This window comes from Sediminicola sp. 1XM1-17, from assembly GCF_037203765.1.
Classification (GTDB): domain Bacteria; phylum Bacteroidota; class Bacteroidia; order Flavobacteriales; family Flavobacteriaceae; genus Sediminicola.
Genome location: NZ_JBBCAS010000001.1, coordinates 1 through 57,671, shown reverse-complemented (window position 1 = coordinate 57,671; position 57,671 = coordinate 1). Strand labels below are relative to the sequence as shown.

Here is a 57,671-nt window from a genome sequence, read left to right as displayed (position 1 = left end):
CTTGGTGTTTTCCGGGATATTTTAATAGGGTGGGCAATAGAAGCAAATCAGGGTGCTATCTTTTCAAGGAAAAATGCCCTTTGAAGACGGTGTCCTCAATTTGAATCACATACCAATAGTCTCCCGAGGGCAAGTCCCTACTGTTAAAGGTGCCATCCCAAGAGAATTGGGTATTTCTGGAGTTTTTCAATAGTTTCCCATAACGGTCAAAAATATTGACCTGGGAGGAATCATAATTTTCTATGCCCGTTAGATCAAATGTGTCGTTGACGAAGTCGCCATTTGGGGTAAAGAATTTAGGGATCACAAAATGGGTATATTGCCTGGAATCTTCTCCGCAGCCATTTTTTTCACGTACATAAACGGTATACCTCCCGCCTGGTACATTTTCCAGTTCGGGGCTGTCCTGAAAAAAAGTTCCATCAAGGGAGTATTCAAAATCCCCTGGAGCAGATGTGGATACGATGATAGAGAACTCGTCGGAACCAATATTGGAGATGACCGGGGCGTCCACTTGTTCCAAAGTGATGGTCTTCACCTTGGTACATCCATCGGAATTGGTCACTCCTACGGTATAGGTGCCCGGTGCGTCCACCGTGATCTGGGAGGTGGTTTCCCCGGTGTTCCATTCGTAGGTAACCATATCGGTGCCTATATAATTGGCGTATAGGGTGGTCTGGGAGTTTTCACAGAAAGCTACAGTTTCATCCTCTACTTCCGGCAGTTGGTAAAAGAAAATGGAAACCGGTGTCCTGGTGTCGGAAATACAGCCCGCCACGGTAGTCTCCGCCTCTGCATAAAACGTGCCGTTTTCAGTGGGTTGATAGGTGTGGCTATCTGCAAGAAGGAGGTTGCCTCCCGTTGGTGCATCATACCAATTCACCTTGATGCCAAAGAGTGTTGTCACTTCCAGCGGCTTGGGTTCGTTGGAGCAGGCCATAACATCCCCTGTACTGGTCGGTGCAGATGGGGTGTTGACTATCAACACTTTAAATACCTCAGAGACAGAGCTACATAGGGGACTGGCCAAATTTATGGGGTCTTCGGCTACTTTAACCCTAAAAAATGTGGATTCCGAAATAGGTCCAGGGGAATAGGTTGGATTCGTTTCGCCCGGAATATCGGCCCAGGTGCTACTGGAAGTAGAGGATTGCCATTGAAAAGCATGGGTGCTATATACCGAAAAATCTGGTGTCGCGTTCAATTCATCTATGGTTACAGGTGCATCTGCTTCGCATACAGAAACCTCGGTTTCATTCTGCAGATCTGTTATTTCAACCAGATCTCCACAGGTTCTAAATACAATATCGTCTATGGCGAGATCATTCCCGCACCCTCCTGGGGCATTGTTGATCATTTTGAGAATTACGGAAGTCTGTCCACCTAGGGTTTGGAAAACCAAACCGTACTGTTGCCATCGGGGCGATGTGGTTCCAATGATATCGCCTGTGTTTCCTGACGCCAGGAGCTGGGTGTCCGTGTCATCCCAAATTTCAAAATCTACATTCACTGGAATCCCATTGTTCAAACATCCGGAAAGCGGCAAGAGGTTTAGCAGCCAGGAAGAAAATGCATACGTGGTGTTCTCACAAAGGGCATCTACCCTATAGCGGAAAAATTCCCCGGCATTGATATCGGCATTGATGATAAGTGCCTTTCCATCGGTGTCATTGGGGGTATGGTCTTGGGTGTCGTGCCAACTAAAGTAATTTGTGGTGCTGGAAAGGGTGTAAAAACCGTCATCGGGAGCACCTGAGGTATAGGTATAAGTGGTGGTGCCCGCCGGTAGTGCTGGCCCATTGGTGGTCCCTGTTCCAAAGTCTTCCTCAAAAATGGGATCACCTTTACTGCCAGGGCAAAACCCTAATTGGGCCTGTAAAAGGGAGCTCCAAAAGAGTGCCAAAAGGAAGAGTATTATATGTCGTTGGAAGTTTCTTTTTTCCACCTTTTTTAATATTTACTAGCGTGGTATGCTATCAGTCGGCCTAGGGCGCATTGTGCCTAGGTCAGTTAAGTTTACAGAGAAAAATCATGACTTGTTTTCCGCTCAAATCTGTAAGTTGATAATATCTTTTCCCCTTTCAATGAATAAACTTATTTTTGCCCGAGATACCATACTGTTGCTACTTTAAAACGACAGGACTATAGAAATATTTTGATATGAGCTACGATTTCAGGAAGATAGAGGATAAATGGCAGAGGGAATGGGCCCAAAAGGGCACCTTTGAAGCTAAAAACAATTCCGATAAACCAAAATATTACGTATTGGACATGTTTCCCTATCCATCTGGCGCAGGGTTGCACGTGGGGCATCCCTTGGGATATATAGCCAGTGATATCTACGCCCGTTACAAAAGGCATAAAGGATTTAACGTGCTTCACCCTATGGGGTATGATTCTTTTGGTTTGCCGGCCGAACAATATGCTATTCAGACCGGACAGCACCCGGCCATTACCACCGCGGCCAACATTGAAAGGTATAGGGAGCAATTGGACAAGATAGGCTTCTCTTTTGATTGGAGCCGGGAGGTGCGTACATCCAATCCGGATTATTACAAATGGACCCAATGGATATTTATTCAACTTTTTAATTCTTGGTACAATCAGGAATCCAATAAAGCGGAGCATATAGATACGTTGGTTGCCATTTTTGAAAAAGATGGCAACAGCCAGGTGAAGGCAGTATGTGATGAGGACGTAATTCCTTTTACCGCCGAGCAGTGGGAGGATTTTCCGAATAAGAAAAAGCAAGAGATACTCCTACAATATAGGATGACCTATTTGGCGGAAACTGAGGTGAACTGGTGCCCTGCACTGGGAACTGTACTGGCCAATGACGAGATTGTCAACGGTGTTTCGGAACGGGGGGGACATACGGTGATCCGAAAAAAGATGACCCAATGGAGTATGAGGATATCCGCATATGCCCAGCGATTGTTGGATGACCTACAAAAAATAGACTGGCCCCAGCCTTTAAAAGATTCGCAGACCAACTGGATTGGCCGTTCGGAAGGTGCTTCCGTAACCTTCCATACCATTCCTTCCGGGGATGTGAAGGAGTCATTTCCCATAGAGGTCTTTACCACGAGGCCCGATACGATTTTCGGTGCCAGTTTTATGACTTTGGCTCCAGAACACGAACTGGTGTCCCAAATAACGACTCCGGAACAGGAAGAAGAAGTAGCGGCCTACGTGGAAGCTACCGCAAAACGTTCGGAACGGGATCGTATGGCCGATGTGAAGACCATTTCCGGGGCATTCACCGGGGCCTATGCGGCCCATCCTTTCACCAAAGAACCCATTCCGGTATGGATTGGCGATTATGTGTTGGCTGGCTATGGTACAGGGGCTGTAATGTCTGTTCCTTGTGGTGATCAGCGCGATTATGATTTTGCCAAACATTTTAAGATACCAATCCCAAATATCTTTGAAGGTGTCGATATCTCAGAAGAGGCATTCGCCGATAAAGAAAAGACCGTAATTGCCAACTCCGATTTTCTGAACGGATTGCCTTATAAAAAGGCGGTCAAACTGGCCATATACGAATTGGAAAAATTAAAACAGGGTAAGGGCAAGATCAATTACAGGTTGCGCGATGCTGTTTTTAGCCGCCAAAGATATTGGGGAGAGCCTTTCCCTGTGTACTATGTGGAGGGTATGCCGCAAATGATAGACTCCAAATACCTGCCCCTACAACTGCCAGAGGTTGAAAAGTACCTGCCAACGGAAACTGGGGAGCCGCCCTTGGGCAATGCAACCACTTGGGCATGGAACACAGTAGAGCATACCGTGGTCAGTAACAAGATGATTGACGACAGAACCGTGTTTCCATTGGAATTGAACACCATGCCCGGTTGGGCGGGAAGTTCCTTCTATTTCAACAGGTATATGGATTCCACCAATGAACAGGAGATATTTTCACAGGATGCCATAAATTATTGGCAAGATGTGGATCTTTATATAGGAGGCAGTGAACACGCCACAGGGCACTTGTTATACGCTCGTTTCTGGCAAAAATTCCTTTTTGATAAGGGTATTGTCCCCAAAGACGAATTTGCCAAGAAGCTTATCAACCAAGGAATGATTACAGGTACCAGTGCGTTCATCTATAGGGTTGAGGGCGAGAATACCTTGGTGTCAAAAAATCTAATAGGAAATACATCAGTGCAACCATTACATGTAGATGTGTCCTTGGTGAACCCTTCCGATGAACTGGATTTGGAAAGGTTCAGGGAGCACCCGCTATATGCCGAATTCAAGGATGCCAAATTCCTTTTGGAAGACGGTGCTTATGTGGTGGGGCGTGAAGTTGAAAAAATGTCCAAATCCAAGTACAATGTGGTGAGTCCAGATAGTATCTGTGAGGACTATGGGGCAGACTCCCTTCGTTTGTATGAAATGTTCCTAGGGCCCTTGGAGCAATCCAAGCCATGGAATACGGCAGGTATTACAGGGGTTCACAGCTTTTTGAAAAAAATGTGGCGATTGTACCATACAGGAGAGGAAGGGGTGTTTCACGTTACCGATGATGATGCCACTGCCGAAAACCTGAAGACGCTGCACAAGACCATTAAAAAGGTGGAAGAGGATATTGAGAATTTCTCATTCAATACTTCTGTTTCCAGTTTTATGATCTGTGTGAATGAGTTGTCTTCCCAAAAATGTAGCAGTAGATCCATATTGGAGCCCTTGGCTATTTTGGTTTCTCCCTATGCGCCCCACATTGCGGAGGAGCTATGGAGTAAATTAGGTCATACAGCCTCTATTGCCACAGTTGCTTTTCCGACATATGAAGAGAAATACTTGGTGGAAAGCAGTAAGGAATATCCAATATCCTTCAACGGAAAAATGCGATTTAAGATGGAGCTCCCTGCGGATATGTCCGCAGCGGATATTGAGTCGGCCGTCATGGCCCATGAAAAAACACAAGAGCAACTTCAAGGTCGCACGCCCAAGAAGGTGATTGTGGTGCCCGGGAAGATTGTTAACGTAGTCGGGTAGTTTGGATTGTAGGGCCAACTATTCTGCTTAAGATATTTAATGCAACCCATTGGTTTTATGTTCCAATGGGTTGCTCATTTTAACTGATCCAATTGAAGTATAGATTATGGTGGATAAAATTGAAATAATAGGATTGGCCGCGGCTTTTTTGACCACGGCCTCTTTTGTGCCACAAGTATATAAGGCGTGGACCCAAAAAGCTACCAAGGATATTTCGTTGACCATGTACCTTAGTTTTTTTGTAGGCGTCGCCCTATGGTTGGTTTATGGGATTTTTATAGAAAGCCTTTCTATTATATTGGCCAATAGTATTACTGGATTATTGGTGTTGATCGTAATTGCTTTGAAATTAAAATACAAGTAGTAGACCCCTATAAAATTTATCTAAAATCTCAAAAAAACAATTAATTAATCACAAGACCCCCTAAATTTTAAGGGTCAAATTAAATTAATTTGTAATTTTTAGCTACACATCCCCTTATTTCGACGATTTTCTTTTTTTATTCTAATTTTTTATTCCATTTTTGAAATACTAATAATCATAATTGATGGGGAGAAATAAAGTTCTGCGCCTTCAGACTTTGTTTTTTCCCTATTAGTGATTTAAAAATCAAAGAAAATGAGAGTAGGAGTACCAAAAGAGATTAAGAATAACGAAAGTAGGGTGGGCATGACGCCGGCCGGAGTCTTCGAATTGGTAAAGAACAATCATACTGTTTATGTGCAATCGGGTGCTGGGGACGGCAGTGGATTTTTAAATGCGGATTATCAACAGGCGGGTGCTATTGTGTTGGATACCATTGGTCAGGTGTATGCCATGAGTGATATGATCGTAAAGGTAAAGGAGCCTATCAAGGAAGAATATAATCTGATCCAAAAGGGGCAGGTTGTCTTTACCTATTTTCATTTTGCATCCAGTGAGATGCTTACTGAGGCCATGATAGACCGCAAGGGGGTTTGCATCGCCTATGAAACGGTAGAGGATGAAGATGGAACCTTGCCTTTACTGACACCCATGTCCGAAGTTGCAGGGAGAATGGCTATCCAACAAGGTGCTAAATACTTGGAGAAACCAGAAAAAGGTCGTGGTGTGCTTTTGGGGGGTGTTCCCGGAGTGGCACCTGGAAGGGTGCTGGTACTTGGAGCCGGGGTAGTAGGGATACAAGCTGCTAAAATGGCAGCCGGACTTGGGGCCCATGTTACCATTTTGGATGTCAACATGAAAAGACTCCGTTATGTCAACGATGTAATGCCAAGCCATGTGGTCACGGAATTCTCCAATGAATTCAATATCAGAAAACATATCAAGGACCATGACCTTATTATTGGAGGGGTGCTGTTAAGGGGTGCTAAGGCTCCTAACCTTATTACCAAGGACATGCTCAAAGATATGCGCCCAGGTACGGTAATTGTTGATGTGGCGGTAGACCAGGGAGGTTGTGTGGAAACAACAAGGCCAACAACTCATGAAAATCCTATATTCATCATAGATGATGTAGTTCATTATTGTGTTGCCAATATGCCAGGGGCCGTTCCCTACACTTCTACAGTGGCATTGACCAATGTTACATTGCCCTACGTCCTAAAATTGGCCAACTTGGGATGGGAAGAGGCATGTAGGCAAGATTTTTCCCTGCAAAAGGGACTGAATATAGTGGAGGGGAAAGTGATTTATAGAGAGATTATAGAAGCTTTTAACTGGCAAGCTTTAACGGTGTAGAAAGTACATTTTGTCATACCAGGAACCCCGTCATAATTTGGCGGGGTTTTTGATTATATGAATTTGGATTTGCCTGATATGAGGAAAGGGAATCTTTATTATATTTAACTCCTAAAAAGTCAGAATTATGATGATGTACTATATTATTTTGGGTGCTATTGCCTTGGTGAGCTGGTTAGTCAGCAGCAAACTAAAAAATAAATTCAAGCATTATTCCAAAGTGCACCTGCGCAATGGGATGAGCGGTGCCGAGATCGCAGAAAAAATGTTGGCCGATCATGGGATCAGGGATGTAAAGGTCATCTCTACCCCTGGAATGCTGACAGACCATTATAACCCTGCCAATAAAACCGTGAACCTAAGTGAGGGGGTATACAATCAGAGAAATGCATCGGCTGCTGCCGTTGCGGCACACGAAGTTGGGCACGCGGTTCAACATGCCACTGCCTATGAATGGTTGACCATGCGTTCCAAATTGGTGCCAGTGGTAAGCGTTACTTCCGGGATGTCCACATGGGTAGTATTCGGAGGTATTATGTTGGGTGCTGCTGCAGGGGTAGGTTTCGGTTATTGGGTGGCCGTTGCCGGATTGATCATGATGGGTTTTGCTACTTTGTTCAGTTTTATCACTTTGCCTGTGGAGTACGATGCCAGTAATAGGGCCCTGGCATGGTTGAAAAACAAGAATATGTTGAGCCAGGATGAATACAAGGGCTCTGAGGATGCTCTGAAATGGGCTGCTCGTACGTATTTGGTTGCTGCGATCGGATCTTTGGCTACCTTGGTATATTGGGCGCTTCAAGTGCTTGGTGGAAGGGATTAGCAATAAAATAAAACGCAATTAAAAAGGACGCTTTCAAGGCGTCCTTTTTTATATGGTTATCTGTCTATCGATCTGCTGGTTTAAGGAAATGAAGGTTTCCGTTCTGGAAACGCCTTCAATTTGTTGGATATCCCTATTGAGCACATGCATTAAATGTTCGTTGTCCCGACAGAGCACCTTGATCAGAATGGACCAATTGCCCGTGGTATAGTGGCACTCCAATACTTCTGGAATTTTTTCCAGTTCCTTGACCGCCAAGGGATTGCTCATGGCCTTGTCCAAATAAATACCGATGTACGCCATGGTGGTATAGCCCAATACTTTGGGGTTTACAATAAACTTTGATCCCGCGATAAGTCCTGAAGCCTCCAGTTTTCGAAGGCGTTGGTGGATAGCCGCGCCAGAAATGCCGATATGTCTTGCGATCTCCAAGATGGGTTTACGGGCATCTGCCATCAAGAACCGTAGTATCTTTTTGTCGATCCCATCTATTTTTAAATTATCCTCGGTAGATTTCATTTTTTGGTTTCAATTTATAGGTAAATATAACTATTTAGTATAAAAGTCTAACCTGCTATGGAATCCGGATTGTAGCCTAAATAGGTCACATCGTGTTCTTTAAAATGGATGCCGTATTTTTTCAATTCCTCCAAAATAGGCTCGTAGACCTCCTTGTTTATTGGAATCTGAACTCCCGGAGTAGTGATTTTTTTGTTCAAGATCAATAAGGTGGCCATGGCTACCGGTAGTCCAACTGTTTTGGCCATGGCAGTGTGAACTCTGTTTTCACCGAGTGCTACCATATTACTATCTATCTGTTTTTTGGCGCCTCCAATTTCATACCCAAACTTGTGGTACATCACTATCATATCCTTGTCCTCATTGCCAAGGGTCCAGCTATCCTCTAGGATATGCTGGAGAATTTCGGCCGGAGTGCCATTTTTTAAGGGAATGGTTTTGGAGCTATCAAAAAGGTTCAACTCCAATAGCTTGTCCCACATAATATCGTCCTGGTCTATTTTTAAATAGAGCCTAAGTTTTAGTTCTACCGTATCGGTGGGAGAGTAGGGCAAAAATAGATTCACAAATTCGCGGTATGACATTCCTTCGGAATCCTCAATGGTGTAGCTGTCATCGGTCATGCCCAACTGTACGAACATATTCCATGCTTTCGAAAAACCAACCCTTCTCATGGTTCCCCTATACAGGGTAAGAATATCATTTAGGCCATACACTTCCCGGTATTTAAGGGAATCTCTATTGGCATAAGCCTCAAACTTCCCGTACCCTTCAATATTCATAAACTCGGTTCTTCTGAACAATTTGTGGTAGGGAATATATTTATAGGTGCCTTCCTGAATAAATTTGGCCGTCCCGCCCTGTCCGGCCACTACAACGTTTCTAGGATTCCAGGTAAACTTGTAGTTCCATAGGTTGGTATCGCTTTCCGGGGCTACCAGACCGCCACAAAAAGACTCGAACAATAACAATTTGCCGCCTTGTTCCCTGATGCGGTCTATAATCTGCATGGCACTCATATGGTCTATTCCCGGATCTAGGCCAATTTCGTTCATAAAAACCAGGCCCTTTTCCTTTACCTGCGGGTTCAGTTTCATAAGCTCATCACTCACGTAGGAAGCTGTCACAAGATGTTTCGCATATTTCAGACAGTCTTCGGCCACCTTGATATGAAAACGTGCCGGTAACATGGAAATTACGATATCGGCCTTTTCAATGGCATTTTTGCGTTGTTCATCCTTGAAGATATCCAAGGTCACCACAGTACAATGTGTATGGCTTTTTACAGCGTCGCTTATGTGTTCTGGATGTAGGTCCCCAATGGTAATATGGAGATTTTCACCTTCGGCCTTTTCCAATAAATAATCCAATAAATAAGAGGTAGATTTTCCAGCTCCGACCACAAGTATATTTCTCAGCATCTGTTTTCTTACTTTTGTAAATTCAATGGATACTAAAGTATCAAATTGTTATAAAAATAATAAAAATACCAAAATAAGTTATGAACAAAACAATTTTAGGGGTCGGGGTGCTCTTGGGAATGACGGCTGTGGGACTGGGGGCATTTGGTGCACATGGACTGGAAAAGTTGGTTTCGGCCGAGCGTGTGGAAACATTTTCAACAGGGGTAACCTATCAAATGTACCACGCCCTGTTTATGTTGTTTTTGGGGAGCACGAATTTTCTTCCGGAAAGATCCAAAAGAATTATATTCTATCTTGTTTTGATTGGTGTCCTGTTATTTTCCGGTTCCATCTATACCCTGGCCACCAATGAACTAACGGCGTTTGACTTCAGAAAAATTGCGTTTTTAACACCTATAGGGGGTAGTTTGATAATATTTGGATGGATTTTGTTGGGGATTCGTATTTTTCGACAAAGGGGTTGAATAAAAGTTGATTTGCGGGACTTTCGTTTTTATTTTTTATAGCTTTGTACAAGTTTATAAACTAACAAAATTATGAATAGTTCTGACCAATTGACGAAATCGATTTCGTTAAAAGATTATGGGATTGAGAGTGATCACATTTACTATCAATTATCCCCTTCAAAACTTCATGCCATTACCTTGGAAAGAGGTATGGGAAAAGAGGCTTCCTCAGGGGCCCTGGCAATACATACCGGAGAATTTACCGGAAGGTCCCCCATGGACCGGTTTATTGTAAAAGATGCTATCACCGAGGACAAGATATGGTGGGGGAATATTAATATCCCTTTCGAATCTTCCAAGTTCGATGCCCTTTATGACAAGGTCATATCCTATTTGAACCATAAAGAACTTTACGTTCGGGACTGCTATGCCTGTGCAGATACGGATTACAGAACCAATATCAGGGTCATTGCAGAATATCCTTGGTCCAGTCTGTTTGCCTATAATATGTTTCTTAGGCCGGATGATAAGGATCTCAAAGGTTTTACTCCGGAGTGGACGGTGATCAATGCGCCAGGTTTTATGGCAGATGCTGAGGTGGATGGAACGCGGCAACATAATTTTGCCATTTTGAACTTTACCAGAAAAATTGCGTTGATCGGTGGCACTGGATATACCGGAGAGATAAAAAAAGGAATATTCTCTGCGTTGAACTTTATTCTGCCCGTACAGAAGAACACCATGCCGATGCATTGTTCTGCCAATGTGGGTAAGGATGGGGATACCGCTATATTCTTTGGATTGTCCGGAACCGGTAAGACCACCTTGTCCGCAGACCCCAACAGAAAACTTATTGGGGATGACGAGCACGGTTGGACTGCGGAAAACACGGTCTTCAACTTTGAGGGTGGGTGCTATGCCAAGGTCATCAACCTTTCGGAAGAAAATGAACCGGATATCTTTAGGGCTATTAAAAAAGGAGCCTTATTGGAGAATGTGGTGATGGACAGTAAGGGGGAAGTCGATTTTGCCGATATTTCCATTACCCAAAATACCCGCGTAAGCTACCCTATTTACCATATTGACAATATTCAGGAGCCATCTATTGGTCAGAATCCTAAAAATATATTCTTTTTAACTGCGGATGCCTTTGGGGTGCTGCCTCCAATTTCAAAATTAACACCAAGTCAGGCTGCTTATCACTTTATGTCTGGCTACACTGCTAAAGTGGCCGGTACCGAGGCTGGCGTTGTAGAGCCGATCCCTTCTTTTTCCGCTTGTTTCGGAGCGCCCTTTATGCCATTGCACCCGGCTAAATATGCCGAGATGCTGAGCAAAAAAATGCAGGAGTCCGGAGTAAACGTTTGGTTGGTAAATACAGGATGGACCGGAGGTCCCTACGGTGTTGGAACCCGTATGAAATTGAAATATACCCGCGCAATGATACAAGCCGCCCTTAATGGGGATCTGGGTATGTACAGTTATGATAAATACCACATTCATTCCGTTTTCGGTGTAGCGCAACCTAGGGAATGTCCAGGAGTACCAACATCGGTATTGAGTCCTAGGGCTACTTGGAACAATGATGAGGCCTATTATAAAACAGCTTTCAAATTGTCCAATGCCTTTAGGGAAAACTTCAAAAAATTTGAGGCCTACGCCAATGAGGAGATCAGGCGGGGTGGTCCACAACGATATGCATTCTAATAAAAAAAGCCTCTGAAAAGAGGCTTTTTTTTTATTTTTTGTTCATGGTAGTAATGTACTTCTGCAAGGCCATGGTCATAGAGGGTGTCTCTGGCGTTGGTGCCTTGATGTCTATGCGAAGACCTGCTAGGGTAGCTGCGTTTATGGTTGAGTTTCCAAAAACCGCAATTCTAGTCTCGTTTTGTTTGAAATCTGGAAAATTCTTTAAGAGCGACTCAATCCCGGAAGGGCTAAAGAAAACCAAAATGTCATAATAAACGTCTCTAAGATCGGAAAGATCGCTGATCACAGTTTTGTAGAATATACCCCTGGTCCAATTCAGTTCCATATTGTTCATCAGTTCTGGAACAATAGGTTTCAAAACATCAGAGGATGGAAGCAAGAATTTTTCGTTTTTGTATTTTTTCAACAATGGGGTAAGGTCAACAAAATTCATTTTGCCAACATAAATCTTACGTTTCCTGTAAACCACATATTTTTGTAGATAATAAGCTACGGCTTCGGATTGGCAAAAATACTTCATAGTGTCAGGAACCTTGAAACGCATTTCATCGGCTATCCTGAAAAAGTGATCTACGGAATTTCTACTGGTAAGGATGATGGCAGTAAAATTGTTCAAATCAATTTTCTGCTGCCTAACATTCTTAGCGTCAACTCCTTCCACGTGGATAAATGGTCTAAAATCGACCTTTACCTTCTCTTTTTCAATGAGTCGTGAATATGGGGAGTTCTCCATTTTCGGTTCTGGCTGCGAAACCAAAATCGTCTTTACTTTCATAAGCGTCAGTCTTTAAGGTAGCTTCCAATTATCACAAAAGGTGCAATTTCGAGAGCGCAAAGGTACAAAATAAAATAGAAAATGTTACTGGTAATGTAAAATTGATGATTTCTTATTACGTTGACCCATCCTATCAAATTTATAAGCAATATGAGGCCAAAACTTACATAAACAACAGTTTTAGAATCTTTTAAGGCATATGTCAAAATAACATTGGCAAGAAACATGACAATTCCACTGTAATTGAGATAGGTCAATTTTTTGAAGATCAATTCGCTAATAGTCGATGTAATATTGAAAATAAAGGCATTGAGGAGCTGCAGGATCACCTTGATCAGTAAGAATAGTCCCAAAAGCCCTAAGATCAGAACATAGATAAAGGGATAGGCGCTGTTGTCTAACTGAAAGACAATTCTTCTGGCCAGATAAATAAAAAGTGCAAAATTAAAGAGTTGGAATATGGTCAGAAAGATATGGAACCAATTGATCAGTCTATCCTTCTTGTTGAACATGATAATGTACTTGTTGTTGAAGGGGAGAATGATAAAATTCATGAACCGATTGTAAAAAAAACTCTTGCCGATCACCACAAAAAACAAACTGGTCAAAAGGACCATGGTGATCCAATCTGCCGTGTCTATGAGTCGAAGTGTAGGTTCCATTAATCTAATTTAATATTATCCCCATTAATTCCCATATAAAGTCCGTTTTCAGAGATGCTTATTTTGAAAAAACCTGGGTCCTCCATCTTGGGCATGGGCAACGTAAAGGAGAATTTTGTGGTATCCCGTGCCTTTAAATAAGTCGTTTCCTCACGTTGTGGTATTGCTTGCAAAGGTATAATTTCCTTGACTTGTTTGTAATCGTTGAGGTAGGCAACCCCAAACTTTATTTTTTCCAATGCAATGTTGGTCTCATACGGATTGTAAACCTGTAAGGTAAGCTTCTTCCCTTTCTTTAGGTTAATGTTTTCTTCGGCTACATAACACCTCAATTTGCGGAATGATTCAAAATTGTCGATATAGCTTCCGTGAAACTCCGTGCCATCGGGCCATGCCAAAGTGATATCGCCACTGTTGGCGTAGTTGGACACATAAAGTATTTTTTGGTGCTGCACCTTGGATTCAGAGTCGTCTATGGTATATTGGTTCTGGCGGTACATGATATTATTGAGGGAGTAAGTGGGGCTACCTGAATAAAAGGCATACATGGGGGCGGTCCGGTAAGAGTTTTCAAAAACTACCGGCATATCCCCAATTCGCGATTTAATATCCCCCACCCAACGGGTATTGCCATGGGTTTCGTAAACCACAGGAAATAGGGGCTCATAGATCAACCCTACCCTTAAAAAAAGGAGAATTGCAATATTGGCCAAGCCCATTCTGTAGATCCACTTTTTGGCATTCTCGTTTTCCAAAAGATAATGGAAGGCCATAATGGCCATAGGGATAGATATGACGATGATCCATTGGGTCTGTATCCTTCTGTTAAAACTTGAAACAAAAAAGAATATCAAGACCCCATAGGTCAAATACAAAAGCGCCTTGGTAAATTGGTCCTTTGCCCCTGTTTTAAAAAGGGACTTATAGATCCAAGGGAAGGTAAAACCAAATAAGGCCACCAGATTGATAAAATAGCCCAGTGTAAAATCACTGAACTCATAAGCCCTATTCGGTCGTTCGTAAAGGTGGTACTTTATGGATACAAAGTCGTTTTCGAACAACCATATAAAATGCGGGGTATAGCATAGAAGGGCTGTGGCAACAGAAAGCCATGCGTATTTATTCAGCACCAGCTTTATATTGGAGAGCAATGTAAACAAAATCACCAGTACGGCATGGTATTTACTGTACATCAGGGCCGCCATGACCACCCCAAGCCCCAGGGCAAGTATCGCCGATGGCCTGGCAATAAATTTTTTGTACAGCAGTAGGAACAGGGCAGTAAAGAAAAGAAAGGGCGTATCCGGCAAGGTGAAAAATCCATAGGCATTGATCAGCGTCATGGAAAATACCAGCACAAAAAAATGAAGCCCGTACCGTTCTTTTTTCGGATGGTCTATCAATTGCCATAAAACCAAAAATGTAGTCACGGACAGGATACAGCTTACAAAGCGCACGCCAAGTTCGCCATCAAAAAAGATACTGCTCAATGAAATCATCAGGGCTACCATGGGGGGGTGGTCAAAATAGCCCCAAGCCATATTCTGGGCATAGTACCAGTAATAGGCCTCATCAAAAATGAGTTCCGTAAAGTAGCTCTGCACCATGTTCAGGGCAAAAAGAGCAATCAATAAATAGAGAAGGATTTTAGGTAGTTTCGGTATCATTCCAATTTTTAAACGGTCCAAAATTACGAATTATTACTGTGTCCGCTTGATTTAAAAATATCATAAATCACATCAGGGATTTCTTTAGAGGGTTTAAAATACTATTTTTGTCCAAATCACCGTAATTAATGGAAGACAGTTTAGTTATCATTCCTACCTTCAATGAAATAGAGAACATTGAGGCGATTATAAAAGCAGTTTTTGCGCTCGAAAAGAAATTTCACGTATTAATTGTGGATGATAGTTCTCCCGATGGCACGGCTGACAAGGTAAGGGAGCTGCAACAGCAGTTTCCAGACCGACTTTTTTTGGAGGTTCGCAAAGAGAAATCAGGCTTGGGAACGGCATATATCCATGGTTTTAAGTGGGCAATAGCCCATAAATACGATTTTATTTTTGAGATGGACGCCGATTTTTCACACCGTCCAGATGACCTGCCTAGGCTATACAGGGCATGTGTCAATGGGGCCGATGTGGTTGTGGGATCCCGCTATAAAAAAGGGGTAAACGTGGTGAACTGGCCTTTGTACAGGATGCTGTTGTCCTACGGGGCATCATTCTATGTGAAACTGATCACGGGGATGAAAGTGCACGATCCAACCGCCGGGTTTGTCTGCTATAGGCGAAAGGTTTTGGAAACCATTGATTTGGATGCGGTAAAGTTTGTGGGTTATGCCTTTCAGATCGAAATGAAATTTAGGGCGTACCTCAAAAAGTTCAAAATAGAGGAGATATCCATTATTTTTACGGACAGGATCAAGGGAAAATCAAAAATGAGTTCGTCTATAGTAGGGGAGGCCATTTTTGGGGTTCTAAAGATGAAGCTGAGCAGTATATTTCAACGACATAAGTTTTAGTATGGGAAAGACATTATTAAAGAATGCAAGGATGGTGAACGAAAATACCATCATGGAGGGTGATATGTTATTGGAAGACCAGATCATCTCAAGAATTGATAAAAACATTAGCGACGCCAACGCCCGCGTAATCGATTTACAGGGGAAATACCTCTTGCCGGGTGTTATTGATGACCAAGTGCATTTCAGGGAGCCCGGGCTGACCCATAAAGGGAATATAGCAACGGAGAGTAGGGCTGCCGTAGCAGGGGGGATAACCTCCTTTATGGAACAGCCCAATACAAATCCGCAGACAACGACCATAGCGGAACTGGAAAAGAAATTTGCCACCGCGGCCAACTCGGCCTATGCCAACTATTCCTTTTTGTTCGGGGGAACCAATGATAATCTGGAGGAACTAAAAAGGCTCGACAGAAATGCCTGTTCGGGCGTAAAATTGTTCTTGGGCTCGTCCACAGGGAATATGCTGGTGGACAATGAGCTGGTGTTGGAGAAAATATTTAAAAATACAGAGATGGTCATCTCGGCCCATTGTGAGGACGAGGGTACCATTAGGGCAAACATGGCCCGCTTCAAGGAGGAATACGGGGATAATATTCCCATGAAGTACCATCCTATCATACGAAGTGCTGAGGCCTGTTACCTATCCTCATCAAAAGCCATTAATTTGGCGAAGGAAACCGGTGCAAGATTGCATGTTTTTCATTTGTCAACAGGCATAGAAACCGCGCTTTTCCGCAATGATATTCCACTGGAACAAAAGAAAATTACGGCAGAGGTCTGCATTCACCACCTTTGGTTCTCGGACAGTGATTACGATACAAAAGGATCCTTGATCAAATGGAATCCGGCAGTTAAAACAGCACAGGATAGGGACCAATTATGGAAAGCACTTTTGGACGATAGGATAGATGTGGTTGCCACAGATCATGCGCCACATACCATGGAGGAAAAGGATAATGTGTATACCAATGCGCCCTCCGGAGGACCCCTAGTACAGCATGCCCTTCCGGCCATGTTGGAAAATTACCACAATGGAAGGATTTCCTTGGAAAAAATGGTGGAAAAGATGTGCCATAACCCCGCAAAATTGTTCCAATTGAAAAAAAGGGGCTTCCTAAGGGAAGGCTATTTTGCCGATCTTGTTGCCGTGGACACAAACAACCCTTGGCAAGTGAACAAAGAGAATATCGCCTATAAATGTGGGTGGTCTCCATTTGAAGGGGAAACTTTTAGATCCCAAATAACCCATACCTTTGTAAATGGTCATCTGGCGTATGACCAAGGGAATTTTTCAGAGATAAAAAATGCACAGCGATTAACCTTTGATAGGTAATGATGAAAAAAGCGTTATTGTTTATTTGTTGTATAGTCTTGATCTCCTGTGGGGAAAAGCTTGTGCAAGAACCGGAGCAATTGATCTCCAAGGAAAAAATGGCCGACATCCTTTATGATCTTGCCATACTTACCGCAGCGAAGAATACGAGTTCGGAAATATTGGTCAAGAACAAGATAGAAACCATGGACTATATCTATGCCAAATACAGTATAGATAGTACCCAGTTTGTGGAATCCAACCTTTACTATGCTTCCATCCCGGCAGATTATGCAGCTATTCATACCGCAGTAGATAAAAGACTGGAATCGGTACAGAAAAAAATGGAGGAGGCTCGAAAAATAAAGGCCGACAGTATTAAAGAGGCCCGCGAAAAGGCGCAAAAAGGACCGGCCAAGACCAAGAAAGATTTAAAGGTGATCAAAGCGGATTCTCTTCCATAAACTTTTTTGTGGAGAATGCAATGGTCCTGTCCAAGGGTTCAAAGTTATAGTCCAAACGGTCGATCAATTTATCATTGGAATAAATCTCCCTGTTCTTTAATGAAAAGACGGTAGCACTTGTCAACTGTCTTTTATTTCCGGTGACCAGGCACCAAAACCAATCCAGAGGCATTAGTATGTCCAAGGCCCAATAAGGAATCTGTTTTTTAGGGGGATCTTTTTCCATCGCTAAGGTCAGTTTTTGTAGGATTTCCCGATAGGTCAAATTTTCCGAGATAACTATAAAGCGTTCATTTTTTATATCCGATTCCATCAGGGTAGTCATGATATCCACCACATCGGCAATAGCTACAAAACCGGTTCCTCCCGGCGGAAAATAACTAGGTGACCTATGGGCCCTGTGGAACAATTGACCACTTCCCGAATCCCAAAAGCCTGGACCCAGTATGATCCCGGGATTGATCACTACCACGGGAACATTTTCCTGTGACCCTCTCCAGACCTCCAGTTCGGCAGCGGTCTTGGAAATGGCATAGACACTCGCATGGGGATGAGACCATTCGTTTTCTTCCGTAGCTTTTTGTTCGCCATTGCTTTTTCCTATGGCAGCAATAGAGCTGACATAGCACAATTTTACAATCGGGTTGGCGGTGCATAGGTTGACAATATTGGCCGTCCCCTCCACGTTGACTTTGTGCAATTGCTCATAATCATTGGGGTCGAAAGAAATCAGGGCTGCGCAATGGTAGACTTGTCGCACGCCTTCAAAAGCTTTTTCCAATTGAGGGATATTGTTGATGTCGGCCACCATCCACTCAATTTTTTTGAACAATGTGGAGGCTTGGTCCGAGTAGTATGAGAAGATTCTTTCCACCTTAAAAAGATCGCTTTCCGCCCGATGGATCGCCCGTACCTGTAAGCCCTGTTCCATTAATTTGAGCAGTAGATGGGATCCCACCAAGCCCGTTCCTCCTGTTACTAAAATCATGTTCCAAATTTAGGCAATATTCCATAAAGCGTTGGATTTCTTGCAGCGATAATAAATGTGGTGGGATTCGATAAGATCGGGGAACGACATTTTGCACAGAAGCCTAATTTTTGGAGATAATAAGTACTAAAAGACAGTGATACCCTTTATATTTGCAGCTATTGTTAAAAAATATTGACACGCATGGCTTCAAATTTTATAGAGGAAATAAAATGGAGGGGAATGTTGCACGATGTAATGCCCGGAACCGAGGAACATTTGTTGAGCGGAATGCAATCTGCCTATGTTGGAATTGACCCAACAGCCGATTCCTTACATATCGGTCACTTGGTTAGTGTGATGCTATTGCGCCACTTTCAATTGGCCGGCCATAAGCCTTTTGCGCTGGTAGGTGGAGCCACTGGGATGATAGGAGACCCGTCGGGGAAGTCTGCGGAACGAAATTTATTGGACGAGAATACCTTGCGGCACAATCAGAATGCCATAAAAGAACAATTGTCACGTTTTCTGGATTTTAAAAGCGATGCCGACAACGCAGCTATCTTGGTGAACAATTACGATTGGATGAAAGACTTCTCATTCTTGGATTTTATCAGGGATGTGGGTAAGCATATCACAGTGAACTATATGATGGCCAAGGATTCGGTCAAAAAACGACTTTCGGCCGAAGCCAAGGAAGGTATGTCCTTTACGGAGTTTACCTACCAACTGGTGCAGGGATATGATTTCCTTCACCTGTACCAAAAACACAATTGTTCCCTGCAGATGGGAGGTAGTGACCAATGGGGGAATATTACCACTGGGACCGAAATGATCCGTAGAATAGCAGGAGGAAAGGGGTATGCCTTGACCTGTCCCTTGATCACAAAAGCGGACGGAACAAAATTCGGTAAGACCGAAGGGGGAAATATCTGGCTGGATGCGAACAGAACATCCCCTTATAAATTTTACCAATATTGGTTGAACACCTCCGACGAGGATGCCGAGAAATATATCAAGATATTTACTTTCTTGACCAAAGCGGAGATCGAAACCTTGGCAAAGGAGCATAAAGAGGCGCCCCACCTTAGGGTACTTCAAAAAAGATTGGCCGAGGAAATTACGGTCATGGTCCATTCCCAAGAGGATCTGGACAATGCCATTAAGGCCAGTGAAATATTATTTGGAAAATCTACCTCTGCAGATTTGAAAGGATTGAATGAGAAGACTTTCCTGGATGTTTTTGAAGGTGTGCCACAGGCTGAGGTAGCGGTAGCGGATATAGAGAAGGGATTGGATATGATCGGGGCATTGGCGGCCAAAACAGGATTTTTGGGATCCAATGGAGAGGCTAGACGGGAATTGAAGCAAAACTCCATTTCTGTGAACAAGGAAAAGGTAAAGGAAGACTATACCATTACTGCCTCAGATCTTATCAATGGAAAGTATGTGTTGCTACAGCGAGGCAAAAAGAATTATTTTGTACTGGTAGTCAACTAGATTTAAAACCTTTATAACAGATAAACGGGTATGGAACAACGGTTCATACCCGTTTTTTATGGATTGGTATTTATTGGATAAACGAAATACCTTGGCGGGCACAGATTTCCATTACTTTTTCCATATCCGGTGGTCCCGGGGGCAAGGCACCCAATTCTTCAAACATATGTTCTATCCCAGCGGGAAATACGCTTAATATTACTTTCGCATTGGTGTTGCCTACTACCTTCCAGGAGTGTGGTATATTTCTTGGGCCAAAGGCCAGATCTCCAGCTTTCAAAATAGTAGTTTTGTCCCCTACCGTAAGTTCCAGCTCCCCTTCCAGTACCTTGAAAATTTCGTCTTCCTTGGTATGGACATGGGGTGGTATTGCAGTTCCCGGGGTGTTGTACTCTTCAATGAGGGTAAAAAGTCCGTTGGTGTCCTTTCCTGTTAATTTGAATGTTTGAACATCGCCAAGGACATTGATGGTCTTGCCTTCATTATTCCTGATGATCTTGGGATCCAAGGGGCTCTCTGAAGGTTTTTTGCCCAGGGAGTGGCCAAGGGCCGGTAAGCTAAAGGCGGTGGCCCCTACCAGCATCCCCTGCTTGATAAAATCTTTTCGTTTCATGATGAGGTGTTTTAGTTGATTCATAAAACCAAATCACAAGAGGGTATAATGATATAAAAAATCGAAGTTTAGACCTAAGTGTTCAATTAGGTAGATAAGATTTGGAGCGAAGATGAAACCATATTTAAGGCTCTGAGCTCTTAAGTTATTAAATTTATCTTGAGAAAGGTGATTTTTATACACAATTGGCTGTCAATTGTTTATAGTTGGTTTGTTTTCAAAAAACCTATAGTACCATCAAATTGCACCCTCTGATATCAGCGTTGTCAAAACGGCCCAAAACTTCAAAACTATCATCGGGATATACCTTCCCCAAATCCTGGGTGGCAAGAAAGGAGCAGGAGTGTACGTTGGCGAGATCAATAACGTTTATACCACCCGTTTTGCCAGATGACAGGTAGGTCAAGGGGTCTTCTGGGTCCCTGATCAAAATTTTCATCCATGGGGGGGTATTAAAGATACCGTCCCCTTTGGAGTAGCCCTGGGAGAGAAGTTCGGTCATTCCATATTCGGAATGAATGTGTGGTACCCCAAACCCTTTCTTTAGTACGGCATGGAGTTCTTCCCTGATCATTTCTTTTCTGCGGCCTTTCATACCCCCAGTTTCCATGATGGTGGTATGCTTCAAATGCAGGGAGTGTTGCTCTACCATATCCAAGAGGGCAAAGGAGACTCCAATGAGTAATATTTTGGTGCCCTTATTCTCCAAGGCCAGTAATTTTTTCTGGAGCAGGTCAAAATCGTTCAAATAAAAACCGCTTTCCGGATGATGACTTTTTTTGATGAGGTCATCTACCATATAGATCAGGGAAGAACCCTGGCGTTCCAAATAGGAGGGCAAAAGGGCCAAGACACAATAATTGGACACATCCCCATAAAAGAGCTCAAAGGCACTGAGGTAACTTTGTTCATAGATGGCGTTGTCCAGTACATAATGTTTGCTGGTGACACTTCCCGTGGTTCCACTACTTGTAAATACGGTTGTGGGTGTCTGGGATGCAGACACTATTTTTTTGGATTTAAAAAAATCTATGGGCAAAAAGGGAATATCCTTTATGTGGGTTACCTTGTCATGGTCTTTGCCCAAAAGGGAGCAAAACTTGCGATATACAGTATTGTTCTGGTATTGATACCTAAAGACTTCCAGCGCTTTGGCCTGAAATTCGTCTGAATTTTTTATTTCAAATATGCTACGGAAGTCCATGTTCAGTTATGAAAGGACAAAAGTAAGGATACCTTTGTTGGTGTAAAACAAAAAAAGCCCCTTTTGGAGGAGCTTGATGGATTAAGTTACATGGGGTAGTTTATTTTACGACCAATTTTCTGGTCATGGTCTGGTTCCTTTCCGTAATCTGAAGCACATAGACTCCTGGGATCAAACGGGCTATATTCAGGGAATTGGTAGCAATTCTGTCCTTCAGGACCACAGCTCCAAAAACGTCATATACAACTATGTCCTTGGTATCGTTCAGCTTGGTGGTCACATAGACCACATCGTCAAAGGAAGGATTGGGATATAATTTAAATCCACTTATTTCTGCACTCTTGGGAGTGTTAATATCTACCATTTCCTGGGCTGATAGCAAAAAGCTAAAGGTTAATAATATGGTCAGGTAAAATCTTTTCATACACGCCTATTTGGGATGATCAATGTAAATGTAGTCAAAGAGAATACTTTCGGATACTATTTGTTGTGAAACACCAAATTTTGTAGGTGAAGGCTATGTTTTAACTTTTGGAGGTCGGTTAAAGTCCTAAAAAGCAGACTTATAACACTTTGAAGGATAGGGATGTAGAATGGAGACGATGTTATTTCACGATCAGTTTGCGAGTGGCGACTTTGTCTTTTTCAAAGATTCGGATCATATACACACCAGCATCAATATTGGTCAGATTCAGTTCTGTGCCCAAAATGGTAGTTTCCAATAAATTTCCACCGAAAACATCAAAAATCATGATTTTCTTTGGAGCGTTATCCTTGGTTTTAATAAAAACTTTCCCATTGGTTACTGGGTTTGGATATAAGCTAAGTCCCTCTATTTCACCGGCGCTGGTTTGCTGCTGGCTGAAGGCCATTGTTGAAATAAAAAAAAGTAGAATTAAGTAAAGTTGCTTCATTTAAGGGGATATAGATTAAAGGTAGTAATTTTGCCGGCCGAAAGGACGATAGTCTTGGGTAAAATTCAAAAATAATCGATGAAATGCAAAAAGCACCCCTGCAAGAGGTGCTTTTGTAGAATATATGTTATTTTTTGTTTAGTTGCTCAATGTCCAACCTGTACTCCAAGAAGAATAGTTTGTTCCTGTACCGGTACCATCCCCCGTGATAAAATCACTTTCTGTAAACGCGACACCAGTATCATTCTTGAACTTCGTGGTAACATCATTAAATGTAACGTTGTTCACTCTTAAAAATCCATTAGCGACATGGTCCCCAGTTGGATTGGCATTTGCATCGCCATCCAGGTCAAATGCCTCTCCAAAGCCATTGATTTCAATATTATTGAAAATACCCTGTGTTCCTGCTCTTAGCCTTATAGCTTCATAGCTTCCAAGACTTACTGAAGTTCCATCCTGTATGGTGTTGGCAGCGCCTTTTCCATTGATGGTCATGTTGGTGATTGTTGGTGAAGACCAAGTTAAAGGACTTGAGTTGTTTCCAATATCAGTATTATAGCCATCAGCTTCTATGGCCTTATCCCACGCAACACCGTTGTGCTCAATATAGATATTGGTTATGGTACCGGACCAACCTTCAGTCCAATCCAAGGAATCGTCCTGTGCATTTAGGATAGAAACGAATTTAGCATTTACGGTACCACCAAAGAATTCAAATCCGTCATCTTTACCTTCATACATTTGCACATATTCAACTACAGTACCGCTTCCAACTCCGTAAAAAGAGAAACCGTTGTTTTCAGATTGCCCGTCCGCAGAACCTCCGGAGTATTGAACCCTAACATATCTTAAAGATCCTGAATTGTCCGCAGCATTTGTACCACCATAAGGTAAACCTGCAATTTCAGAAGTAGAAGTAGCTGTTCCTGAAACAGAGTTTACTGGAGCTCTCCCTAAAAGGATCAAACCTCCCCAATCACCCGCTTTAGGGTTTTCAGCAGCGGAAGTAAAGACAATAGGAGCATTTTGCGTACCATTGGCAATTATTTTAGCGCCTTGTGCAATAGCCAAATATACGTCAGAGCCTGTGGCAGAAGCTTTTATGGTCATTCCCGCAGGAATGGTAAGTGTGGTTCCAGATTCCATGATCATAGGACCGTTGAGGATGTACGTATTGTTACTGTCCAGAGTAAGGTCAGTGGTATAACTGCCACTCAAAAGGATAGCCTCTGAATTAGTAGGAGTTCCTCCGCCGTTATTGGGATAATTGATAATAATATCTGATGTATTATCCTCTGCACAGGACATAAGCATGGCAGTAAGTAGGGTAATGCTTAAAAATAATTTCGTTTTCATTTTGTTCAGTTTTAAGTTTAAATATTATGAATTATAAGGTTTAAAAGGAATATTTTACAGAAACACCTAGGTCTACCCCACGTTTAAAGTCTTGCAGGATGATCCTTTCGCCGTTGCCAATTTCTCTGTTGATTTCAAAGGTTGGGTCCAGGATGTTCTTTGCGTTTAGGTTGACTTCCAAATGTTCTCCAAAATTGTTTTTCCAAACTAGATCCAATGTAGGTATGCCTTTTTCAATAATGTTGCCTAATTGTCCTGATCCTAAGGCGAAAATTCTATCAGAAAAATAGTTTCCTACCAAGTTGATTACCGGTTTGTATTCTCCAAAAGTTGGACTCCAATTGATGTCTGCATTGGCGATCAACGGAGAAGATCCCTGCAATTCATCACTGTCCCTGTTGAAGGTAGTACTGTAAGCACCACTAATTTCATCATAGAGGTCTTGTTTGGTGTGTATGTAAGATAGGTTCAATCCGAAGGTAAGCTCTGGTTGCTCCTGTTCGTTCATGAAGATGTTTTTGCGCAATTCCAATTCAGCACCAAAAACATCCGCTTTCTCACCAGTTCTAAAGTAACGTTGTGTTCCTGTTGCATCATTGGCCACAACTAAGTTGATAGGATCTTGTATTTGTTTGGCAAAACCACCAATGGAAAGGATTTCGTTTCTACTGAAGAACCATTCGTATTTAAGATCAAGGTTAAAAATATTTGAATAGGAAACATCATTAACATTGTTGTAATTGATGGTGGCAATATCTTGTCTTCCCAATACATCCGGGTTACCCCCAATTCTCTGTGTGACGCCTTCATAAACAAAAGGTGCCATTTCCTTAAATTCAGGGAAAGAAACAGTTTGGCTAGCCGAAAACCTGATGTTCTGGTCTTCATTTACCGCATATTTTATATTCAAGTTTGGTAAATAAATGGATTCGTTTACTTCATTGGAACCAGGATTGAGGTCAGGCCTAAGGTTGATCACATCATAGGCAATACTTTGGTTGAAAGACTCTACACGTATTCCTGGAATAATGAGCCATTTGTCGTTTACATTAAATTCTGCAGATACATACCCAGCATATACATCCAATTTACCGGTATAGGTGTTTTCCAGGTCACCAGGAGAACTAGTTTGTGATAAACCAGTGTTAGGATTCAGAGGTCTAAAGACGTGGGTTTGGTAGCCTTCGCCATTATTTTCAAGACCAAGAACGAAATTTTCAAGATTGAAGATGTTGTTCAGGTTATTTACATCGGTAATCTGAAAACTATCACTAATGTTCTTGTAACCGTAACGTTGGTTATCAAATGCTCTTTCCTTTGTTCTTCCGTTGTATCCAAAGTTCAATTTGGTCGCTGGAGTGACTTGATAGGAAAGGTTTATTCTACTGTTTAATTCATCATCCTCGATATTTTGGAAATATCGTTGGTTGTTAAAATTGTTCTGCTGTCCAAAATCTGGAGAGGTGTTGGGATCATTGTCGAACAAAAGGTCATAATTGTTCAAGGTAATTCTTTTGCGGTCTGGTTCATAGGCGAAAACCTTATTGTATCCCACACCATAATCCAAAGCGAGCTTCTCGTTAAAGGTATGCTCCCCTGTAAGTTGATTGACCAGGATAAGGTCCTGATTAAATTGTGAATTTAATTGGAAGTATCCTTTGTCCGAGTTCAGGTCTTGACTAAATCCTTGCCCGTTGGTACCATAGTAACCCACCTCATCGCTGGAACTATTAATGGCCAGGGAGTTGAATTTTAATTTGTTGTTATTGTCAATTTTGAAGGTAACATTGGCCAAAGCTGTTGAGGTAGTGGCTTGGGAATATCGCTCCACTGTTGGGAACAAAACATCCAGGTTGGTACCGTAATTTGCCTGACTTCCTTCAAAATACCTGTATTTGGAATCAAAGGAAGCGTGTCCAAAGAAGCTCAATAAAGATTCAGAATCTTCTCCGAATACACGATAAGATTTTCCAAATGAAATGGATACTCCCGTATTGATAGGTGCCAATTTGGAATTCTGTACTGGGTCTACACCGTGTGACAGTAATACTGCAAAGGGATTGTGCTTATAACGATTGTAAAATCCGAAATATCCTGTTCCTTCATTTTTTACAAAATTTTCTCCCATGGCCCTAGAGTTGACCCCAGTGCTTACAGAAGCATCAAAAAAGCCGGTTCCAGTATATTCTTTTGAAGAGATATCTACGTTACCAGCAGAAAAATCCCCGTAAAATTTACTGGAATAAGCCTTGCTGACTCCTACGCTCTCAATGATATCCGATGCAAAGAGATTGAGATCAATATTCTTATTATTGATATTGTTGGAAGGCAATGACAACCCGTTCATGGTAGTGCTCAAATACCTGTCGCCCAATCCACGAACATAAACATTGTTACTCCCTTCTTGTTTGGAAATACCAGAGATTTGTGCAACGGCACCTGCAGCATCGGAAACTCCTTTTCTTGCCAGTTCCTGGGCTCCGATCGAAGTTTTCATTTCAACTGCTTTCTTTTGTTCCAATAAAAGTGCTGTCTCGGAATCTTTCTTTGCGGATACGGTAACAACTACCTCGTCCAAAGTAACCCCCTCGCTGGCACCCATAGGCATATCAATGGTTGTTGCTTGTCCTGCAACAACTTCTACATTGGGTATTTCTATGGTTTCATAACCTAAATAACTAAAAGATAAGGAATATGTGCCCGGTTGTATGTTGGTCAATTCATAAAGACCATCAAAATCTGAAGTGGTCCCTTTAGTGGATCCTTTTATTAATATATTGGCAAATGGTAACGGTTCATTGTTTAATTCTTTGTCTGTCAAGGTTCCTACAATTCTTCCTGTAGTTTCTTGTGCACTCATCTGAAGTACAAAAAGCAAGCAAAAACTCAATACTAGTAATCTCATTAATTCATGTTCTAAAAGTTGCCGCAAAGAAACTTCCATATTGTAATGTTGTTGTTACCCACAGGTTAAACCTTTATTTTGTTAGTGTTATCTAAAGGTTATGGTATTAAATGAATGTTAACTGGAATTCCCTTAGAAGTATTATCTTTACTTTTGAGGTATATAACCAATTAGAGTACCAATGAAAAAAAGTGAAATTAGGATACTTCTGGTAGACGATGAGCCCGATATTCTGGAGATCGTCAGTTATAACCTTTCCGCAGAGGGCTATGAGGTCTACACAGCAAAAAATGGAGTAGAGGCTATCTCTAAGGCGAAGAAAAAAAATCCACACCTTATTATTTTGGATGTGATGATGCCCGAAATGGACGGCATAGAAGCCTGTGAAATTTTAAGGAACACCAAAGGTCAGGAAAATGTATTGATTACTTTTTTGACGGCCAGAGGGGAGGATTATTCACAGGTAGCCGGGTTTGATGCCGGGGCGGATGATTATATTACAAAACCTATAAAGCCCAAGGTTTTGGTCAGCAAGGTGAAGGCGCTGCTGCGGAGGCTTAAGAGCGAGGATGAAGTCTCAGAGGATATCACCAAAGTGGGTTCTATTGTCATTAACCGTGAAGAGTATAAGATTGTCAATAAGGGAGAGGAGATTATTTTGCCCAGAAAAGAATTTGAATTATTGGCTTTGTTGGCTTCCAAGCCCAGCAAGGTTTTTACCAGGGAAGTAATCCTCGATGAGGTATGGGGAAATGAGGTTGTCGTTGGAGGCCGCACCATAGACGTTCACATTAGAAAATTAAGGGAGAAAATCGGAGATGATCATTTTAAAACTGTTAAGGGCGTAGGATATAAGTTTGTTCTATAATGGCCATAACACTTAAAAAATCTTATAAATTTGCTTTTAGATCGGCACTGTTGATCTCAGTGGTGCTGACTATTCTAATGGGTGTTTTTATGCGTATTAAGGACGTCATTGATTGGTCCTTACTCAGTATTTTTGCCTTCCTATCCTTTTCCATATCATTTATTGTTATCCAATTCAGAGTTGAAAAGTTTATTTATAAAAGGGCCAAAAAAATATATGATGATGTATCCCTATTAGAGTCGTCCTCCCTTACCTCAAGGACCATTACTACGGATATGGCCACCCTTACCCAAGAGATAGAAAAATTTGCCAAGGACAAAAAAGTAGAAATAGATACCCTGAAGATAAGGGAAGAATATCGAAAGGATTTTTTGGGGAACGTGTCACACGAATTAAAGACGCCCTTGTTTACCGTTCAAGGATATATATTGACCTTGTTGGATGGCGCCATGAAAGACAAGAGTGTGCGTAAAAAGTATCTGCAACGCGCCAATAAAGGTGTAGAGCGACTTATATATATCGTCAAGGATCTGGATTTGATCACCAAATTAGAAGTGGGAGATCTGCATCTGGAACTATCAGACTTTGACATAATAGAATTGATCCAGAGCGTTTTCGACCTTTTGGAAATGAAGGCGCTAAAGAAGCACATCAGTCTGGGTTTTGATATGGAATATATACATCCGATCATTGTGCATGGTGATAGGGAACGCATTCAACAGGTGGTGACCAACCTTATTGTTAATTCCATAAAGTATGGACATGAGAACGGCACAACGGAGGTCAGTGTAGAAAACCTTATTAAGAACAAGGTTATCATTAGGGTAACGGATAATGGGGAGGGCATAGCGCCACAACATATCCCCAGGCTATTTGAACGGTTCTATCGGGTAGATAAGAGCGGGAGCAGGGCTGAGGGAGGTTCAGGTTTGGGACTTTCCATTGTAAAGCACATTATTGAGGCGCATAATGAAAAAATTTATGTGGAAAGTGTACTTGGCGTAGGTTCCGAATTTTCCTTTACCTTGGAAAAGGCCAAGAACATAAAATCTAGGTCACTGAAGTAGACAGTGCGCTTCTGGACATTTCCATTTTTCCAAAAGAACACAATTCAAAACCTTGCAAGATTTCCTTAGCTTTGCCAAATCATAAAATTTTGGTTTCCGTGGGAAGTAAAAACAAGCTAAAGCGATTTAAGGAGAATGAATCATTCAAAAATGTGGTTCAACCGAGTAGGGAGGAAATTGAGGATGGCTCTTTTGAACTGAAGGGGAAATGGGCCTCCTTTTTTGGCAATGACAATCCCATCGTACTAGAATTGGGTTGTGGTAAAGGGGAGTATACCATTGGTTTGGCAAAACAGGACCCGAATAAGAATTTTATTGGTGTTGATATCAAAGGGGCGCGTTTTTGGAGAGGTGCCAAAACGGCAATCCAGGAAGGCTTGGAGAATGTGGCCTTTATAAGGACGCAGATAGAGCTGATCGATCAGATATTTGAAAAAAATGAGGTGTCCGAAATATGGATCACCTTTCCCGACCCCCAAATAAAATACAAACGTACCAAGCACCGTCTGACCAATGAGAAATTTCTCGAAAAATACAAACAGATCCTAAAAGAGGACGGCTTTGTAAACCTGAAGACCGATAGCGAGTTTATGCACGGATATACCTTGGGGCTGCTCCATGGCCTTGGACTGGAAGTAATTTATGCCAATCATGATGTGTACAAAAATGCCGGTAGTCCGAAAGAAGTGCTCGAAATACAGACTTTTTACGAAAAACAGTATCTTGGCAAAGGAAAACCAATCACATATACCAAGTTTAGGGTCTCGTAACCTATGACACACTTAATAATTCTCTTTTTTGCCACTTTTTCTGCGGCCTTTATGGCTACAGTGCCCCCTGGACTGCTCAATATGAATGCAGCCAAGACCAGCGTAGAAAAAGGCAAGATGAACGGAATTATTTTTAGCCTTGGGGTCTCCACCATGATCATGATCCAGGCCTATATTGCTGTTTATATCTCCAAATTTCTGCATAACAATCCGGAGGTCATAGATTTGTTGCTTCAGATCGCCCTGGTCATATTTGCTTTTTTTGCCATCTATTTTTTTGTGGTAGGCAAAAGAAACAAGAAAAAGATGGTCAAGGTTGTTAAGGTCAGTAAAAAGAACAGCTTTTTCAAAGGGGTATTGTTGGCGGCCCTAAATCTGTTGACCATCCCGTATTACAGTGGCGTCAATGCCATGTGGAACGCTTCGGGCTGGATCAAATTCCAAGCACAGGACATTGTAACCTTCGTTTTTGCAGCAGGGACTGGCACCTTTGCCGTATTGTATTTGTATACCGTTTATTTTTATAAGTTGGACGCCAGTTCCAGTGGATTTTCAAAGAATTCCAATTATATTTTAAGTGCCCTGATGCTTATATTGTTGGTGATAACCGTGATCCGGATATTCTATAATTGATATGGCTGCCGAGAACCATAATTTCTTTCAAAGAGTCTATGAAGTCGCCCGTTTGATCCCATTTGGGCGGGTTACCTCCTATGGGGCCATTGCAAAATATCTCGGGGCAGCCAGAAGCGCCCGTATGGTGGGTTGGGCCATGAATGCCTCTCATGCCATGGAGGATATCCCGGCACATCGGGTGGTCAATAGAAAAGGGCTGTTGACCGGGAAGCACCATTTTGATGGTACCAATTTAATGCAGCAATTGTTGGAGAGTGAGGGAGTGGTGGTAAAAGAGCATCAAATCGTAAATTTCGAGCAGCTCTTTTGGGATCCCAATAAAGAACTTGGGGAATATCTTTATTAGCTTGATTTTCAATTTTCTCATATCGGATCTGTGCCATAGACAAAGTTTATGGACCAATATCACTTTTAAGTTAATGCCCTTTCCTAATCTCATACCTATACCGTATCTTTGTAATTTAGAATCAATTTAATTAATGCTGAAAAGCAAGTCGTTATAATGAAATTAAATAAGAAAGATATTCTTGCCGCTCTCGAGGAGATTACGGTCCCAGGAGAAGGTAAGAACATGGTAGAAAGTGGTGCGGTGACCAATGTAATGGTATTTGGCGATGAGGTTGAGGTTGACATCACCATCAACAATCCAAGTTTACAGGCTCGGAAGAAAACAGAGGTTGAGATCTTGAAAGTCATACATGCCAAAGTCTACGAAAAGGCCAAGATCAAGATCAACATCAAAGTTGATGCCCCCACCAAACCGAAAGTAAATGAAATAAAAGGCAAGGCTATCCCTGGAATCCAGAATATTATTGCCGTAGCCTCCGGAAAAGGAGGAGTTGGAAAATCTACCGTAACCGCCAATTTGGCTGTTACCTTGGCCAAGATGGGCTTTAAGGTGGGGCTTTTGGATGCCGATATTTACGGGCCTTCCGCCCCTATCATGTTCGATGTGGTAAATGAAAAGCCATTGGCCGTGAATGTAGAAGGGAAATCCAAGATGAAACCCGTAGAAAGCTACGGTGTAAAGATACTTTCCATTGGATTCTTTACCCAACCCAATCAAGCAGTGATCTGGAGAGGGCCTATGGCTGCCAAGGCGCTGAACCAAATGATTTTTGACGCCCATTGGGGAGAGTTGGACTTTATGTTGTTGGATCTACCACCGGGGACCGGAGATATACATTTGAGCATTATGCAATCCTTGCCCGTTACAGGAGCAGTCGTAGTGAGTACACCTCAGGAGGTTGCACTTGCCGATGCTCGTAAAGGTGTTGCCATGTTCCAACAGGAGGCCATCAATGTGCCAGTCTTGGGAATTGTGGAAAACATGGCCTACTTCACTCCTGAAGAATTGCCCAACAATAAATACTACATCTTTGGAAAGGAAGGCGCCAAACATCTTGCGGAGGATCTGAATGTGCCATTTTTGGGAGAGATTCCATTGGTGCAGAGCATCCGAGAGGCAGGTGACGTAGGAAGACCTGCAGCGTTGCAAACCGCTACCCCTATTGAGGGGGCATTTGAGGAATTGACCAAGAATGTGGTGCAGGAAGTGGTGGGCAGGAACAAGAATATTCCACCTACAGAGGCAATCAAAATAACTACAATGGCAGGTTGTTCGGCCGTAAAAAAGAAATAGCTATGACATCAGAGGAATTAAAAATCAACGTGGAGAAAGCATTGGAAGAAATTCGCCCTTTTTTACAAAGTGACGGAGGGGACATTTCCTTGATCTCCATTGATAACGACACTTCCGTCAAAGTAAAATTGGAAGGCGCCTGTGTGGGGTGCAGTGTCAATCAGATGACCCTAAAGAGCGGTGTGGAAATGACCATAAAAAAATATGCCCCACAGATAGAGGAAGTAGTGAACATAAGTTAGCCTTTATAGGATAGCAGATTACAATCACTAGACCATTCCTAGATTGGCCTTTTAAGAATACAAATACATGATCAAAACAGACATATTAATAATTGGCGCAGGACCTACGGGTCTTTTTGCCGTTTTTGAAGCAGGATTACTTCAGCTAAAATGCCACTTGATTGATGCCTTGCCACAGGCGGGCGGACAATGTGCTGAGATATACCCCAAAAAACCCATCTACGATATTCCTGGATTTCCAGAGGTATTGGCCGGGGATCTGGTTTCCAATCTTATGGAGCAGATCAAACCTTTCCAGCCGGGATTTACCTTGGGAGAACGGGCAGAGACCATAGAGAAACAAGATGATGGAACTTTTATAGTCACTACGAACAAGGGAACAAAACATCAGGCGCCCGTGGTGGCCATCGCAGGGGGGCTGGGAAGTTTTGAGCCCAGAAAGCCCTTGTTGGAAAACCTATCCAAATATGAAGATAATGGGGTGGCCTATATGATCAAAGATCCCGAAGTCTACCGCAATAGGAAGGTGGTCATTGCCGGAGGTGGTGACTCTGCCCTGGACTGGAGTATTTTCCTTGCCGATGTGGCATCGGAGGTGACCTTGGTACACCGTAGAAATGAATTTAGGGGAGCCCTGGATTCTGTGGAAAAGGTGAGACACTTGAAAAATCAGGGAAAGATCAATTTAATTACCCCTGCAGAAATAGTAGGCTTGCAGGGCAAGGATGCCTTAGAGGCAGTGGTCATAGAAAAAACCGGTGGAGAAAAGGTAGTCCTTCCTGTAGACGATTATATCCCTCTGTTTGGACTGTCCCCCAAATTGGGGCCCATTGGGGATTGGGGGCTGGACATAGAAAAAAATGCCATTAAGGTAGATAATACACTGGACTACCAGACCAATATTCCTGGCATCTATGCCATTGGGGATGTCAATACCTATCCAGGGAAATTGAAACTTATCCTATGTGGTTTCCACGAGGCCACACTCATGTGCCAGAGTGCCTATCAGCGCATATTTCCTGAGAAAAGATATGTCATGAAATATACGACCGTTGGTGGTGTTACCGGGTTTGACGGTTCAAAAAAGGAAGCCGAAAAATCGGTTGTAAAATCCATTGAGTAATATCACAAATTTTTAAAAGATGTTAAAAGGATAGACCATAGCATCATAGCCAAAGAGAAACCCATTACATTTGCGAAGATTAAGAATTCTTGAAAGAACAGGGCATGAGTGATATTAAAATAAAGATTACGGATAGGGAGGGTGTACTTCACGAAGTGGATGCCCCTACGGATATGAACATGAACCTTATGGAGATCGTCAGGTCCTATGAATTGGCGCCTGAGGGTACTATAGGGATTTGCGGGGGAATGGCTATGTGCGCCTCTTGCCAGTGCTATGTGAATTCGTCCCATGACCTACCCGAAATGTCCGACGATGAGGATGCCATGTTGGCCGAAGCATTTTATGTAAAGGACAACAGCCGGTTGGGCTGTCAGATCCATATGACCGAAGACCTGAACGGTCTGGAAGTGGAACTGGCCCCGGAGAGCTGATCAACAAAGGATAAAAATGAATCCCAACATACTTGAAGACCTGCCTTTTTGAAGAGCAGGTCTTTTGTTTTTTTATATTCTTGCCTGATAGGTAAAAAGGTTGTAATAACGACCTTCTTTGGCTATCAGTTCATCATGGGTTCCTTGTTCCGCAATGCGTCCATTTTCAATGACCAGAATCTGATTGGCCTTTCTAATGGTACTCAACCTATGGGCAATGACAAAGGTCGTACGCCCTTCGGTCAGGGCCGCCAAACTCTTTTGGATCAATGCTTCGCTTTCCGTATCCAAATTGGAAGTGGCCTCATCTAGGATCAATATTCTTGGGTTGGCCAAGATAGCCCTGGCAATGGCGATACGTTGGCGCTGTCCGCCCGATAATTTTACCCCTCGTTCCCCGATCAAGGTATCCAAACCTTTTTCGAATCGGTCGGTAAATTCATTGACATAGGCAGAGTCTACGGCTGCCAAGAGTTCTTCCTCAGTGGCATTAGGCCTCGGAAAAAGAATATTTTCCCTGATGGTGCCCTCAAAGAGGAATTCATCTTGGAGTACCACCCCCAAATGCTTTCTATAGCTTCCCAAATCGGTCGTGGCCATATCAATCCCATCTACGGTGATATTCCCCGATTGCGGATTTAGAAAGGAAGCCGCCAGTCCGGCAATAGTAGATTTACCGCTGCCCGAGCTTCCAACCAGGGCCAGCACAGATCCGGATTGGACCTCAAAGCTTATGTTGTGCAATACTTCTTTGTCTTCCTCGTAGGCAAAAGAAACATCATTGAAAACAATATCGCCCTTTACCTCCTTAAGAACGGTTTTACGGTCCTCTTCGTTCATCTCCTCCGTCATGTTCATCAGTTCCTCGGTACGGTCCAGTCCGGCCAAGGCCTCTGTCAATTGGCTTCCAATATTGCTCATCTGAACGATAGGGGCAACCATGAGTCCCAATAGGAAAGAGAAGGTCAGGAACTCCCCTATGGTCAGTTCGTCCATCATAATTTTATAGCCCCCAATGCCCATTATCCCAGTGGTTGCCAAGCCCAATAAAAAGGTAGATGAACTGGTCATAAAGGCAGTAGCGGTGAGGCTCTTTTTTACGTTTAGGAACAAGCGTTCAACCCCTTCCTCGAATACCTTGTGCTCTTGGGCCTCGGCATTGAAGCCTTTGATGACACGTATCCCGCCCAGAGTTTCTGTGAGCCTGCCGGTTACTTCCGCATTGATCTTGCCACGGTTCCTGAATATGGGCCTTATGATCTTGAACGCTTTAAGTGCTATCAGGGCAAATACCGCCAAGGGGACCAGGGTGAACAAGGTCATGGAAGGACTGATCTGTATTAAAAGTACCAAGGATACAACTGCGGTTATGGTGCCACCTACCAATTGCACCAATCCCGTGCCTATTAGGTTGCGGACCCCTTCCACATCGCTCATGATACGGGAAACCAAGGCTCCCGATTTTGCATTGTCAAAAAAACGAATGGGAAGTGACAAAACCTTTCGCTGTACTTGGGCCCTCAGTTCAGAAATAAGGTATTGGGCCTGTACACTCAAAATTTTGGTAAGCAAGAAAGAGGTAACGGCCTGGACCAAGATGGCTAGTCCTACGACAATGACCAAGATCTTCAGCAGTTCCATGTTCTTGTTAGGGATAATATCATCCATCAGGTATTTAAGGGACATGGGGGCCACAAAACTTGCGGCCTTGCTGATTACAATGAGCAAAAGACCGATGAGAACAAGATTGCGCCTCGGCCAGATGATGGTCTTGAAGGCGGTAAGAATAGAAACTTTTTTATGAGACATATAGGGGGTGCTATTTTGTTGGGGATTGTTTTAAATTAAGCCTGCAATTTACCATAATTTAAGGTAATGGCATCCTAAGTAGCTCTGGATAGGAAATTTTTAAGTTTAAATTAGTATTTCAATGGCAAGTCGATTATTTTCATACCGTTAAGCGAAAATTCCTTGGGAGATCAGTTTCAAAATTTTCTCCAAAGTAAAATAGAACACCATAAACCTAACTACCCATGAGACTATTATACGTTTGTATTTTGATGGCCTTTGTAGCCTGTACCTCCAACACATCACAAACAGAAGAGGAGCGTTGGCAGGTCTTTGCGGACAATACTACCATAATTCGTGACGACTTTGGTGTGCCCCATATTTATGGAAAGACCGATGCCGATGCTGTTTTTGGCTTGTTGTATGCCCAGTGTGAGGACGATTTTAACCGGGTGGAACAAAATTATATATGGGCCACGGGCCGTTTGGCCGAGGTGGAAGGGGAAGAGGCCCTGTACAGTGATCTTCGGGCAAAGCTTTTCATGACCGAAGAAGAGGCCAAGGCCAATTACGAGAACAGTCCGGAGTGGTTGAAGGAATTGTGCAATGCCTTTGCGGATGGTATCAACTATTACCTACATACCCATCCGGAGGTAAAGCCCAGATTGTTGACCCGCTTTGAGCCCTGGATGCCCATGTATTTCAGCGAGGGATCGATTGGAGGTGACATAGAACAGATCTCAACGGAAAAAATTCAGGCCTTTTACGAGGGGGATATGTCCGTACCGGAGTTTAGGGAAATGGAAGCCAAGAAAAAGGAGGCCGAACTGGAGCCACAGGGGTCCAATGGAATTGCTATATCTGGGGAATTGACCCAATCCGGGAACGCCATGCTGCTCATCAATCCCCATACCTCCTTTTATTTTAGGGGAGAAGTACATGTGGTCAGTGAAGAGGGGCTCAACGCCTATGGGGCGGTCACCTGGGGGCAGTTTTTTGTCTACCAGGGATTCAATGAAAAAACGGGATGGATGCATACCTCTACCTATACCGATATCATGGATGAGTTCAAGGAGAACATTATGGAATTGGACGGAAAATTGATGTATGGTTATGGGGAAGAGATGCGGCCGGTGGAGACTTCAGAAATAGTGTTGAAATACAAGGAGGGGGATTCCCTTAAGGAAAAATCCTTCCCGGCCTATCGCACCCACCACGGTCCCATTACCCATAAGGCAGAGAACCAATGGGTGGCTTCGGCCATGATGTGGAACCCGGTCAAAGCCTTGGAGCAATCCTATATCCGTTCCAAACAAGACGGCTACAAAGGCTTTAGGGAAATGATGGATATACGCACCAATTCCTCCAACAATACGGTATATGCCGATGCAGAGGGCAATATCGCCTATTTCCATGGCAATTTTATTCCCAAAAGGGACACCATATTTGATTATTCAAAGCCGGTGGACGGCAGTAACCCAAAAACGGACTGGCAGGGATTGCATACCGTAGATGAAAATATTCTGGTACTGAACCCCGCCAATGGCTGGATTCAGAACTGTAATTCCACCCCTTTTACTTCAGCATTGGAATATAGTCCCAAAAAGAGTGACTATCCGAATTATATGTCCAGGGACCAGGAGAACTTTAGAGGGGTCCATGCCATAGATCTATTGAGCAATAGAAGCGGATATACTTTGGACAGCCTCATCAAATTGGCGCACGACCCCTATATGCCGGCCTTTGAAAAATTGATTCCTGGATTGGTGGAGGCCTATGACAAAACCAGCCCCAAAAATCAGAAGTTAGCGGAGCCTATTGCCGTATTGCGCAATTGGGACCTCAGGACTTCAGAATCGTCCGTAGGCATGTCCTTGGCGCATTATTATGGAACCCTGTACGGAAGGATAGGAAACAGTCCGGAAGGATTGAGTGATATGGAATTGATGAACTTTTTGGGAACCGAATCTCCCTACAGGGAGCGTTTGGATGTCTTTCAGGAGGTGATTGCGCAATTGGAAGCCGATTTTGGAACCTGGAATACGCCTTGGGGAGAGATAAACCGATACCAAAGATTGAACGGGGATATCCGTCAGCCTTTCAACGATAGCCTTCCGAGTATTCCCATTGGTTTTGCCTCGGGCCGATGGGGTGCGTTGGCTGCCTATGGGGCACGTTATGCCAACAATACCAAAAAAATCTATGGGACAAGGGGAAACAGTTTTGTGGCCGTTGTTGAATTTGGAGAAAAGGTGAAAGCCAAGAGCATGCTTGCCGGTGGACAGAGCGGGGATCCAAAATCCCCTCATTTCAATGACCAGGCACAGCGATATGCCGACCAAAATTTTAAGGAGGTGGCTTTTTACAAAGAAGACGTCCTAAAAAGGGCCAAAAGGACCTATCATCCCGGAGAAAAATAGGAGGCTGTTAGGCTATTCATTAATTGAACAACGGGAATGCCAAGGGGAAAATGCGTTCCATGAATTGGTGGTAGGCTTTTCCTGACGGATGCAATCCGTCACTGGCTACCAGGGAAGGGTCTTCCAAGCCTTTTCTGGTAATATCCGTGATGTTTACAAAGGATACCCCTTCACTGCCGGCTACCGAGGCGGCATAGGCATTGTAGGCATCTATTTCGCGAGAAATCTTTTCCATGTCCCTTTGTTGTCCGAAAGGAGTGAAGGCATAGTCGGGGATAGATACGACCAGGACATTTTCAGGTTGTCCATTGGCCAAGGCAATGGCTTTTTCAAGAAGTTCTGTGAATTCTTTCTCGTATTGTCCGAACGGTCTATGTTGAAACTGATTGTTCACCCCTATCAGGAGGGTCACCAAATCATAGGTGGATCTTCTGGTGCCGTTACTGACCGCATTTTGCAGGTTATCGGTCCTCCAGCCGGTTACTGCCATAATCTCAAGTCCTATTTCTGTATCTAAGGTCTCCTGTAGGCTGTCCCTTAATTGGGCGGGAAAACTTTGGTCGTTGGGAACACTTTCCCCAACGGTATAACTGTCTCCCAAGGCCAAGTAATGAAATGCAGCGGAAGACGACACAGGTGGCTTTCCCATAGGAATGTCTTCGGTTGAAGAGCAGCTTAAAAATACAAGGCCTATAAAAAATGAAAATAATGGACGCATACCTATGGTGATTTCATATAGTTACGGTGAATAGCATATTGAGGTTTTGTGGGACTCCAGGAAGTTTAGAAAGCTGCCTTTTCTAGGCACTTGGCTATGTCCTGATTTAATCCTTAACAATGATCAAACTGGCCTTGGATCCTGTGGAGAGGTTCCATCTGTTGGAATAGATCAGATTGCCCTTGTCGTCATACACGTCTACCTGTGCGGTATTGGGTCCGGAGGAACCTTGGTTGAGGGCCTCGAAGTCCAATCGGTTAAAACCTTTGTTAAGATCTATATTAATACCTTTAAAAGAGGCCGTTAAAAATAGGTTGGGTTCCACAACTTGGTCGTTGGCCATTATTTTTACCCTATCGCCATCCACAAATTCATGGTCCCTACAGACAATACCGACAAATTTTGAATTGGTCTTTACGTCCCCCAAATACATGTCTCCGTAGTGCGACTTGGAATCTGCGCTTTCCTTTTCCCGGACCTTGGGGTCTATCTTAAGATCATACCCGGCCTGTTTAAGTTCCGTGTCGGGAAGCATTTTCACATTCCTGGCAAAAAGGGAATCCTTCAGGTTGTAATCCGGCTTATTATCAAGCACGGATGGAAATTTTAATGCGGTACCTTGATTGCTGGGCTTAATATCCAGGTTTTTATCGTTGTTCTCAATCTTGATCGACTTTATGGTGCCGTCTATCTGTCCAAATCCTTGGAGGGCCACCAGTAGAATAAAAGCAAGAATAAAAGAAGATTTCATCATGTTGTCCGATACGCCAATAATGAAGTAAAAATAGCAAATACCCTGCCACTGGTGTTTAAATTGCTGTTAAATTCGATAATAAGATGTTTGGACCCTGGGAAAAATGTACCAAAACGAGAAATAAGTACATACCATTTTTACCTAAAATTTCTATGTTTTCTAACGAGTTCTTTGTTTTTTTTCCTGGAAGGGGTCTAAGGGAATGGCAGGTGAGCCTTGAAAGAGGGTATGCCGTTGTTTTGTGTTAAATATGTGTAAATCAATGTGTAAGTACTTCGATTTTAGAGATATGGGGTGTTAAATTCATGGTTAATTAGTATGGATTTCCTTTGTTATGGGGTATTATTTTCGTAAATTTAATAGACAACTCCCCCTAAAAGCTGGCTAAATTTTCTGAGGGTTTAAATGGACAGGTAATAGGATTGTGTTCAGCCTAGTTCAAAACAGGAAAGGGGTCAGAATTGGCTTAACAATTTTAAAAAGAATAAGATGAATCCTCCTGTGTTGTTTGCGTTGATTCTTGGATTGTTTTTACTTGCTGGAATTCGGATCGTCTTTGAATATAAGAGGGCCATTAAATTCAGGTTTGGTAAATACATCAAAACGCTACAGCCAGGTTTTAGATGGATCATCCCCTTTGTGGAGACCATACAAATGGTAGATATCCGGGTGATTACATTTAACGTAGTGTCACAAGAGGTCATGACAGAGGACAACGTGCCCTGTAGTATAGATGGTGTCGTGTTTTTCAAGATCATAGATCCTGAACGGGCTGTATTGGAAGTTGAGGAATATAAGTTTGCCATTACCCAATTGTCACAAGCTGCACTTCGGGATGTATGTGGTAAGGTTGAATTGGATACTATTTTGTCCAAGCGGGAGGAGATGGGAAAGAATATTAAATCCATCGTAGAACTGGAAACAAAGGAGTGGGGTATAGAAATAATCGATGTAAAAATTAAGGACATCCAATTGCCGGAGAATATGAAACGGATGATGGCCAACCAAGCAGAGGCCGAAAGGTCCAGAAGGGCCAGAATCATCCTGGCATTGGCCGAAGAGCAGGCAGCAGGAAAATTATTGGAAGCGGGGAAATTGATAGACCAGTCGCCCTCAGCCATAAAACTGAGACTCTACCAGACCCTATCCAATATTGCGGCCGAAAAGAATTCTACCATTCTTTTCCCATTTCCAGAAGAGGTTTTGCCCCCAAAGCCAAAGGATACCAAATAAATATGATTGAATAACCGCCAACGATTTTTTTGAAGACCAATTAGAACTGGGACTTTGAAAGCAACCCCTTACTTATAATTCCTCACTGCAACAAAGTGCCCCACCGTAAGATATAAACGATAGCTGAAGCGGTTAGTGATTGTCCTATAAACAATGCTAAAAGGAATATCATGAAACTTAAAAAATATCCAAAGGCGGACTTAAATCGCAATAGCGGGCTCTATTTTGTCATCGGGCTTGCGTTGGTGCTCTTTTTAACATGGAGGGCTTTGGAGTTTAAGACCTATAAGAAAGAAGTAAAGGAGCAGCGAATTGTGGAAATCTTGGAGGCTCCCAAGGAGGATATACCCGTGATAGAAGCCTTTAAAATTCCACCACCCCCAGCTCCCCCTGCCGCTCCGGCCATTATTCAGGTCGTTGAGGATGTGAAAGAAATAGAGGAAACGGTGATCAGAAGCACGGAATCCAGTCAGGAAACGGTGATAGAAAAGCCTATTATAACAGTCGAAGAAATAGAGGTCATTGAAGAGGAGGAAATCTTGGAAGTTCCTTTTGCCATCATAGAACATGTCCCGGTTTTTCCCGGTTGTGCCGATCATTACGACAATGAGGAACAGAAAGAATGTTTTCAAAAAAAGGTGATGGAGCACGTAAAGAACAACTTTACCTATCCACAAGTGGCCGTAGATTTGGGCATACAGGGTAGGGTATTCGTACAGTTCGTCATTGACCCAAAGGGAAACATTACCGATATCGCCACGCGGGGACCCCATCCATATCTGGAAAAAGAGGCATACCGCATCATATCAAAATTGCCGAGTATGACACCGGGCAAACAAAGGGGAAGGGCTGTAAAGGTGCCCTACAGTATGCCCATCACCTTCAAATTGGAAGACGGGTGACGAGCGGATTTTTACATCACATGGTTTAAATATCTGATGGTGTGACAATTGTCATTTTTGATTTCTTCACGAAGCAGTAGTTTTATGCACTTTCAATATGGTATGGGAAAATATAATGGAATGTCTTAATAAAATAACTGGATTGATCCTGGTGCTGCTGCTAATTGGTTGTGGCAGACAGAAAGGGGATGCTGCGAAAGTCCTGAACAATGAAGCATATCGGGTCGAGATCATGGAGGCCATTATCAATGATGATGAAATGGTTGGCCAGTTCCTGGATAGAATGATAGCCAATGAGGAGGCAAAACTAATCTTGGTAGAAAAGAGGGATAGGATATATCTCAACGAAATAAAGGCGGAGATCACCAATGATACGGTAATGGCGGGCCTTGTAATGGAGCATATGATGAACATGATGCAAGAAGATTCTACTGTATGCAGGATGATGTGCAGGAAAATGGGGAACAACCCTCATATGAAGGGCATGATGATGTTGGACTCCACAAAGGTATGCCCCATGCACAATTAAAGGCGTAGAACCCTACCAAAGGGAAGGTTTTTAAACTAAAAAATTATAGTTGGCTCTGAGTATTTCAGAACTTTTAATAAAGCTGAGGTCTATGGTCTACATCCATTTACTGGATTGTGATCTAGGTGGTCTTGGCTTTTTTGTAGGCCAATAATTTTTGTGGACCTTCCAAGAGAACTCGGACTATCTGCAGGGTGCCATCGGTTTTGGTGGCGATTTGCCATTTTATAAGGGAGATGGCCCCATTTTCTATTTCAAGGCCGGTAATGCTTCTGGGGTGCACACAACTACCGTCGTTGAAAAATGGAATCTCACCAGGTGACGGAAAACGTGGGCGATGGGTATGCCCGGAGATGGTCAACTGCTCCCCATGGCCCAAAATCCATTTTTTTATCCGCTTTTCTACCTTGATCAGTTCCTTGTAGTTCTTTGCAGGGCTGGTAGGGTCTGCAATTCCCCAGACCTGAAGCGGTTTCCAAAGGATGCGGACCAAAAATCTGCCCCAGCGCCAAAAGGTATAGTTCCACCAATCGGCCTGGTGCCCATGGGTCAAAAATAGCTCCTGTCCCGTATCTGCATGTTTTAGGATGATGGCCTCGTGATAGGTGATTCCTTCAAATAATTCCTTATTGCAATTGTCTATAGGTTCAAAATAGCTGGAGAGGTGGTCCCTCACATATTTGGGGTCCTTGTAGACCATATCGTGGTTGCCCCATATCATATGGAGCCGCTTTTCCAAATGGAAATCTCGCAATAATTGATAGATGTTTTTGTGTGCTTCAAAAATATTTTCAAAAGAAATATGCTCCCAAAGTTCATCTCCGTCCCCAAGTTCGCAATACTGAAAGCCCCTGTTGAAGTACGTTTTAAGGGCGTGGAAATAGATATTCCTATTATTTGCGAATTCATCTGCAAAACTATTGTCACCCCGGTGGCAATCGCTGAAAAGAATAAACTTGGAGGTGTCATCAAAGGGAATCACCTTCGCATTATTATAGGCTCTGGATAATCTAGAATTCGAGGACATTTACTAAATTTATATAAATATCCAAAAAAAGTCCTGGATGTAAGGAAGTTCCTTTGAGAAAATAATGGACTTTATTTTTGTAATTTTGGGGTCCAATGTTAGACCAAGATAAGATGGTAAAGGCAAGAGGAGAGGAAACACCACTGGTACAGGTCATCTGCTTCAGTAAATTATTGGAGCATTACGATGCCATGGTCAATAGTGAAGATGAAATTCGTGCCACCAAGGCGAAGCTCATCTTAAAGGCTGCAGCGCCTTACCCCGAACTTCGGGAAGGATTTACAGATTTGTCCCTCTTGAAAAAGAACCAGGAGACCATACAATATATTTTACAGGACACCTTTCCCGATATGCTGGGTTCCAATGAGATCAAGGCAGCATCCCTGCCTTTTGAAAATATTATTCTAAATGCCTCCCCAAGATTTAAAAAAATCATTGCCGATGCGGGCGACGACTTTAACTTGGAAATTCGGGACAACCCGGAGAAGTTGAATTATATCATGACCTGCACCGTCATTTTAAATTTCTATTACGGTTATCATTTGGATTTCAAAAGGCCACTTTTTTATGACATCCCCGATAAAAACGGTATCATAAGAAACTATCGCATTTTATACAATGCGGATTTTATGGATATCGTTCCAACGGAGCACGCCAAGGAATTGAGCCAGCAAGATGTGGATGAGCTTTTGGAGCGTTTCGACGATCTGGAACTGTGGAAGGAAAAAATACCTCCCAACAGCTTCCTGTCCAAAGGATTTGTCATTTCGAATATGTTTGATGTGACCGCCGAGCAATCCATTTCGGAGATTAAATCGAACTTGATTGACAACAACAAAAGGGGCAACGAGAATTTTGTCCAAAACCTACAGGACACCTTTAAATCGCTCTTCAACGTTGCGGATGTGAAGGTTGGATTTGTTAATTACAACCCGAAGGAAAACCAGTTTGAACGGGTTTTCGGTATCAATATAGAAAGCTTTATCCTCAATGGGGTAGATGTGGAGAAGTGTACGGAAGCGCTTTGCAAAGCCTCCTTTGACAAGTTGTTGAACCAAAAGACGTTTTTCTCCATAGCGGATGTGGATATGTACCATAAGCTTACCAAGGGAAATAGGCTCTTTGCGGCTCTGAAAGAGCAGGGAATCAAGAGCGCTATTATGGCCCCTATCGCGGACAAAGGAAACTTGTTGGGCGTTTTGGAATTGGTTTCGGAAAAGAGAAATGCCCTCAATAGCGTCAATGCTACCAAATTATCGGATGTGATGCCCTATATCGTTTCGGCGGTAATGCGATCAAAATCTGAGGAAGCCAATATGGTGGATGTGGTCATACAGCACGAATGTACTTCCGTGCACTCTTCCGTATATTGGAGGTTTAAGCAGGAGGCCAAGCGTTTTATCGCGGATGACTTACAGGGATTACAGCCTGTTTTTAGGGAAATAGCGTTTAAGGATGTTTATCCCCTATACGGACAAATAGATATAAAGGACTCTTCACAGGCAAGGAATACCGCTATTCAACGTGACCTGCTTATCCAATTGTCGGAGATCAACGATATTTTGGCAGAGGCCTTGGCGAAAAAGAAGTTGCCCATTTATGAGGAGCTCATGTTCCGGGTAGACAACCATATCAACGAGATCAAAGAGGTGCTCGACAGTACCAGTGAGCAGGTCATCTTCGATTTTGTCCTCAATGAGATAGACCCTGTTTTCAACCATCTCAAAAAGAAAGATAAGGAACTTTATAAGATGATCATGACCTATGAGACCCATATAGATGGGGCTACACACTCTTATTACGACCATCGTAGGAATTATGACGAGAGTGTCATGTTGATCAATAAGAAATTGGCCGCCATCATCGATAAAAAACAGGTGGATGCGCAAAACATGTTCCCACATTTTTTTGAACGTTACAAGACCGATGGGGTGGAGCATAACATGTACATAGGGGACTCTATCGTTGGGGATCGGGACTTTGATCCTATTTATCTGAACAATCTTCGACTTTGGCAGTTACAGGTGATGTGCGAAATGGAGAACAGCTATTACAACCTTAAGCCAAAATTGCCCGTTCAATTGGATGTGGCTTCCATGATCCTGGTCTACAATACCTCCCTGTCCATCCGTTTTAGAATGGACGAGAAACGGTTTGATGTGGATGGCACCTATAATGCCAGATATGAGGTCATCAAGAAAAGGATCGATAAATCATATATCAAGGGTACCAATGAGCGTTTGACCCAAAAGGGAAAGCTCAGCATCGTTTATTCCCAAAAGAAGGACGAATTGGAATATCTGAGATATATAAAATTTTTAAAGGCTAAAGGTTATTTTACCAACAATATAGAGATTGTGGAACTGGAAGGTCTACAAGGGGTGTCCGGATTAAAGGCCATACGGGTAGAGTTCCTGTATACCAAAGGGAAAGAATCTGAAAGGACCTATACTTTTGATGACCTAATGGAAGAGATAAATTCTTAAGAGATCATTTAACCTCATAAAAAAACCATCAAGAACATTCCTGGGAATACTTTTGATGGTTTTTGTTTTAATACCGGTACAAGTCTATTTATGCCTGTGTTCAGTAAGGTTTTTATTTGGCCCTCATTTTATTGCCTCTTTTTTCATGGGTCACTTCCGCAAGGCCCAAAGCTTCCATCAACGGGGGTATATACATCCCAAAACGCCCTCTAAAATTCTTTTTTAGACCATACCAACCTCTAATGGGATTTTCGGGAGATCTGCCCCAATGTTCAACAGTTCCCTTTTGGCTCTCTTGTTTTTCATCCTTGCTTCCAAGGTCCACCCAATCGTTATGTTCCTTGAGCATCTGGTAAAGGTCGTCGATACACCTGATATCGTAATGTAACACGGTCTTCCCAACGGTACACACCAATATCTCCTTTCCATCTTTTTGGTCTACATGCATTGTGTAGTCCGAAGAAAGAGGGGGAGTTTTTAGATGAAGGGGATTTTCTTTGGTCCCGATGCTCTCTTTATAGCTCATGGATGATATAATTATGATTGTTTTTGTCGGTAGGGTGTCCAAGTTGCTCCTATTGTACCACGGGCAAAGCCCTGTCCGGTCCAAAATACTTGAAGAAAATAAAGAATGTGATTACCGAAAGGACCATACCTATCATGAATATGGTATAGGTCCAACGCAACAACTTGTATTTTCTATTGAGTACCAAGCCCAGGAAATATAGGTCCTTGGTCAGGGAAGAGTAGATATAATCCCTGTCCTTGATCAATTCATTGATGGCCCATTCATATTCTTTTAGCCCCATCTTATGGAAATTTCCAAAGAACAGCAGGTTGACCCTCTTTTGGTCCACATCTTCTTTGGTGAATTCCCCTTGGGTTACGTTGGGCCTCGTGGCCATAACCGCCAAGATCATGGATACCACACTGAACAATACAAAAATAATGGTCGGGTAGATCAGATAGTCATTGGAAGGGTTGTCCAATTTGGGTATGAGGTTGGACAAGGCCAAAGAGATGATGATGGCATTCACGGACAACAGTATATTTGCTTTGGTATCGGCAATATCACTCAGGGTAATATGGTTTCTTAAGGTTACCCGAAAAAGCGTCTGGATTCCACGATCAGGGCTTTCATTTTTGAGTTTTGCTTTGAGGGACTCCTTTTTGATCAATTTTTTTTCGGACTTCTTGCCCTTGACCATTTTTTTAAGGTTCTTGTCCTTGCGTTTTTGCCAATTTTTTTGGGCGTAATCTGTGTAGAAGCGGTGTTCCGTGCGGAACATTTTAATATTTTCCTTTCTCCAGTCCTTAATGGAATAGTGGACGATATCCAATTTTGAAAGTTCCTCACGCAACAATTCTGAAGTGGCGATATACGATTTGCTGGACAGGTGGGAGGAATCGGCATCCTTAATGATCTCCTCTGCCAGATCTTTTGGGGTATAAAAGCGTTTTGTGGCCATGATCAGTCTACAGATCTCCTCTATCCCTTTTTCGTCATAGTTTTGCTCTTGGAGATATTTTTTGGCAATCGCGCAACTTTTTTCCTCATGATCCATGGACCCCTGGGTATAACCGGTGTCATGAAGCCAAGCCGCCAACTCAATTGCTTCATTTTCTTTATCATTCAAGTCATAGGCGTCCAGTAATTCTTTAGTATTTTTAACGACTCTTTGGGTATGCCGTAGGTTATGGTATAAATAATCGGACGACAATTGCTCGTTCAGCAAATTGGTAACAAAGTCTTCGGTATCCTTAAGTATGTTTGACATAGATCACTTTTACGGTCCCTAAATTACAAAATTAAAATCTTTAACTTTGATTGGTATGAGTAAACATTTTGTCCTTATTGCGTTTCTTCTAATGTTTGTGAATTGTGCTACATACGAGGCAAAATATGTCAATATTGAAAACGCCAAGGATAAACCTACAACCAAAGAAATTTCCCATACTTTTTATTTGATCGGTGATGCCGGACTTTCCCCAATGGGTGGAATGAATCCCGCACTCAAAATTTTTCAGGAGAAACTAAAAAAGGCCGATACCAATAGTACGGCGGTATTTTTAGGGGATAACATCTATCCTGCCGGTCTACCAAATCCCAAGGATTCCACGGTAGCTTATTTTAATGCCAAAAACCATTTGGACGCCCAATTGAACACGGTAAAGGATTACCCGGGGCGGGTGATTTTTATTCCCGGTAACCATGATTGGTACACAGAAGGGTTAAGAGGGCTGAAAAGACAGGAACGGTATGTTGAAATTACCCTGGACAGAAAGGATTCCTTCTTACCGGAAGATGGGTGTCCCCTAGAAACGGTAGATATCAATGAGGAGGTCGTGATGATCACTATGGATACGGAATGGTACCTGACCAATTGGAACAAAAGGCCATCCATGAACGAGGACTGTGAAATAAACAGCAGGGAGAAATTTTTTGGGGAATTGGAGGATGAGATCAAGAAAAATGCCGGAAAAACGATCATATTGGCCATGCACCACCCTATGTTCAGCTATGGGCCTCATGGCGGGCAATATACCTTGTACCAACAATTTTATCCCAAAAGTAAGGTAGGTCCACTTCCGGTCTTGGGAACCTTGGTGAACCTGTTTAGAAAGACTGCCGGTGCGTCCGTAGAGGACATGCAGAACAAAAGATATCGTGAGCTGATCAATAGGATTGTTACATTGGCCAATTATTCGGAAAAGGTCATTGTTGCCTCGGGCCATGAACATTCCCTACAATATATTGTGGAGGAAAACGTGCCACAGATAGTCAGCGGGTCTGGTGCCAAAAAAGGTGCCACCAATTTATTGAACGGCAGTAAGTTTTCAACCGGGCGTATGGGTTATGCCATTTTGGAGGTCTATAAAGATGGTTCTTCTCGGGTCCGTTACTATGGTGTGGATCCCAAGGACAGTACAAAGGAGGAATTTCTATTTACAACGGGCATTTATACAAGGGATACTACCGTAAATGAAAACAAATATCCCGATCAATTTCCAATAGAGGTACAGGCTTCCATATATACCGAAAAAGAAGTGGAGAAAAGTGCTTTTTTTAAAGCGATATGGGGAGAGCGTTATAGGAAATATTATGGGACGAAAATAAAAGCCCGAACCGTAGAATTGGATACCTTGTACGGAGGTCTTACCCCTATCCGTAAAGGAGGGGGGCATCAGTCCAAGTCCTTGCGCTTAGGCCATAAGAGTGGAAAGGAATATGTGATGCGTGCCCTGAGAAAAGAAGCGGAGCGCTATCTACAGGCCATGGCCTTCAAGGACCAGTACATTATTGGGGAATTTGAAGAAACGTATACCGAGGGTCTTTTGGAAGATTTTTATACAGGTGCCCATCCCTATGCTCCATTTACCATGGGGATTCTTTCAGACGCGGCCCAGATATATCACACCAATCCAAAGTTGTTCTATGTGCCCAAGCAACCGGCCCTGGAAGATTTCAATACAGAGTTCGGTGATGAACTCTATATGATTGAAGAGCATGTCTCGGAAGGACACGATGGCTTGGAAAGCTTTGGTAATGCCAAGGATATTGAAAGTACCTATGATCTTTTGGAGAAGCTGAGGTCCGATGAGAAGTATATTGTGGATACGGATATGTATATCAGGGCAAGGCTCTTTGATATGGTCATTGGGGATTGGGACCGTCATATGGACCAGTGGCGATGGGCTGAATTCAAGGACGAGATTCCGGATAAGGTATTATACCGCCCCATTCCAAGAGATCGGGATCAGGTGTTTTCCATTATGGGTGATGGCCTATTGATGAATATTTCCACCAGGCTCATCCCTTCCTTGAAGCTCATGGAGGGCTTTAATGAGAACATACGCAATGTGAAAACCTTTAATTCCAATCCTTTTTCATTGGATATGACCCTGCTCAATGCCACGGTCAAGGACCAATGGGATCAACAGGTTCAAATATTGCAAAATAGCATTACAGAAGAGGTAATTGATGAATCCCTGGCCATGTTCCCCAAAGAGGTGCAGGATGAAACCTTGGGTAAGATAAAGAAGATCATGTTGGCCCGATTGGAATCGCTGCCCCAAATTGCGGATGATTATTACAAGGCCTTGAGCAAACTTACGGTGGTGACGGGGACCGACAAGGATGATTGGTTCGATATTGACGTACAGGCCAATGGTAATGTGGAGGTCAAGGCTTACCGTATTATCAAGGGAGAGAAGGAAAAGCTCTTTTTTAATAAGGTTTTTGATCGCCGGGTTACCAAAGAAATATGGATCTATGGTCTCAACGATGGGGATCAATTTGTTACCACAGGTGATGGGGATTCAGCAATAACCATAAAATTGATAGGCGGTAATGGCACGGACACCTATAACATTGGTAACAGTACCAATATTGCCATCTACGATTACAAGTCCAAAGAAAACAAAATTGACAATGCGGGAGGGGCAAAAATCAAACTTACCGATGAGTATGAGACCAATACCTATCAACCCTTAAAATTGATCAAAAAACAGAACCAATTGGTGCCCACCGCAGGGTTTAATCCGGACGATGGATTAAAACTTGGCGTCAGCAATACCTATACCGTTTATAAATTGAGACAAAACCCATTTACCAGCCAGCATACATTTAATGCCGGGTATTATTTTGGCACCAGTGGTTTTGATCTTCATTACACCGGGGAATTTGCACACGTTTTTGAGAATTGGAACCTTGCCCTTGATGCCCGGTTCACCAGTCCCAATTTCAGTGTCAATTTCTTTGGTTTCGGGAACGAGACGGAGAATTTTGATGATGACCTGGAACTCGATTATAACAGGGTTCGCCTAAAGAATTTAAGTTTTGCACCATCCTTGGTCTGGAGGGGGCAGTTAGGTGCCAGTTTAAGAACGGGGATATCTTATGAACAGGTAGTGGTGGAAGAAACCGCGGACCGTTTTATAAATACCTTCTATGTGGCCAATGGCGAAGAGAACAACAAGCAGTTTTTTGGGATCAATGCGATGTATGATTACTCCAATGTAGATAATACGGCCTTCCCAACCCTGGGTATGGCATCCTCTTTGGAGGTCGGCTATAAGGTGAGCGCCACTGGGGATGGAGAAAGTTTTGGGTATATTGTACCCAGTCTTTCCTTGGATCATAAGGTCATTCCCAATGGCAAACTTGTATTGGCGACCAAATGGAAGGCACATTTCAATATAGGAAATGGATATGAGTTCTATCAGGGCGCCAGTATCGGGGCCAACGATGGGCCGAGGGGCTTTAGGAATCAGCGTTTTGTTGGTAAGACGGCCTACTACCAGAATACGGACCTAAGGCTGAGGTTGCGCAAAATGAGAACCGGGATATTGCCCATGTCCCTGGGTATGTACGGTGGGTTCGACTATGGTAGGGTGTGGCAGCCGGGTGACAGTTCCAATATCTGGCACACCTCTTATGGTGGGGGTTTCTTTCTGAATGCTGCGGATCTGATGTCCTTTAATTTGGCCCTGTTTTATAGCGAGGAAGGCCCACGACTGTCTTTTGGTCTCGGATTTGGCTTTTAACCAAATAGGTTAAGGCAAAACTTATTCCTTCAGCTCAAAGGAATATACATTTTGTCCTGTTCCTGCCCTTTCCTCATCGGTAAGAAGCAAGGAGGTATTGGAATTGGGCTTAAAGGCCACAGCCTCTAATTGCGTAGTTGCCCCTAGTGCTATGGTCTCCATGGTGCCCTGGGCAAAATTGTCCCATGTAAAATTGGTAAACACCCATAATTTTCCATAGCCCAAAAGGACTATTTTGGTGCCATCCGGGGAAATATCCGCTGAGGTCACGATACAGGTATTGGGCTCTTCACAGGTCTCGAAAGAACCTACAAATTCGGCCTTGTAATTGCCTTTTTCCGCCGGTACCTTATAAATTCTCGCTTCACCATTGAAAGGTTTTCTTCGGTTTTTAGTGATCAGATAGATAAAGGATTTGTGATAGAATATAGCCTCGCAGTCATACTGCAATTCCTCTTCTTTGGGTGTAAAATTTTGTTGGTCGGAAAAGTAAAAATCAATTTTTTCAGCGTCAATCTTATCTCCAGGTTCAATATCCGGGTTCGGGATCTTGTAGATGGTAAGGTCTTTGCGCTTTCTATTGTTGTTACCCGTATCTGCAATATAAACGTTGCCCTGGGGATCTTTGGTGAGGTCTTCCCAATCCTCATTTTTGGCATTCTTCACTTCCAGTTCCTTGACCAGATTCCCTTCAAAATCTACTTGGTAGATCTCATCCTTATTGCCATGGTCCTCTACAGACCAAAAAGTGGAATTGTTCAACTGTACCACACCGGAGCTTTCACTAATTTTAGAGGGTAGTTTGGTCACAAAGGTCAACTGTCCGTAATTGGAACAGCTGGTTAGTAAAACTATGAGGAAAAGGGCTAAATATCTCGACATGCAGGCTTTTACTCTCAAAGCTAGGATAATTTTTGTGAGGCTTCAAGGGAAACCGCTTCAAAGGGGGCTATTTAACGTCTTTTTATCAAAAAATAGGAATTCTTTAGTAGTTCCAAGGTGCCAAAGTTGGCGAAACCCGACATTGATCCTGATTCTCCACGTGCAAGGTGAGGTGTATCAGGGAGTTGTGGCATACTGTGATTATTCCAGATACTTCCAAAGTAAACCATCATATGTGTAAAAAATCCAATATATTTATGCGAACTAATCAAACCACTTAAATTAACTCATACTTATGATAGGAATATTATCTTTTGTTGGCTTTACTGCATTGGTAGGTATAATCGCCTATTTTGCCACAAGGAAAACGGATGAAAATTCATCTGATGGTTACTTTTTGGGAGGGAGGAGCTTAACGGCCGGCGTAATTGCCGGATCCCTGTTGTTGACCAATCTTTCCACTGAACAAATAGTTGGCTTAAACGGAAGTGCCTATAAGGACGGACTGTCCGTTATGGCATGGGAGACCTTGGCGGCCATTGCCATGGTTGTTACCGCAGCATTTTTATTGCCGAGGTACCTTAAAGGGGGACTGACCACCGTGCCCCAATTTTTGGCCAAAAGGTTCGATGTTGCCACAAAAACCATCACTTCGGGACTCTTTTTGACCGGTTATGTTGTTGTTTTATTGCCTGTGATCCTTTATTCGGGTTCGGTAGCCGTCAGTGGGATGTTCGATGTCCCCACCTTATTGGGTGTTTCAGATTCAACAGCCCTAGTCATCTGTATTTGGGGTATTGGGATCATAGGTTCCATATATGCCGTATTTGGGGGCTTAAAGGCAGTTGCCGTTTCAGATTCAATCAATGCGATAGGCCTGCTCGCTGGTGGATTTCTAATTCCCATTTTTGGATTGATGGCCATTGGGGACGGAAGTGTTTTTGGGGGACTGGATATCTTAATGTCCACGGAACCAGAACGATTCGATTCTACGGGTAATACAGGTCAGGAAGTACCATTTTCCACCATATTTACGGGGATGATGTTGGTACAATTGTTCTATTGGGGAACCAACCAACAGATCATCCAACGTGCTTTGGGGGCCAAGAACTTGGCCGAAGGACAAAAGGGATTGTTATTGGCGGCCTTCTTTAAAATATTGGGGCCGTTAATTTTGGTTTTGCCGGGAATGATAGCCTATCATTATTTTGAGGGCGGACTTGCCTCCAGTGATCTGGCTTATCCAGAATTGGTGCGGGCCGTTCTGCCAAAGCCTTTGGTAGGATTCTTTGCGGCTGTACTTTTTGGCGCTATCCTGAGTTCCTTCAATAGTGTGCTCAACAGTTCTGTTACCTTGTTTGGTATCGATATCTACCAACAGCATATCAATAAAGCAGCTTCAGAGAAGACCATCGTAAAATACGGGAAGATTTTTGGGGTCATCTTGGCTTTCGCGGCCATGTTTATTGCGCCATTGATTGCCAATGCGGGTAGTCTTTTTGGCTATCTCCAAGAAATAAACGGGATCTATAGTATCCCCATATTTACCATTATCGTTGTAGGATACTTAACAAAACGTGTTCCCGCTATTGCGGCCAAGATTGGGATTTTCTCCGGTTCCATATTATATATCATCAGCCAGTTTTGGCTTGGTCCAAATATGAGGGAGAGTGCTGTAGAGGCAGCAAAAGCTTCAGGGGTTACCGACCCTGCGGCCCTTGGTCTGGTGGAAGCGGATGCCTATCCACATTATTTGCACATCATGGCCATACTTTTTGTGGCCAATATGATTATTATGTTGATCATAGGTTATTTTAAACCTAGGGCAACTCCCTTTGAATTGGAATATACCAAACAGGTTGATATTGTGCCATACAAGCACATCAAGGTGGTTGGTTTTGCCATCATCGCCATAGTGGTCAGTATTTATATCTACTTTGCGAAGTAAGGATTACCACAATTTCAGCATCAGTGAAGTGGTATGGAAGATATAGAAAAGCCATCAGGAAAACCCTGATGGCTTTTTTTATAGCAATTAATAATGTCCGCTAAGGTGTTGCCTTGCGTAAAGGACCGGTGGCCTGTAGAGCGGCTTGTTCATTGCGCTAAATATCCATTACGAGTTTGTAGCCTACCCCACGGATATTGACGATTTTCACTTTGGAATCAAATTCTAGTTTTTTCCTCAATTTTGAAATAAAAACATCCAGGGTTCTTCCCACATAATCCCCTTCATCTCCCCAGACCATATTAAGAATAACCTCTCGTTCCACTGTTTTGTTGGCAGCGCTGTAAAGTAAAAGAAGAAGATCTGCCTCTTTACCGGTTAATTCTATTTTTTGATGTTCAATTATTAGTTCTGTATTGCGTTTATCAAAATGGTATGCCCCCAAAGAGATTAAATTTGGGTCGTTCTTAGGTGTTTTCCTTCTTCGCCATAGAAAAAATAGAACCGAAGCAATCAGTAATAAGAGTAGGGCAACAAGAACTATTATAATATTGAACTGACTTGTCTCCGGGGCTGGCTTGTTGGGTTTTATTAAAGTAAATAAAAGGCTATAACAGGATTTAGGTTGTATTCTTTCTTTGCACGGGATGATGTCCGATTTTGTGATCTCGTCCACCATGAAACTATAGATCACCTCCTGGGTCTCGCATTCATCCATCTCCACGATATAGCTATTGGCCAATCCTGTTTCGTTAAAAATGCTATCAATAGTGGAAACCAGTTCTTCAGGGTTGAACTGAAACTCATTTTCAAATCGGATTCTATAGGAACCATTTTCTTTTAATATGGGCAACACACGAGAGGTACTGTCTTTTGATTTGAGTAGGATTTGATGTCCTATCATTCTCAAAGACACTACAATCTGTTTGTCATCAGTGGTGTCTTGGGCATTGGAACTGGTGATGAACAGCAAGAGCAAGACAAAACTGAAACCTAAGATTTTAAAATTCTTTGGGTGCATGTTACAAAACTATTCGATTAACTGACATTGTAGAATGTTTTACATAAGATTTACAATAATTTACATTTGATAGGGTTACGAAAGGTTCATTTCATCATAGATTTGGTGCCTAGTAAATCCTAAAAATCATAGTTATGAAAAAGAACAATCCTGTATTATGTGTCTCAATACTAATCCTGGGTTTAATGGCTTTTGGGTTTGTGAACAGATCTACTTCAGAATCAAATAAAGTAAGCATCCCAGACAATTTAAACTTAGCCAGTAATCAGAGTCCATCCCAGCATATGGACTTTAGGTACTTTGCAGATTATATTTACGATGTGGGGACAAGGTTCGGTCCCATTAAAAAGGAAGATCTAAATAAGGTCACTTCCTTTTCCGATTTGATAGATGACGATGATGCCAAAAAGATTGTGACATACAAATTTGTGGAGGTTATTGTTATTGAAAATGACAAGGAATCAAATACTCGCGAATCTGGTAACAGTGGTGAATTAACTTCCGCTCAGTTAAATCTCCTAAAGAGGTCCGATTATTCCACCAACCTTAAGATACGAGCTGATGTAATGCAGAAAAATAGCCATACAGGAGAATTGGAAAATAGTTATTGGACGCCTCACCTAACGATTGTTCCTGAAAAGCAAGCAGTATATGTCCATGGGAAGGATGCCCTAATGGAATTTCTCAGAGAAAACAGCAAAGTAAGTTGGGTTAATGTAGTAGAGGACAAATTAAAATCTGCAAGGCTTTATTTTACGGTAACAAAAAATGGAACGATAGAAAATGTTGCCCTGGATAGTTCATCAAATTTTCCTGAAGTGGATCAGAGGATGATAGAACTAATTAAGCAGACACTTGGCAAATGGCATCCTGCTGTAAATACAAAAGGAGAAAAAGTAGATCAAGAATTGGTGCTTTCTTTTGGATTGATGGGGTGTTAATTAAACAGCTACGTGTTCAAAATGTCACTTTAAGATCGTAGTTTGGATCATCACAATACCAGCATCAGTTAAGTTGGTGTAGGAGTCATAAAAAAACCGTCAGGATAATCCTGGCGGTTTTTTATTGGATAGGAACCAATGCAGTCACCTGAGGAGTTGTCTTGTGCAAATGACCGTTGGCCTACAGATGAAGGCAACTCAACTTAAGTTGAAATTTTAAGTTTACCAAGCTCAGTATTTTTGGGTATAATCAAAAACAGATTCACAATGAAAAATGGTAAGAAACAAAAAAGATATTCAGGTTATTTAGAGATAGACGGACATCCCACAAAAAGGTATCGCATTTGTGATGTTTTTATCACCCATGAGGCTTTGGTGCTCAGTACGGTCACACCAATAGGGTGATGCGCCGGACTTTTTCATAACAGTCACTGGATCACCATGCTGCTGTACCGATATGTAAATGGCCTATAGGTTTTTTACCTGCAATTTATGAAATGCATCTGCCTGTAGCTTCAGGAGCTCCTCCGCCTTTTTCTTTTTGTACCTGTAGATTTCCTCTTCCTTGGAAAGATCGTCGTAGACCTTTTGGTTAATGGAGGCATCGGTACTGAAGAGCAGCTCGCGTTCCATTACTTTTTGACTCGCCCATGTCCTAACGACACTTTCCTCATCTTCCAGTTTAAAATCGTAAGGCCCTCTGGGTGACAGTAGTTTTACGATGATGGGGGAGGTCTCGATGGCCAAGAACAATAGAAATATAAAAAATGAAGGAAACCAGGGGAGTTTGTCCAGGGCGCCAATACGTGCCATGAGTCCGTCGAAGCTGTCAATGATGGGCTGGGACCCACTTACCTGTGCTTTGTAGGCGGTCTGCAGGCCACCGATCTGGGTTTCCAGATCACTGATTTTTTTGGCATTGTCCTGTTTGAGTTGTTGTAGTTCCGCAAGGGCGGCATCGTGTTTTTCCCTTTTTTCCTGGTACACCGGCCCTTTGCCCAGTAGTTTGGTGCCCGCGGTACCTTCGGCTTCGGAAATATAGGTGTCGTACAGGGCGTTGGTCTCTGTTTCCTTTAGAGCCACTTCTTCTTTTAAGTTGGATATGTTCTGTCTTAACTCTTCTATTTTGGGATTGTACTGTAGGGCAATCTGATCCTTGTTGGCCAGGGTCAGTTCATTTTTTTGTTCCAAGAGGACCTGGTTGATCTCTTTCTCAAAGATTTTCATTTCCAGGGGCTTGGAAATGACCACGGCGATGATCACGGCCAACAGGATCCTAGGGGTCGCCTGAAAGAACTCGCTCCAGGGCCTCCCATTTTTTTTGATGGTGGAGACAATATAGCGGTCTAGGTTGAAGATGAGCAGACCCCAAATAAGGCCGAAAAAAATGGCGGAATAATAATTGTCAAAAACGGTATAGAGGGCATAGCTGCCTGCGATAAACGCCATAACGGCGGTAAAAAAAACGGTGGCGCCGATGCCGGCATACTTATTTTGTTCCCCTGGGGAGCACGTGCTTAGAATAGAGGCATCTGCTCCGGAGCAGCGAATAAAAAAACGTAGTAACATGATGATGAATAGATTTGATTGATGATATAATGGGTATTGGACGGTAAATATCGCTTTTTGTTACGAAAAAAGCCCTCAAAATGAAGGCTTTAACGTTTGTAATGGTTTTTTGTGGCCCCTTGGTTGGTGCTGAGTGGTTTCTGATTATTGTTTATTTAGGTTTCTACCGCACCTAACCCCGATGGTTGTCCCCTCGAGCGGAGTTGAGAGGTCGTACTTCCCAATGTCATCTCGAGCGGAGTCGAGAGGTATTTTGGATGTTGCTGTCAATGAGGTTTCGAC

General features: G+C 42.8%; 50 protein-coding genes. 28 read left to right on the top strand and 22 right to left on the bottom strand.

Features of this window, described 5'->3' with window-relative positions; translation table 11 throughout:
* Window positions 1-55 precede the first annotated feature (55 nt).
* Window positions 56-1,945: a T9SS type B sorting domain-containing protein gene (locus tag WAA86_RS00250; protein WP_337298959.1), complete on the bottom strand. Its 1,890-nt coding sequence runs from the start codon at window positions 1,943-1,945 to the stop codon at window positions 56-58.
* Window positions 1,946-2,160: 215 nt separating this feature from the next.
* Between WAA86_RS00250 and leuS the strand changes: the two genes are divergently transcribed.
* The 4 genes from leuS to WAA86_RS00230 all read left to right on the top strand — a co-directional run bounded on the left by leuS (window position 2,161) and on the right by WAA86_RS00230 (window position 7,544).
* Window positions 2,161-5,001: a leucine--tRNA ligase gene (gene leuS / locus WAA86_RS00245; RefSeq protein WP_337298958.1), complete on the top strand. Its 2,841-nt coding sequence runs from the start codon at window positions 2,161-2,163 to the stop codon at window positions 4,999-5,001.
* Window positions 5,002-5,107: 106 nt separating this feature from the next.
* A complete protein-coding gene (locus WAA86_RS00240; RefSeq protein ID WP_337298957.1) occupies window positions 5,108-5,365 on the top strand; it encodes a SemiSWEET family sugar transporter in 258 nt (85 codons plus the stop codon).
* Window positions 5,366-5,620: 255 nt separating this feature from the next.
* Entirely contained in the window at window positions 5,621-6,721 is a 1,101-nt protein-coding gene (gene ald / locus WAA86_RS00235) for an alanine dehydrogenase (RefSeq protein WP_337298956.1), read from the top strand.
* Window positions 6,722-6,848: 127 nt separating this feature from the next.
* Entirely contained in the window at window positions 6,849-7,544 is a 696-nt protein-coding gene (locus WAA86_RS00230) for a zinc metallopeptidase (protein WP_337298955.1), read from the top strand.
* 48 nt (window positions 7,545-7,592) lie between these two features.
* Here WAA86_RS00230 and WAA86_RS00225 read toward each other — a convergent pair whose 3' ends face one another.
* Together WAA86_RS00225 and WAA86_RS00220 are read right to left on the bottom strand one after the other, a co-directional pair.
* A complete protein-coding gene (locus WAA86_RS00225) occupies window positions 7,593-8,063 on the bottom strand; it encodes an Lrp/AsnC ligand binding domain-containing protein (RefSeq protein WP_337298954.1) in 471 nt (156 codons plus the stop codon).
* Between the two features lie 47 nt (window positions 8,064-8,110).
* Complete coding sequence (locus WAA86_RS00220) at window positions 8,111-9,484, bottom strand: saccharopine dehydrogenase family protein (protein ID WP_337298953.1); 1,374 nt, start codon at window positions 9,482-9,484, stop codon at window positions 8,111-8,113.
* A gap of 80 nt (window positions 9,485-9,564) precedes the next feature.
* Here WAA86_RS00220 and WAA86_RS00215 point away from each other — a divergent pair, with 80 nt between their 5' ends.
* On the top strand, window positions 9,565-9,951 hold the full coding sequence (locus WAA86_RS00215; protein WP_337298952.1) for a DUF423 domain-containing protein: 387 nt from the start codon (window positions 9,565-9,567) through the stop codon (window positions 9,949-9,951).
* A 72-nt stretch (window positions 9,952-10,023) separates the two neighbouring features.
* Window positions 10,024-11,640, top strand: coding sequence for a phosphoenolpyruvate carboxykinase (ATP) (pckA, locus tag WAA86_RS00210; protein WP_337298951.1), 1,617 nt, complete (start codon window positions 10,024-10,026; stop codon window positions 11,638-11,640).
* 31 nt (window positions 11,641-11,671) lie between these two features.
* Here pckA and WAA86_RS00205 read toward each other — a convergent pair whose 3' ends face one another.
* From WAA86_RS00205 to WAA86_RS00195, 3 genes are read right to left on the bottom strand one after another with little or no spacing between them, the layout of a single operon-like run.
* A complete protein-coding gene (locus WAA86_RS00205; protein ID WP_337298950.1) occupies window positions 11,672-12,418 on the bottom strand; it encodes a uroporphyrinogen-III synthase in 747 nt (248 codons plus the stop codon).
* Between the two features lie 5 nt (window positions 12,419-12,423).
* Window positions 12,424-13,080 carry a DUF4271 domain-containing protein gene (locus WAA86_RS00200; protein WP_337298949.1) on the bottom strand — a complete coding sequence of 219 codons (657 nt, stop codon included), beginning with the start codon at window positions 13,078-13,080 and terminating at the stop codon, window positions 12,424-12,426.
* The gene (locus WAA86_RS00195) at window positions 13,080-14,747 is read right to left on the bottom strand and encodes an ArnT family glycosyltransferase (RefSeq protein WP_337298948.1); all 1,668 of its coding nucleotides are present in this window, start codon (window positions 14,745-14,747) and stop codon (window positions 13,080-13,082) included. Before WAA86_RS00195 ends, WAA86_RS00200 begins: the two co-directional genes overlap by 1 nt.
* Before the next feature lie 128 nt (window positions 14,748-14,875).
* On the opposite strand from WAA86_RS00195, the gene WAA86_RS00190 reads away from it, so the two are divergent.
* The 3 genes from WAA86_RS00190 to WAA86_RS00180 are packed head-to-tail and all read left to right on the top strand — an operon-like array spanning window position 14,876 to window position 17,383.
* The gene (locus WAA86_RS00190; RefSeq protein ID WP_337298947.1) at window positions 14,876-15,604 is read left to right on the top strand and encodes a polyprenol monophosphomannose synthase; all 729 of its coding nucleotides are present in this window, start codon (window positions 14,876-14,878) and stop codon (window positions 15,602-15,604) included.
* 1 nt (window position 15,605) lies between these two features.
* Window positions 15,606-16,940 carry a dihydroorotase gene (locus tag WAA86_RS00185; protein ID WP_337298946.1) on the top strand — a complete coding sequence of 445 codons (1,335 nt, stop codon included), beginning with the start codon at window positions 15,606-15,608 and terminating at the stop codon, window positions 16,938-16,940.
* A complete protein-coding gene (locus WAA86_RS00180; RefSeq protein ID WP_337298945.1) occupies window positions 16,940-17,383 on the top strand; it encodes a DUF4296 domain-containing protein in 444 nt (147 codons plus the stop codon). The genes WAA86_RS00185 and WAA86_RS00180 overlap by 1 nt, the downstream gene beginning before the upstream one ends.
* Here the strand turns inward: WAA86_RS00180 and WAA86_RS00175 are convergent.
* A complete protein-coding gene (locus tag WAA86_RS00175) occupies window positions 17,361-18,371 on the bottom strand; it encodes an NAD-dependent epimerase/dehydratase family protein (RefSeq protein ID WP_337298944.1) in 1,011 nt (336 codons plus the stop codon). The genes WAA86_RS00180 and WAA86_RS00175 overlap by 23 nt on opposite strands.
* A 183-nt stretch (window positions 18,372-18,554) precedes the next feature.
* Here WAA86_RS00175 and tyrS point away from each other — a divergent pair, with 183 nt between their 5' ends.
* Window positions 18,555-19,850, top strand: coding sequence for a tyrosine--tRNA ligase (gene tyrS / locus WAA86_RS00170; protein WP_337298943.1), 1,296 nt, complete (start codon window positions 18,555-18,557; stop codon window positions 19,848-19,850).
* A gap of 70 nt (window positions 19,851-19,920) precedes the next feature.
* Here tyrS and WAA86_RS00165 read toward each other — a convergent pair whose 3' ends face one another.
* The 6 genes from WAA86_RS00165 to WAA86_RS00140 all read right to left on the bottom strand — a co-directional run bounded on the left by WAA86_RS00165 (window position 19,921) and on the right by WAA86_RS00140 (window position 26,842).
* Complete coding sequence (locus tag WAA86_RS00165; RefSeq protein WP_337298942.1) at window positions 19,921-20,463, bottom strand: quercetin 2,3-dioxygenase; 543 nt, start codon at window positions 20,461-20,463, stop codon at window positions 19,921-19,923.
* Window positions 20,464-20,689: 226 nt separating this feature from the next.
* Window positions 20,690-21,667, bottom strand: coding sequence for a LuxE/PaaK family acyltransferase (locus WAA86_RS00160; RefSeq protein ID WP_337298941.1), 978 nt, complete (start codon window positions 21,665-21,667; stop codon window positions 20,690-20,692).
* Window positions 21,668-21,767: 100 nt separating this feature from the next.
* Window positions 21,768-22,091: a T9SS type A sorting domain-containing protein gene (locus WAA86_RS00155; protein WP_337298940.1), complete on the bottom strand. Its 324-nt coding sequence runs from the start codon at window positions 22,089-22,091 to the stop codon at window positions 21,768-21,770.
* Window positions 22,092-22,272: 181 nt separating this feature from the next.
* Window positions 22,273-22,581 carry a T9SS type A sorting domain-containing protein gene (locus WAA86_RS00150; RefSeq protein WP_337298939.1) on the bottom strand — a complete coding sequence of 103 codons (309 nt, stop codon included), beginning with the start codon at window positions 22,579-22,581 and terminating at the stop codon, window positions 22,273-22,275.
* A 138-nt stretch (window positions 22,582-22,719) separates the two neighbouring features.
* Window positions 22,720-23,937: a multidrug transporter gene (locus WAA86_RS00145; RefSeq protein WP_337298938.1), complete on the bottom strand. Its 1,218-nt coding sequence runs from the start codon at window positions 23,935-23,937 to the stop codon at window positions 22,720-22,722.
* Between the two features lie 40 nt (window positions 23,938-23,977).
* Window positions 23,978-26,842 carry a TonB-dependent receptor gene (locus tag WAA86_RS00140; RefSeq protein WP_337298937.1) on the bottom strand — a complete coding sequence of 955 codons (2,865 nt, stop codon included), beginning with the start codon at window positions 26,840-26,842 and terminating at the stop codon, window positions 23,978-23,980.
* Window positions 26,843-27,023: 181 nt separating this feature from the next.
* Between WAA86_RS00140 and WAA86_RS00135 the strand changes: the two genes are divergently transcribed.
* The 9 genes from WAA86_RS00135 (at window position 27,024) to WAA86_RS00095 (ending at window position 33,624) form a co-directional block, all read left to right on the top strand.
* Entirely contained in the window at window positions 27,024-27,710 is a 687-nt protein-coding gene (locus tag WAA86_RS00135) for a response regulator transcription factor (RefSeq protein ID WP_337298936.1), read from the top strand.
* On the top strand, window positions 27,710-28,777 hold the full coding sequence (locus WAA86_RS00130; protein ID WP_337298935.1) for a sensor histidine kinase: 1,068 nt from the start codon (window positions 27,710-27,712) through the stop codon (window positions 28,775-28,777). Before WAA86_RS00135 ends, WAA86_RS00130 begins: the two co-directional genes overlap by 1 nt.
* Before the next feature lie 98 nt (window positions 28,778-28,875).
* Entirely contained in the window at window positions 28,876-29,547 is a 672-nt protein-coding gene (trmB, locus tag WAA86_RS00125; RefSeq protein ID WP_337298934.1) for a tRNA (guanosine(46)-N7)-methyltransferase TrmB, read from the top strand.
* A 3-nt stretch (window positions 29,548-29,550) separates the two neighbouring features.
* Window positions 29,551-30,180, top strand: a complete 630-nt coding sequence (locus WAA86_RS00120) for a LysE family transporter (protein WP_337298933.1) — start codon at window positions 29,551-29,553, stop codon at window positions 30,178-30,180.
* Window position 30,181: 1 nt separating this feature from the next.
* The gene (locus tag WAA86_RS00115) at window positions 30,182-30,529 is read left to right on the top strand and encodes an MGMT family protein (protein ID WP_337298932.1); all 348 of its coding nucleotides are present in this window, start codon (window positions 30,182-30,184) and stop codon (window positions 30,527-30,529) included.
* A 156-nt stretch (window positions 30,530-30,685) separates the two neighbouring features.
* Window positions 30,686-31,825, top strand: coding sequence for an Mrp/NBP35 family ATP-binding protein (locus WAA86_RS00110; protein WP_337298931.1), 1,140 nt, complete (start codon window positions 30,686-30,688; stop codon window positions 31,823-31,825).
* A gap of 2 nt (window positions 31,826-31,827) precedes the next feature.
* The gene (locus WAA86_RS00105; RefSeq protein WP_337298930.1) at window positions 31,828-32,067 is read left to right on the top strand and encodes a NifU family protein; all 240 of its coding nucleotides are present in this window, start codon (window positions 31,828-31,830) and stop codon (window positions 32,065-32,067) included.
* Between the two features lie 67 nt (window positions 32,068-32,134).
* Window positions 32,135-33,190: an NAD(P)/FAD-dependent oxidoreductase gene (locus tag WAA86_RS00100; RefSeq protein WP_337298929.1), complete on the top strand. Its 1,056-nt coding sequence runs from the start codon at window positions 32,135-32,137 to the stop codon at window positions 33,188-33,190.
* A 104-nt stretch (window positions 33,191-33,294) separates the two neighbouring features.
* Window positions 33,295-33,624 carry a ferredoxin gene (locus WAA86_RS00095; RefSeq protein ID WP_337298928.1) on the top strand — a complete coding sequence of 110 codons (330 nt, stop codon included), beginning with the start codon at window positions 33,295-33,297 and terminating at the stop codon, window positions 33,622-33,624.
* Between the two features lie 72 nt (window positions 33,625-33,696).
* On the opposite strand, the gene WAA86_RS00090 is transcribed toward WAA86_RS00095, so the two are convergent.
* Window positions 33,697-35,433 carry an ABC transporter ATP-binding protein gene (locus WAA86_RS00090; protein ID WP_337298927.1) on the bottom strand — a complete coding sequence of 579 codons (1,737 nt, stop codon included), beginning with the start codon at window positions 35,431-35,433 and terminating at the stop codon, window positions 33,697-33,699.
* Window positions 35,434-35,657: 224 nt separating this feature from the next.
* Between WAA86_RS00090 and WAA86_RS00085 the strand changes: the two genes are divergently transcribed.
* Window positions 35,658-37,832, top strand: coding sequence for an acylase (locus tag WAA86_RS00085; protein ID WP_337298926.1), 2,175 nt, complete (start codon window positions 35,658-35,660; stop codon window positions 37,830-37,832).
* A 19-nt stretch (window positions 37,833-37,851) separates the two neighbouring features.
* Here the strand turns inward: WAA86_RS00085 and WAA86_RS00080 are convergent, their stop codons facing one another.
* Both WAA86_RS00080 and WAA86_RS00075 read right to left on the bottom strand, forming a co-directional pair.
* Window positions 37,852-38,481: an SGNH/GDSL hydrolase family protein gene (locus WAA86_RS00080; RefSeq protein WP_337298925.1), complete on the bottom strand. Its 630-nt coding sequence runs from the start codon at window positions 38,479-38,481 to the stop codon at window positions 37,852-37,854.
* A 175-nt stretch (window positions 38,482-38,656) separates the two neighbouring features.
* A complete protein-coding gene (locus tag WAA86_RS00075) occupies window positions 38,657-39,304 on the bottom strand; it encodes a hypothetical protein (protein ID WP_337298924.1) in 648 nt (215 codons plus the stop codon).
* Window positions 39,305-39,793: 489 nt separating this feature from the next.
* Here WAA86_RS00075 and WAA86_RS00070 point away from each other — a divergent pair, with 489 nt between their 5' ends.
* From WAA86_RS00070 to WAA86_RS00060, 3 genes are all read left to right on the top strand, one after another.
* Window positions 39,794-40,537 (top strand): slipin family protein, encoded by a 744-nt coding sequence (locus tag WAA86_RS00070; RefSeq protein ID WP_337298923.1) that lies wholly within the window; start codon window positions 39,794-39,796, stop codon window positions 40,535-40,537.
* Between the two features lie 170 nt (window positions 40,538-40,707).
* Window positions 40,708-41,439 (top strand): energy transducer TonB, encoded by a 732-nt coding sequence (locus tag WAA86_RS00065; protein WP_337298922.1) that lies wholly within the window; start codon window positions 40,708-40,710, stop codon window positions 41,437-41,439.
* A 115-nt stretch (window positions 41,440-41,554) separates the two neighbouring features.
* A complete protein-coding gene (locus tag WAA86_RS00060) occupies window positions 41,555-41,968 on the top strand; it encodes a hypothetical protein (RefSeq protein ID WP_337298921.1) in 414 nt (137 codons plus the stop codon).
* A 121-nt stretch (window positions 41,969-42,089) separates the two neighbouring features.
* Here the strand turns inward: WAA86_RS00060 and WAA86_RS00055 are convergent, their stop codons facing one another.
* Window positions 42,090-42,995, bottom strand: a complete 906-nt coding sequence (locus tag WAA86_RS00055; protein ID WP_337298920.1) for a serine/threonine protein phosphatase — start codon at window positions 42,993-42,995, stop codon at window positions 42,090-42,092.
* Between the two features lie 95 nt (window positions 42,996-43,090).
* Between WAA86_RS00055 and WAA86_RS00050 the strand changes: the two genes are divergently transcribed.
* On the top strand, window positions 43,091-45,481 hold the full coding sequence (locus WAA86_RS00050) for a GAF domain-containing protein (protein ID WP_337298919.1): 2,391 nt from the start codon (window positions 43,091-43,093) through the stop codon (window positions 45,479-45,481).
* 112 nt (window positions 45,482-45,593) lie between these two features.
* Here the strand turns inward: WAA86_RS00050 and WAA86_RS00045 are convergent, their stop codons facing one another.
* Window positions 45,594-46,007: a DUF6855 family protein gene (locus tag WAA86_RS00045; RefSeq protein ID WP_337298918.1), complete on the bottom strand. Its 414-nt coding sequence runs from the start codon at window positions 46,005-46,007 to the stop codon at window positions 45,594-45,596.
* A 49-nt stretch (window positions 46,008-46,056) separates the two neighbouring features.
* On the bottom strand, window positions 46,057-47,259 hold the full coding sequence (locus tag WAA86_RS00040; protein WP_337298917.1) for a Pycsar system effector family protein: 1,203 nt from the start codon (window positions 47,257-47,259) through the stop codon (window positions 46,057-46,059).
* 55 nt (window positions 47,260-47,314) lie between these two features.
* On the opposite strand from WAA86_RS00040, the gene WAA86_RS00035 reads away from it, so the two are divergent.
* Window positions 47,315-51,028 carry a metallophosphoesterase gene (locus WAA86_RS00035; RefSeq protein ID WP_337298916.1) on the top strand — a complete coding sequence of 1,238 codons (3,714 nt, stop codon included), beginning with the start codon at window positions 47,315-47,317 and terminating at the stop codon, window positions 51,026-51,028.
* A gap of 21 nt (window positions 51,029-51,049) precedes the next feature.
* On the opposite strand, the gene WAA86_RS00030 is transcribed toward WAA86_RS00035, so the two are convergent.
* Window positions 51,050-51,910, bottom strand: coding sequence for a hypothetical protein (locus tag WAA86_RS00030; RefSeq protein WP_337298915.1), 861 nt, complete (start codon window positions 51,908-51,910; stop codon window positions 51,050-51,052).
* 295 nt (window positions 51,911-52,205) lie between these two features.
* Here WAA86_RS00030 and WAA86_RS00025 point away from each other — a divergent pair, with 295 nt between their 5' ends.
* On the top strand, window positions 52,206-53,858 hold the full coding sequence (locus WAA86_RS00025) for a solute:sodium symporter family transporter (protein ID WP_337298914.1): 1,653 nt from the start codon (window positions 52,206-52,208) through the stop codon (window positions 53,856-53,858).
* A 157-nt stretch (window positions 53,859-54,015) separates the two neighbouring features.
* On the opposite strand, the gene WAA86_RS00020 is transcribed toward WAA86_RS00025, so the two are convergent.
* Window positions 54,016-54,879 carry a winged helix-turn-helix domain-containing protein gene (locus WAA86_RS00020; protein ID WP_337298913.1) on the bottom strand — a complete coding sequence of 288 codons (864 nt, stop codon included), beginning with the start codon at window positions 54,877-54,879 and terminating at the stop codon, window positions 54,016-54,018.
* A 134-nt stretch (window positions 54,880-55,013) separates the two neighbouring features.
* Between WAA86_RS00020 and WAA86_RS00015 the strand changes: the two genes are divergently transcribed.
* Window positions 55,014-55,820 (top strand): energy transducer TonB, encoded by an 807-nt coding sequence (locus tag WAA86_RS00015; RefSeq protein WP_337298912.1) that lies wholly within the window; start codon window positions 55,014-55,016, stop codon window positions 55,818-55,820.
* Window positions 55,821-56,087: 267 nt separating this feature from the next.
* Window positions 56,088-56,225 carry a hypothetical protein gene (locus WAA86_RS00010; protein WP_337298911.1) on the top strand — a complete coding sequence of 46 codons (138 nt, stop codon included), beginning with the start codon at window positions 56,088-56,090 and terminating at the stop codon, window positions 56,223-56,225.
* A gap of 63 nt (window positions 56,226-56,288) precedes the next feature.
* Here the strand turns inward: WAA86_RS00010 and WAA86_RS00005 are convergent, their stop codons facing one another.
* Entirely contained in the window at window positions 56,289-57,389 is a 1,101-nt protein-coding gene (locus WAA86_RS00005; RefSeq protein ID WP_337298910.1) for a DUF4407 domain-containing protein, read from the bottom strand.
* Between the last annotated feature and the right edge of the window lie 282 nt (window positions 57,390-57,671).

Bases quoted from the DNA above. Each gene is read 5' to 3' on its own strand.
- leuS (WP_337298958.1), top strand. From the start codon at position 2,161: ATGAGCTACGATTTCAGGAAGATAGAGGATAAATGGCAGAGGGAATGG.
- WAA86_RS00240 (WP_337298957.1), top strand. From the start codon at position 5,108: ATGGTGGATAAAATTGAAATAATAGGATTGGCCGCGGCTTTTTTGACC.
- ald (WP_337298956.1), top strand. From the start codon at position 5,621: ATGAGAGTAGGAGTACCAAAAGAGATTAAGAATAACGAAAGTAGGGTG.
- WAA86_RS00230 (WP_337298955.1), top strand. From the start codon at position 6,849: ATGATGATGTACTATATTATTTTGGGTGCTATTGCCTTGGTGAGCTGG.
- WAA86_RS00225 (WP_337298954.1), bottom strand. From the start codon at position 8,063: ATGAAATCTACCGAGGATAATTTAAAAATAGATGGGATCGACAAAAAG.
- WAA86_RS00220 (WP_337298953.1), bottom strand. From the start codon at position 9,484: ATGCTGAGAAATATACTTGTGGTCGGAGCTGGAAAATCTACCTCTTAT.
- WAA86_RS00215 (WP_337298952.1), top strand. From the start codon at position 9,565: ATGAACAAAACAATTTTAGGGGTCGGGGTGCTCTTGGGAATGACGGCT.
- pckA (WP_337298951.1), top strand. From the start codon at position 10,024: ATGAATAGTTCTGACCAATTGACGAAATCGATTTCGTTAAAAGATTAT.
- WAA86_RS00205 (WP_337298950.1), bottom strand. From the start codon at position 12,418: ATGAAAGTAAAGACGATTTTGGTTTCGCAGCCAGAACCGAAAATGGAG.
- WAA86_RS00200 (WP_337298949.1), bottom strand. From the start codon at position 13,080: ATGGAACCTACACTTCGACTCATAGACACGGCAGATTGGATCACCATG.
- WAA86_RS00195 (WP_337298948.1), bottom strand. From the start codon at position 14,747: ATGATACCGAAACTACCTAAAATCCTTCTCTATTTATTGATTGCTCTT.
- WAA86_RS00190 (WP_337298947.1), top strand. From the start codon at position 14,876: ATGGAAGACAGTTTAGTTATCATTCCTACCTTCAATGAAATAGAGAAC.
- WAA86_RS00185 (WP_337298946.1), top strand. From the start codon at position 15,606: ATGGGAAAGACATTATTAAAGAATGCAAGGATGGTGAACGAAAATACC.
- WAA86_RS00180 (WP_337298945.1), top strand. From the start codon at position 16,940: ATGATGAAAAAAGCGTTATTGTTTATTTGTTGTATAGTCTTGATCTCC.
- WAA86_RS00175 (WP_337298944.1), bottom strand. From the start codon at position 18,371: ATGATTTTAGTAACAGGAGGAACGGGCTTGGTGGGATCCCATCTACTG.
- tyrS (WP_337298943.1), top strand. From the start codon at position 18,555: ATGGCTTCAAATTTTATAGAGGAAATAAAATGGAGGGGAATGTTGCAC.
- WAA86_RS00165 (WP_337298942.1), bottom strand. From the start codon at position 20,463: ATGAAACGAAAAGATTTTATCAAGCAGGGGATGCTGGTAGGGGCCACC.
- WAA86_RS00160 (WP_337298941.1), bottom strand. From the start codon at position 21,667: ATGGACTTCCGTAGCATATTTGAAATAAAAAATTCAGACGAATTTCAG.
- WAA86_RS00155 (WP_337298940.1), bottom strand. From the start codon at position 22,091: ATGAAAAGATTTTACCTGACCATATTATTAACCTTTAGCTTTTTGCTA.
- WAA86_RS00150 (WP_337298939.1), bottom strand. From the start codon at position 22,581: ATGAAGCAACTTTACTTAATTCTACTTTTTTTTATTTCAACAATGGCC.
- WAA86_RS00145 (WP_337298938.1), bottom strand. From the start codon at position 23,937: ATGAAAACGAAATTATTTTTAAGCATTACCCTACTTACTGCCATGCTT.
- WAA86_RS00140 (WP_337298937.1), bottom strand. From the start codon at position 26,842: ATGAGATTACTAGTATTGAGTTTTTGCTTGCTTTTTGTACTTCAGATG.
- WAA86_RS00135 (WP_337298936.1), top strand. From the start codon at position 27,024: ATGAAAAAAAGTGAAATTAGGATACTTCTGGTAGACGATGAGCCCGAT.
- WAA86_RS00130 (WP_337298935.1), top strand. From the start codon at position 27,710: ATGGCCATAACACTTAAAAAATCTTATAAATTTGCTTTTAGATCGGCA.
- WAA86_RS00120 (WP_337298933.1), top strand. From the start codon at position 29,551: ATGACACACTTAATAATTCTCTTTTTTGCCACTTTTTCTGCGGCCTTT.
- WAA86_RS00115 (WP_337298932.1), top strand. From the start codon at position 30,182: ATGGCTGCCGAGAACCATAATTTCTTTCAAAGAGTCTATGAAGTCGCC.
- WAA86_RS00110 (WP_337298931.1), top strand. From the start codon at position 30,686: ATGAAATTAAATAAGAAAGATATTCTTGCCGCTCTCGAGGAGATTACG.
- WAA86_RS00105 (WP_337298930.1), top strand. From the start codon at position 31,828: ATGACATCAGAGGAATTAAAAATCAACGTGGAGAAAGCATTGGAAGAA.
- WAA86_RS00100 (WP_337298929.1), top strand. From the start codon at position 32,135: ATGATCAAAACAGACATATTAATAATTGGCGCAGGACCTACGGGTCTT.
- WAA86_RS00095 (WP_337298928.1), top strand. From the start codon at position 33,295: ATGAGTGATATTAAAATAAAGATTACGGATAGGGAGGGTGTACTTCAC.
- WAA86_RS00090 (WP_337298927.1), bottom strand. From the start codon at position 35,433: ATGTCTCATAAAAAAGTTTCTATTCTTACCGCCTTCAAGACCATCATC.
- WAA86_RS00085 (WP_337298926.1), top strand. From the start codon at position 35,658: ATGAGACTATTATACGTTTGTATTTTGATGGCCTTTGTAGCCTGTACC.
- WAA86_RS00080 (WP_337298925.1), bottom strand. From the start codon at position 38,481: ATGGGAAAGCCACCTGTGTCGTCTTCCGCTGCATTTCATTACTTGGCC.
- WAA86_RS00075 (WP_337298924.1), bottom strand. From the start codon at position 39,304: ATGATGAAATCTTCTTTTATTCTTGCTTTTATTCTACTGGTGGCCCTC.
- WAA86_RS00070 (WP_337298923.1), top strand. From the start codon at position 39,794: ATGAATCCTCCTGTGTTGTTTGCGTTGATTCTTGGATTGTTTTTACTT.
- WAA86_RS00065 (WP_337298922.1), top strand. From the start codon at position 40,708: ATGAAACTTAAAAAATATCCAAAGGCGGACTTAAATCGCAATAGCGGG.
- WAA86_RS00060 (WP_337298921.1), top strand. From the start codon at position 41,555: ATGGAATGTCTTAATAAAATAACTGGATTGATCCTGGTGCTGCTGCTA.
- WAA86_RS00055 (WP_337298920.1), bottom strand. From the start codon at position 42,995: ATGTCCTCGAATTCTAGATTATCCAGAGCCTATAATAATGCGAAGGTG.
- WAA86_RS00050 (WP_337298919.1), top strand. From the start codon at position 43,091: ATGTTAGACCAAGATAAGATGGTAAAGGCAAGAGGAGAGGAAACACCA.
- WAA86_RS00045 (WP_337298918.1), bottom strand. From the start codon at position 46,007: ATGAGCTATAAAGAGAGCATCGGGACCAAAGAAAATCCCCTTCATCTA.
- WAA86_RS00040 (WP_337298917.1), bottom strand. From the start codon at position 47,259: ATGTCAAACATACTTAAGGATACCGAAGACTTTGTTACCAATTTGCTG.
- WAA86_RS00035 (WP_337298916.1), top strand. From the start codon at position 47,315: ATGAGTAAACATTTTGTCCTTATTGCGTTTCTTCTAATGTTTGTGAAT.
- WAA86_RS00030 (WP_337298915.1), bottom strand. From the start codon at position 51,910: ATGTCGAGATATTTAGCCCTTTTCCTCATAGTTTTACTAACCAGCTGT.
- WAA86_RS00025 (WP_337298914.1), top strand. From the start codon at position 52,206: ATGATAGGAATATTATCTTTTGTTGGCTTTACTGCATTGGTAGGTATA.
- WAA86_RS00020 (WP_337298913.1), bottom strand. From the start codon at position 54,879: ATGCACCCAAAGAATTTTAAAATCTTAGGTTTCAGTTTTGTCTTGCTC.
- WAA86_RS00015 (WP_337298912.1), top strand. From the start codon at position 55,014: ATGAAAAAGAACAATCCTGTATTATGTGTCTCAATACTAATCCTGGGT.
- WAA86_RS00010 (WP_337298911.1), top strand. From the start codon at position 56,088: ATGAAAAATGGTAAGAAACAAAAAAGATATTCAGGTTATTTAGAGATA.
- WAA86_RS00005 (WP_337298910.1), bottom strand. From the start codon at position 57,389: ATGTTACTACGTTTTTTTATTCGCTGCTCCGGAGCAGATGCCTCTATT.